The 57,276-nt window shown below is 73.4% G+C and carries 49 protein-coding genes and 2 tRNA genes (1 of these 51 only partly in view); 19 read left to right on the forward strand and 32 right to left on the reverse strand.

The window, feature by feature from the left end; translation table 11 throughout:
* Positions 1-321: 321 nt before the first annotated feature.
* Positions 322-738, forward strand: a complete 417-nt coding sequence (locus IEZ06_RS04690; protein ID WP_189235415.1) for a hypothetical protein — start codon at positions 322-324, stop codon at positions 736-738.
* A 293-nt stretch (positions 739-1,031) separates the two neighbouring features.
* Here IEZ06_RS04690 and IEZ06_RS04695 read toward each other — a convergent pair whose 3' ends face one another.
* From IEZ06_RS04695 to IEZ06_RS04725, 7 genes are all read right to left on the reverse strand, one after another.
* Positions 1,032-1,454, reverse strand: a complete 423-nt coding sequence (locus IEZ06_RS04695; protein ID WP_189235416.1) for a PH domain-containing protein — start codon at positions 1,452-1,454, stop codon at positions 1,032-1,034.
* Between the two features lie 118 nt (positions 1,455-1,572).
* Positions 1,573-1,649: transfer RNA gene (locus tag IEZ06_RS04700), tRNA-Met, on the reverse strand.
* A 117-nt stretch (positions 1,650-1,766) separates the two neighbouring features.
* Positions 1,767-1,843 (reverse strand) — tRNA-Met (locus tag IEZ06_RS04705).
* 63 nt (positions 1,844-1,906) lie between these two features.
* Positions 1,907-4,828: a UPF0182 family membrane protein gene (locus IEZ06_RS04710; protein ID WP_229797784.1), complete on the reverse strand. Its 2,922-nt coding sequence runs from the start codon at positions 4,826-4,828 to the stop codon at positions 1,907-1,909.
* 283 nt (positions 4,829-5,111) lie between these two features.
* On the reverse strand, positions 5,112-6,158 hold the full coding sequence (locus IEZ06_RS04715; RefSeq protein WP_189235418.1) for a YlbL family protein: 1,047 nt from the start codon (positions 6,156-6,158) through the stop codon (positions 5,112-5,114).
* A 117-nt stretch (positions 6,159-6,275) separates the two neighbouring features.
* Positions 6,276-6,701 (reverse strand): molybdenum cofactor biosynthesis protein MoaE, encoded by a 426-nt coding sequence (locus IEZ06_RS04720; RefSeq protein WP_189235419.1) that lies wholly within the window; start codon positions 6,699-6,701, stop codon positions 6,276-6,278.
* 268 nt (positions 6,702-6,969) lie between these two features.
* On the reverse strand, positions 6,970-8,043 hold the full coding sequence (locus IEZ06_RS04725) for an NAD-dependent epimerase/dehydratase family protein (protein WP_189235625.1): 1,074 nt from the start codon (positions 8,041-8,043) through the stop codon (positions 6,970-6,972).
* Positions 8,044-8,122: 79 nt separating this feature from the next.
* On the opposite strand from IEZ06_RS04725, the gene IEZ06_RS04730 reads away from it, so the two are divergent.
* From IEZ06_RS04730 to IEZ06_RS04740, 3 genes are all read left to right on the forward strand, one after another.
* Positions 8,123-9,412 carry a zinc-dependent metalloprotease gene (locus IEZ06_RS04730; RefSeq protein ID WP_373293798.1) on the forward strand — a complete coding sequence of 430 codons (1,290 nt, stop codon included), beginning with the start codon at positions 8,123-8,125 and terminating at the stop codon, positions 9,410-9,412.
* Between the two features lie 98 nt (positions 9,413-9,510).
* Positions 9,511-10,026: an NUDIX hydrolase gene (locus tag IEZ06_RS04735; protein ID WP_229797817.1), complete on the forward strand. Its 516-nt coding sequence runs from the start codon at positions 9,511-9,513 to the stop codon at positions 10,024-10,026.
* A 79-nt stretch (positions 10,027-10,105) separates the two neighbouring features.
* Positions 10,106-11,119, forward strand: a complete 1,014-nt coding sequence (locus tag IEZ06_RS04740) for an endonuclease/exonuclease/phosphatase family protein (protein WP_229797785.1) — start codon at positions 10,106-10,108, stop codon at positions 11,117-11,119.
* A gap of 105 nt (positions 11,120-11,224) precedes the next feature.
* Here IEZ06_RS04740 and IEZ06_RS04745 read toward each other — a convergent pair whose 3' ends face one another.
* The 3 genes from IEZ06_RS04745 to IEZ06_RS04755 all read right to left on the reverse strand — a co-directional run bounded on the left by IEZ06_RS04745 (position 11,225) and on the right by IEZ06_RS04755 (position 13,296).
* Positions 11,225-11,857 (reverse strand): glycosyltransferase family protein, encoded by a 633-nt coding sequence (locus IEZ06_RS04745; protein WP_189235422.1) that lies wholly within the window; start codon positions 11,855-11,857, stop codon positions 11,225-11,227.
* The gene (locus tag IEZ06_RS04750) at positions 11,854-12,369 is read right to left on the reverse strand and encodes a M48 metallopeptidase family protein (RefSeq protein ID WP_189235423.1); all 516 of its coding nucleotides are present in this window, start codon (positions 12,367-12,369) and stop codon (positions 11,854-11,856) included. The genes IEZ06_RS04745 and IEZ06_RS04750 overlap by 4 nt, the downstream gene beginning before the upstream one ends.
* Before the next feature lie 141 nt (positions 12,370-12,510).
* Complete coding sequence (locus IEZ06_RS04755; RefSeq protein ID WP_068901517.1) at positions 12,511-13,296, reverse strand: enoyl-CoA hydratase/isomerase family protein; 786 nt, start codon at positions 13,294-13,296, stop codon at positions 12,511-12,513.
* A gap of 147 nt (positions 13,297-13,443) precedes the next feature.
* Here IEZ06_RS04755 and IEZ06_RS04760 point away from each other — a divergent pair, with 147 nt between their 5' ends.
* Both IEZ06_RS04760 and IEZ06_RS04765 read left to right on the forward strand, forming a co-directional pair.
* Positions 13,444-14,544, forward strand: coding sequence for a ThiF family adenylyltransferase (locus IEZ06_RS04760; protein ID WP_189235424.1), 1,101 nt, complete (start codon positions 13,444-13,446; stop codon positions 14,542-14,544).
* A 65-nt stretch (positions 14,545-14,609) separates the two neighbouring features.
* Positions 14,610-15,956 carry an ABC1 kinase family protein gene (locus IEZ06_RS04765; protein ID WP_189235425.1) on the forward strand — a complete coding sequence of 449 codons (1,347 nt, stop codon included), beginning with the start codon at positions 14,610-14,612 and terminating at the stop codon, positions 15,954-15,956.
* A 102-nt stretch (positions 15,957-16,058) separates the two neighbouring features.
* On the opposite strand, the gene IEZ06_RS04770 is transcribed toward IEZ06_RS04765, so the two are convergent.
* Positions 16,059-16,559, reverse strand: a complete 501-nt coding sequence (locus IEZ06_RS04770; RefSeq protein WP_189235426.1) for a MarR family winged helix-turn-helix transcriptional regulator — start codon at positions 16,557-16,559, stop codon at positions 16,059-16,061.
* A gap of 149 nt (positions 16,560-16,708) precedes the next feature.
* Between IEZ06_RS04770 and IEZ06_RS04775 the strand changes: the two genes are divergently transcribed.
* Complete coding sequence (locus IEZ06_RS04775; protein WP_189235427.1) at positions 16,709-17,554, forward strand: EamA family transporter; 846 nt, start codon at positions 16,709-16,711, stop codon at positions 17,552-17,554.
* A 332-nt stretch (positions 17,555-17,886) separates the two neighbouring features.
* Here IEZ06_RS04775 and IEZ06_RS04780 read toward each other — a convergent pair whose 3' ends face one another.
* The 5 genes from IEZ06_RS04780 to IEZ06_RS04800 all read right to left on the reverse strand — a co-directional run bounded on the left by IEZ06_RS04780 (position 17,887) and on the right by IEZ06_RS04800 (position 21,886).
* Positions 17,887-18,027, reverse strand: a complete 141-nt coding sequence (locus tag IEZ06_RS04780; RefSeq protein WP_189235655.1) for a hypothetical protein — start codon at positions 18,025-18,027, stop codon at positions 17,887-17,889.
* A gap of 119 nt (positions 18,028-18,146) precedes the next feature.
* Positions 18,147-18,416: a WhiB family transcriptional regulator gene (locus tag IEZ06_RS04785; protein WP_189235428.1), complete on the reverse strand. Its 270-nt coding sequence runs from the start codon at positions 18,414-18,416 to the stop codon at positions 18,147-18,149.
* 129 nt (positions 18,417-18,545) lie between these two features.
* Positions 18,546-18,845 carry a hypothetical protein gene (locus IEZ06_RS04790; protein ID WP_189235429.1) on the reverse strand — a complete coding sequence of 100 codons (300 nt, stop codon included), beginning with the start codon at positions 18,843-18,845 and terminating at the stop codon, positions 18,546-18,548.
* 108 nt (positions 18,846-18,953) lie between these two features.
* Positions 18,954-19,826, reverse strand: a complete 873-nt coding sequence (locus tag IEZ06_RS04795; RefSeq protein ID WP_189235430.1) for an acyl-CoA thioesterase — start codon at positions 19,824-19,826, stop codon at positions 18,954-18,956.
* Complete coding sequence (locus IEZ06_RS04800) at positions 19,823-21,886, reverse strand: ATP-dependent DNA helicase UvrD2 (protein ID WP_189235431.1); 2,064 nt, start codon at positions 21,884-21,886, stop codon at positions 19,823-19,825. The genes IEZ06_RS04795 and IEZ06_RS04800 overlap by 4 nt, the downstream gene beginning before the upstream one ends.
* A gap of 192 nt (positions 21,887-22,078) precedes the next feature.
* Here IEZ06_RS04800 and IEZ06_RS04805 point away from each other — a divergent pair, with 192 nt between their 5' ends.
* Together IEZ06_RS04805 and IEZ06_RS04810 are read left to right on the forward strand one after the other, a co-directional pair.
* The gene (locus IEZ06_RS04805; protein ID WP_203871815.1) at positions 22,079-23,095 is read left to right on the forward strand and encodes an alpha/beta hydrolase; all 1,017 of its coding nucleotides are present in this window, start codon (positions 22,079-22,081) and stop codon (positions 23,093-23,095) included.
* 74 nt (positions 23,096-23,169) lie between these two features.
* On the forward strand, positions 23,170-23,421 hold the full coding sequence (locus IEZ06_RS04810) for a mycoredoxin (protein ID WP_189235433.1): 252 nt from the start codon (positions 23,170-23,172) through the stop codon (positions 23,419-23,421).
* A 109-nt stretch (positions 23,422-23,530) separates the two neighbouring features.
* Here IEZ06_RS04810 and IEZ06_RS04815 read toward each other — a convergent pair whose 3' ends face one another.
* Positions 23,531-23,797: a hypothetical protein gene (locus tag IEZ06_RS04815; protein WP_189235434.1), complete on the reverse strand. Its 267-nt coding sequence runs from the start codon at positions 23,795-23,797 to the stop codon at positions 23,531-23,533.
* A 444-nt stretch (positions 23,798-24,241) separates the two neighbouring features.
* Positions 24,242-24,895: an HD domain-containing protein gene (locus IEZ06_RS04820; protein WP_189235435.1), complete on the reverse strand. Its 654-nt coding sequence runs from the start codon at positions 24,893-24,895 to the stop codon at positions 24,242-24,244.
* A gap of 71 nt (positions 24,896-24,966) precedes the next feature.
* Here IEZ06_RS04820 and IEZ06_RS04825 point away from each other — a divergent pair, with 71 nt between their 5' ends.
* The gene (locus tag IEZ06_RS04825; RefSeq protein WP_189235436.1) at positions 24,967-25,923 is read left to right on the forward strand and encodes a GlxA family transcriptional regulator; all 957 of its coding nucleotides are present in this window, start codon (positions 24,967-24,969) and stop codon (positions 25,921-25,923) included.
* A gap of 81 nt (positions 25,924-26,004) precedes the next feature.
* Here the strand turns inward: IEZ06_RS04825 and IEZ06_RS04830 are convergent, their stop codons facing one another.
* Positions 26,005-27,543: a methyl-accepting chemotaxis protein gene (locus IEZ06_RS04830; protein WP_203871816.1), complete on the reverse strand. Its 1,539-nt coding sequence runs from the start codon at positions 27,541-27,543 to the stop codon at positions 26,005-26,007.
* Positions 27,544-27,991: 448 nt separating this feature from the next.
* Between IEZ06_RS04830 and IEZ06_RS04835 the strand changes: the two genes are divergently transcribed.
* On the forward strand, positions 27,992-28,882 hold the full coding sequence (locus tag IEZ06_RS04835) for a glycoside hydrolase family 19 protein (RefSeq protein WP_189235438.1): 891 nt from the start codon (positions 27,992-27,994) through the stop codon (positions 28,880-28,882).
* A gap of 246 nt (positions 28,883-29,128) precedes the next feature.
* Here the strand turns inward: IEZ06_RS04835 and nudC are convergent, their stop codons facing one another.
* Positions 29,129-30,106, reverse strand: coding sequence for an NAD(+) diphosphatase (gene nudC, locus IEZ06_RS04840; RefSeq protein ID WP_229797786.1), 978 nt, complete (start codon positions 30,104-30,106; stop codon positions 29,129-29,131).
* A 370-nt stretch (positions 30,107-30,476) separates the two neighbouring features.
* Here nudC and IEZ06_RS04845 point away from each other — a divergent pair, with 370 nt between their 5' ends.
* From IEZ06_RS04845 to IEZ06_RS04865, 5 genes are read left to right on the forward strand one after another with little or no spacing between them, the layout of a single operon-like run.
* Positions 30,477-31,670: an ATP-grasp domain-containing protein gene (locus IEZ06_RS04845; protein ID WP_189235440.1), complete on the forward strand. Its 1,194-nt coding sequence runs from the start codon at positions 30,477-30,479 to the stop codon at positions 31,668-31,670.
* Positions 31,667-33,352, forward strand: coding sequence for an IucA/IucC family protein (locus IEZ06_RS04850; protein WP_189235441.1), 1,686 nt, complete (start codon positions 31,667-31,669; stop codon positions 33,350-33,352). The genes IEZ06_RS04845 and IEZ06_RS04850 overlap by 4 nt, the downstream gene beginning before the upstream one ends.
* The gene (locus IEZ06_RS04855) at positions 33,349-35,175 is read left to right on the forward strand and encodes an IucA/IucC family protein (protein WP_203871817.1); all 1,827 of its coding nucleotides are present in this window, start codon (positions 33,349-33,351) and stop codon (positions 35,173-35,175) included. Before IEZ06_RS04850 ends, IEZ06_RS04855 begins: the two co-directional genes overlap by 4 nt.
* A complete protein-coding gene (locus IEZ06_RS04860) occupies positions 35,172-36,548 on the forward strand; it encodes a type III PLP-dependent enzyme domain-containing protein (protein WP_189235442.1) in 1,377 nt (458 codons plus the stop codon). Before IEZ06_RS04855 ends, IEZ06_RS04860 begins: the two co-directional genes overlap by 4 nt.
* Positions 36,549-36,603: 55 nt before the next feature.
* A complete protein-coding gene (locus tag IEZ06_RS04865) occupies positions 36,604-37,248 on the forward strand; it encodes a Uma2 family endonuclease (protein ID WP_189235443.1) in 645 nt (214 codons plus the stop codon).
* Positions 37,249-37,298: 50 nt separating this feature from the next.
* Here IEZ06_RS04865 and IEZ06_RS04870 read toward each other — a convergent pair whose 3' ends face one another.
* The 9 genes from IEZ06_RS04870 to IEZ06_RS04910 all read right to left on the reverse strand — a co-directional run bounded on the left by IEZ06_RS04870 (position 37,299) and on the right by IEZ06_RS04910 (position 52,507).
* On the reverse strand, positions 37,299-40,760 hold the full coding sequence (locus IEZ06_RS04870; protein WP_189235444.1) for an ATP-dependent helicase: 3,462 nt from the start codon (positions 40,758-40,760) through the stop codon (positions 37,299-37,301).
* A 67-nt stretch (positions 40,761-40,827) separates the two neighbouring features.
* A complete protein-coding gene (locus IEZ06_RS04875) occupies positions 40,828-44,028 on the reverse strand; it encodes an ATP-dependent helicase (RefSeq protein ID WP_229797787.1) in 3,201 nt (1,066 codons plus the stop codon).
* A 154-nt stretch (positions 44,029-44,182) separates the two neighbouring features.
* Positions 44,183-46,975, reverse strand: a complete 2,793-nt coding sequence (locus tag IEZ06_RS04880) for a CDP-glycerol glycerophosphotransferase family protein (protein WP_189235445.1) — start codon at positions 46,973-46,975, stop codon at positions 44,183-44,185.
* 176 nt (positions 46,976-47,151) lie between these two features.
* Positions 47,152-47,520: an MGMT family protein gene (locus IEZ06_RS04885; protein ID WP_189235446.1), complete on the reverse strand. Its 369-nt coding sequence runs from the start codon at positions 47,518-47,520 to the stop codon at positions 47,152-47,154.
* Positions 47,508-47,876, reverse strand: coding sequence for a hypothetical protein (locus IEZ06_RS04890; RefSeq protein ID WP_189235447.1), 369 nt, complete (start codon positions 47,874-47,876; stop codon positions 47,508-47,510). The genes IEZ06_RS04885 and IEZ06_RS04890 overlap by 13 nt, the downstream gene beginning before the upstream one ends.
* 169 nt (positions 47,877-48,045) lie before the next feature.
* On the reverse strand, positions 48,046-49,239 hold the full coding sequence (locus IEZ06_RS04895; RefSeq protein ID WP_229797788.1) for a S8 family serine peptidase: 1,194 nt from the start codon (positions 49,237-49,239) through the stop codon (positions 48,046-48,048).
* Positions 49,233-50,186, reverse strand: a complete 954-nt coding sequence (locus IEZ06_RS04900; protein ID WP_229797789.1) for a hypothetical protein — start codon at positions 50,184-50,186, stop codon at positions 49,233-49,235. The genes IEZ06_RS04895 and IEZ06_RS04900 overlap by 7 nt, the downstream gene beginning before the upstream one ends.
* Positions 50,187-50,423: 237 nt before the next feature.
* Entirely contained in the window at positions 50,424-51,782 is a 1,359-nt protein-coding gene (locus IEZ06_RS04905; protein WP_229797790.1) for a S8 family serine peptidase, read from the reverse strand.
* Positions 51,776-52,507 (reverse strand): hypothetical protein, encoded by a 732-nt coding sequence (locus IEZ06_RS04910; RefSeq protein WP_229797791.1) that lies wholly within the window; start codon positions 52,505-52,507, stop codon positions 51,776-51,778. Before IEZ06_RS04910 ends, IEZ06_RS04905 begins: the two co-directional genes overlap by 7 nt.
* A 157-nt stretch (positions 52,508-52,664) precedes the next feature.
* Here IEZ06_RS04910 and IEZ06_RS04915 point away from each other — a divergent pair, with 157 nt between their 5' ends.
* Both IEZ06_RS04915 and IEZ06_RS04920 read left to right on the forward strand, forming a co-directional pair.
* The gene (locus IEZ06_RS04915) at positions 52,665-53,159 is read left to right on the forward strand and encodes a hypothetical protein (protein WP_189235448.1); all 495 of its coding nucleotides are present in this window, start codon (positions 52,665-52,667) and stop codon (positions 53,157-53,159) included.
* Positions 53,159-53,461: a transcriptional regulator gene (locus tag IEZ06_RS04920; protein WP_189235449.1), complete on the forward strand. Its 303-nt coding sequence runs from the start codon at positions 53,159-53,161 to the stop codon at positions 53,459-53,461. The genes IEZ06_RS04915 and IEZ06_RS04920 overlap by 1 nt, the downstream gene beginning before the upstream one ends.
* A 142-nt stretch (positions 53,462-53,603) precedes the next feature.
* On the opposite strand, the gene moeZ is transcribed toward IEZ06_RS04920, so the two are convergent.
* Together moeZ and IEZ06_RS04930 are read right to left on the reverse strand one after the other, a co-directional pair.
* Positions 53,604-54,785 carry an adenylyltransferase/sulfurtransferase MoeZ gene (gene moeZ / locus IEZ06_RS04925; RefSeq protein WP_189235450.1) on the reverse strand — a complete coding sequence of 394 codons (1,182 nt, stop codon included), beginning with the start codon at positions 54,783-54,785 and terminating at the stop codon, positions 53,604-53,606.
* A 73-nt stretch (positions 54,786-54,858) separates the two neighbouring features.
* Positions 54,859-55,782 (reverse strand): alpha/beta fold hydrolase, encoded by a 924-nt coding sequence (locus IEZ06_RS04930; protein WP_189235451.1) that lies wholly within the window; start codon positions 55,780-55,782, stop codon positions 54,859-54,861.
* Positions 55,783-56,059: 277 nt separating this feature from the next.
* Between IEZ06_RS04930 and IEZ06_RS04935 the strand changes: the two genes are divergently transcribed.
* Positions 56,060-56,404 (forward strand): hypothetical protein, encoded by a 345-nt coding sequence (locus IEZ06_RS04935; RefSeq protein ID WP_189235452.1) that lies wholly within the window; start codon positions 56,060-56,062, stop codon positions 56,402-56,404.
* A gap of 90 nt (positions 56,405-56,494) precedes the next feature.
* Here IEZ06_RS04935 and ku read toward each other — a convergent pair whose 3' ends face one another.
* On the reverse strand, positions 56,495-57,276 hold the 3' portion of the coding sequence (gene ku, locus IEZ06_RS04940) for a non-homologous end joining protein Ku (RefSeq protein ID WP_189235453.1). Its footprint extends 109 nt past the window's final position; only the last 782 of its 891 coding nucleotides appear in the window; the start codon falls outside the window, past its right edge; it ends in the stop codon at positions 56,495-56,497.

Raw genomic sequence — 57,276 nt, forward strand, 5'->3', positions numbered from 1 at the left:
TCTGGCTGATCCGTCTGGAATTCGGACCGCCCCGTTTCCGGGGCAACCCCTCAAACTTACCCGAACATTCCGTTCGTGTCCACTCGCGTGGTCGCGACCGATCTGCCCGGGGTTGGGAGAGGGGGTGCAGAGGCTCGCCCTGCAAGAAGAAACCTTAGCAGGGCACAGGAGCAACATGACCAACTTGCCAACCATCCCCGTGGCTCGCGCGTCCCAAACCTGTCGGCGCGGACAACCGGACCGCAAGTCATCCGCAATCGCGCTCGGATACGAAGTAGGCACGAGGGTCAGGACTCTGACTCCGTCACGGAGGTGACCTTGATGACCCGATCGGAGTTCGACGACATTCGCGCGCACATCGCCGCAGAAGCCGATCACCGCGACGACCTTCTCCTGCTCGCCCGGTCCCTGCTGGACGATCTGGAGACCGCACGGATGCGTGAGGCCACCCTCCGCTCCTACTACCTGCGCCTCCTCACCGCCGCCCGAGCGACGGCCGCCGCGGATGCCGCAGGTCATCCGGCGCCGCTCACCTTCCTCACCGCCGAACTCGGCGAGCGCGGCCAACTGCCGGCCGGCGAGGAGGTGAACCGGATCCTGGCCGACGCCCGCACCGCGGCCGCCTTGGTCGCCTCCCTGGAAGGGCTCCCGGCGCGGGAACAGGCTCCGCCGAGGACGACCGGGAAGGGAGCACGTGCCCGGAGGTGTGCCGGCACCAGCCGTACTCTCCCACGATGACCCGTTCCGCGTCGTTGACCTGGCCTTGAACCAAGATCTGTAAGACTTCAGGCATGTGGCAGCAGGGAATGAATTGGGCTGCGACGACCCTCGTGGGCGTCTTCGGCGTTCTCTGGGTCGGTGTCGTGGTCTTCGCAGCAACCGATGTGTCGATATGGGCCCGGATCGGACAGACCGCCTTCGGTTCCGTCCTCACCGGGTGGGCCCTGTACAAGGCCGTCCTCTTGCTCCGTCACACCGAGCCGAAGTTCGCGCCCCGCCACCGGCGGGTCAGAGGCTGAGGGCGCCGGGCGTCAGGAGCCCGTCCGGAAAGCACGCAGCGCGTCGGCGACCTGCTGGACCGGCACGCCGAGGTCGAAACGACTCAGGAGGAAGACCCCGTCCCGGGTCTCGATCTCCAGCAGCTCCGTCCGGGACGTGAGACGGGTCCGTGTGTCGACCCGGATGCGTTCGACCTCGCTCCACGGCACCCGTTCCGAGCCGGCGAAGCCCTTCGTCACCACGACGCCCTCCCCGTCCGCGCTGAGCCGTACCGGGGCCAGGAGGTCGCGCAGCGCCAGCGCGGCGAGCATGACGGTCCCAGCGCCGGCCAGGAGCATCCCGCGCGCGTCACCCTGACTCAGCACGGTGACCACCGCGAGGGCGAGCGCCCCCGCCGCCTTCAGGATGAGGATCTCGCGGCGCACGCGCCAGCGCAGCACAGAGGATCGGGACATGTCGGCCACCCTGGCACGCTACTTGCCCCGCGCGGCCATCCGGCTCCGGCTCCGGGAGTGCGGTCGAGCGCCTGGAAACGACGAAGGCCCGGATCTCTGTGAGATCCGGGCCTTCCCTTGGTAGCGGGGACAGGATTTGAACCTGCGACCTCTGGGTTATGAGCCCAGCGAGCTACCGAACTGCTCCACCCCGCGTCGGTGTGTGTCTGAAGACTACCCGGCTCTGCGATGAAGGGCAAATCGACCCCGATGCAGGTCCGATGCAGGTCAGACGCAGAAGGCCCGGATCTCTGTGAGATCCGGGCCTTCCCTTGGTAGCGGGGACAGGATTTGAACCTGCGACCTCTGGGTTATGAGCCCAGCGAGCTACCGAACTGCTCCACCCCGCGTCGGTGTGTGTCTGAAGACTACCCGGCTTCGGCGGTGGAGGCGAATCGAACGGCGCCGTGTCCCTACGAGGTGGGTGACGGCGAGGGTGCGGGTGTCCCCGAGGACGTCGGCGACGGGGTCGCCGCGGGTGTGGCCGAAGGACTCGGGCTCGCCGTCGGGGACGGGCTCGCGGCGGGGTTCGCCACGCCCTTCAGCTTCTCCAGGGCCTCCTGCAGGTTCTTCTGGGCCTCGCCGTACGCCTGCCAGTCCGGCGGGTTCTTCGCCAGGGCACCCTGCGCCGCGGTGTAGGCGGCCTGCGCGTCGGCGATCGCCTTGGCGAGCTCCGCCTCGGACAGGGCGGGCTGCTCGGGCTTGTCCTCGGCGGGGGTCTCCGGCTTGTCCTCGGCCGGGGTCTGCGGAGTGCCCTCCCCGAAGACCTGCTTCAGCGCGTCCTCGAGTGTGCCGGCGAAGCCGAACTTGTTCCCGTAGCCCACCAGCACCCGGCGGAGGATCGGGTACGGCTCCTGCCCCGGACCCGGCGCGGTCTCCACGTAGACCGGCTCGATGTAGACCAGCCCGTCGGCGAACGGCAGGGTCAGCAGGTTGCCGTAGCGGACCTTCGCCCCGCCGATGTTGAGCAGGTTGAGCTCTCCGGAGAACTTGTTCCGGAAGTTGTTCTGCACCTGGCCCGGGCCGGGGATCGTGGTGTTGGACGGCATGCGCAGGATGCGCAGTTTTCCGTAGCTCTGCCCCGGCGTGGCGTCCACCGCCATGAACGCGGCGAGGTTGGGGCCCTGACGCGGCACGAACGTCGTGGTCAGCGAGAACGACGGGGCGGCCGCCCCCGGCATCTTGACCGACAGGTAGTACGGCGGCTGCTTGACGTTGCGCTCACCCGACGACGGGTCGTCGGGGACGTTCCAGAAGTCCTGGCCGCCGTAGAAGGCGTTCGGATCGGTGATGTGGTAGCGGGACAGCACGTCGCGCTGGACCTTGAACAGCGCCTCGGGGTAGCGGACGTGCTGCAGGAGCTGCTGCGACATCTCGTTCTTCGGCTTGAGGACGCCGGGGAACGCCTTGCGCCAGGTCTGCAGGATCGGGTCCTTGTCGTCCCAGGCGTAGATCTGGACGGTGCCGTCGTAGGCGTCGACGACGGCCTTGGCCGAGTTGCGCATGTAGTTGATCCTGTCGCGCGGCTGCTGCACGGCCAGGCGCGGGTCGGTCGCCGTGTCCCGCGTCATCTCCTCCAGGCTCTTGCTCGTGGAGTAGGGGTAGGCGTTGGAGGTGGTGTAGGCGTCGATGATCCACACCACCCGGCCGTCGACGACGGCGGGATAGGCGTTGTTGTCCAGGCTGAGGAACGGCGCGACCTTGGCGACGCGCTGGGCCGGGTCACGCTCGTACAGGATCTTGGACTTCGCGTTGACGTCGCCCGAGAGCAGCAGGTTGATCTCGCTGTACTTGGCCGCGTAGAGCATCCGGTTGAAGAACGAGCCGACGGGCACGCCGCCCTTGCCGGTGTAGGTGGTGTTCTGCTGGCCGGTGTTGCCGCTGCCGGGGTAGTCGAGCTCCTGGTTGCGGTCTCCGCCGACGATGACGTACGCCGGGGCGGTCGGGGACTCGCCGTAGTAGATCCTCGACTCCTTCAGGCCCGTCCGCTCCGCCAGGGGGCCGGTGACCGGCATGTCCTTGGCGGTGAAGTTGGGCAGGCCCTCACTGTCGACCTCGTTGCCGGGCGCGGCCACGAAGCCGTAGCCGTGGGTGTAGACCAGGTGCCGGTTGATCCAGTTGTTCTGCTCCGGCGGCGGGCCGGTCAGCTCGCGCACCGCCACCACCGTGTCGCGCATGTTGCCCGACGCGTCCGGGTAGCGGTCGACGTCCAGCGGATCGTGGAAGTCGTAGAAGCCGCGGATCCGCTGCTTCTGCGCGTAGGTCTCGGCGACCAGGTTCGGGTCGAGCAGCCGCACACCGGAGATCGAGGTGTCGGCGGTGACGTTGGCCTTGCTCGCGTCGCCCTGCGCCGCGTAGTCGGTGACCTCGGCGTCGCTGACGCCGTACGCCTTCCGGGTGGCCTCGATGTTGCGCTTGATGTAGACCTGCTCGCGCGCCTGCTCGTTCGGCTTGACCTGGAACTGCTGGACCAGGGCCGGGTAGACCCCGCCGATCAGGATGGCCGAGAGCACCAGGAGGCCGAAGGCGACGCCGGGCAGCATGCCGCCGGGCCGTACGATCCCGGCGAAGAACAGCGCGGCGCAGATCAGCGCGATGATCGCCAAGATGGTCTTGGCGGGCAGCACGGCGGTGACGTCGGTGTAGGAGGCGCCGTGCACGAAGCCCCGGTCGGAGAAGACCAGGTCGTAGCGGTCGACCCAGTAGGCGACCGCCTTCAGCAGCACGAACACGCCGAGCAGCACCGACAGGTGCACCCGGGCCGCGCGGGAGGCGTGCACGCCGGGCGACTGGAGCCGGAACCCGCCGTACAGGTAGTGCACGATCGTGGCCGTCACTCCCGAGAGCACCACCGCGGTGAACAGGAAGTTCAGCACCAGCCGGATGAACGGGAGGGTGAAGGTGAAGAACGAGATGTCCATGCCGAACAGCGCGTCGTTCTCGTTGAACGGCGTGGCGTTGACGAACTCCAGCCAGGTCTTCCACTGGCCGGCGAAGGACGAGCCGGTGAACAGCGCGAGCACCGCGGCGCCGACGATGAAGATCATCTTTCGGTGCGGGTCGAGGGCCATCCGGTAGCGGTCGGCGCCGCTGGCGCCGCCGAACATGCCGGGGCCGAACATGGGCCGCATCCGGTAGGCGAGCAGCATGTTGCCGCCCACGATGCCGACCATCAGCAGCGCGCCCACGATGAAGAGCACGATCTGCGTGACGACCACGCCGGAGAACACCGCCGTGTAGTCCACCGAGTCGTACCAGAGGTAGTCGGTGAAGATGCCGGCGAAGAGGAAGAAGAACGCCACGAGCGCGACGAGCGCGATCGCGACAGGAAGCATCAGTCGTGGCCGGCGGGGCAAGCGCATCGCCCTACCGGCTCCGGGGGTCCGGAAGCTCAAGGCCAACCCCTTGTCGTAAGAGCACGGTCCGTGTCTGGCAACCTACACCGGCGGGGGTTTCGTCGCGTTCAACCGTTCGGCACGGTGCGGACACGACCTCCGCGGGTCTCGGCTCAGTACGACCAACGCGCGAGAATCGCGATCAGTGCCCCACCGGCCGCATTCGTTGCACCCGTCCCGGCGGGCCCGGTCTCCGGCGTCCCCGGCCCGTGGCTCCCGGCTCTCAGCCCGCCGAGCAGGCGGGCACGGTGCCCGAGCCGGTGCGCACCGCGTCGAGCGCCTGGACGGCCTCGTGGAGCGTCTTGACCTTGACCAGCCTGAGGCCGTCGGGAACCGCGGCGAGCGCCTCCGCGCAGTTGTCGGCCGGGGTGAGGAAGACCGTCGCCCCGGCCTCCCTGGCGCCCACCATCTTCTGCTGGATGCCGCCGATCGGGCCGACCTCGCCCTCGGGGTTGATCGTCCCGGTGCCGGCCACGGCCTTCCCTCCGGTCATCGCGCCGGGAGTGAGCTTGTCCACGATGCCGAGGGAGAACATCATCCCCGCGCTCGGCCCGCCGACGTCGCCGACGTTGATGTTGACCTCGAACGGGAACCTGTAGCCGACCGCCATGGAGATGCCCACGATGGGCGTGCCGTCCGCGGACGCGACGGTGGGCACGGTGACGGTCGTGTCCCGGCCGCCGCGTCTGACGACGAAGGTCACCTGCTCCCCGGCCTTGTGCTTGCGGACGGCCTCCGAGACGGTCTCGCGGTCCTTGGCGGCCACGCCGTCCACGGAGACGATCTCGTCGCCCTGGTCGAACCTGCCGTGGGCGGGGAGGCCCTTCTGCGTGGCGGCGACCGTCACGAACGACGCGTAGGGGATCTTCAGCTCCGTGAGCGCCGCGGCGGTCGCGTCGTCCTGGGAGTTGGTCATCTCCTGGGTGTTCTGCTCCTCGACCTCCTCCGCGGTGGTCGCCGGAGGGAAGATCGTCTCCTCCGGGACGACCGCGATGGTCGGGTCGACCCAGCCCCGCAACGCCGTGAACAGGTCGATCCTGCTGCCGGGCCCACCCTGGTAGGCGACCGTGACGAGGCTGAGCTTGCCGTCGGTCGGGTAGGTGGGACGCCCCTCGATGCTGATCACCGGAGTGCCCTTGACGTCACCGATGGTGTTCTCCGTCGGCCCGGGACTCAGCACGACGTACGGCACCGGCAGCAGGGTGCCGACGATGCCCAGCACGAGTGTGAGGAAGCCGGCCACCATGAGGGTCAGCGCACGTCGGGACATGGGGGAAAGCCTATGCGGTCGCGGAGGCCGGGCGAGATCGGTGGTACGGCGTTCGCGTTCTTCGGTCGCGGGCTCCCGACCGCGGGCCCGGGGGCGCGGATGCCGGGTGCCGCACGCTCACTCGCAGGCTCCGACCCACTCGGTCGTGCCGTCGGCGAAGAGCTGGTTCTTCCAGATCGGGACCTCGGCCTTGAGGTCGTCGATGAGACGGCGGGAGGCGGCGAACGCCTCCTGCCGGTGCGGGCAGGCGACGGCCACGATGACCGCGATGTCCCCGAGCTTCAGATCACCGACCCGGTGGACCGCGGCCAGCGCGGTGACCGGGAAGTCCGCGGCGACCTTCTCGGCCACCCGGTGCAGCTGCTCCTCGGCGCTCGGATGGGCCGAGTAGGACAGCCGGGCGACCGGCTTGCCGTGGTCATGGTCGCGCACCGTCCCGACGAAGAGCGCGGTCCCGCCCGCGGCGTGGTCGCCCACCGCCGCGAACACCTCGTCCAGGGAGAGGGCGCTGTCGCGAATTGCCAGCAGCCGGATGACGTCCACGCCGGAAAGACTACCTCTCCGGCGTGGAGCACCTGCTGACCGGTTGCGGAGAGCGGATTCGGTGCGGGATACCGTCGTCCACCGTCCGGCCGCCGCCCGATCCCGCCCCTCCGGCCCGCCCTGGGCGGCCGGGTGCCGCCCCGAGCCGCCCTGAGCCACCGCGGCCCTGAGCCACCGCGGCCCTGAGCCACCGCGGCCCTGAGCCACCGCGGCCCTGAGCCACCGCGGCCCTGAGCCGCCGGGTGCCGCGCCGCCGGGTGCCGCGCCGCTAGGTGCGGCGCTTCTTGCGGGCGACGCGGACGATCGCGGCGGTGCCGAGGACCGCGACGGTCGCGCCGGCCGCGGTGAGCGTGGCCTCCTTGCCGGACAGGCGGCGGCCGACGACCGCGTGCCTGCCCCCGCGGAGCTCCAGCAGCTGCGCGAACGCGGCCTCGTTGGTCCACTGGGGCTTCCAGCCCGCCTCGCGGAGCGCCGCGCAGTCGACCACCCAGGGGTAGACGACGTGGTGCAGGTCGGTGGCGGGCGCCGGGGTGATGCCCAGCCGGTGCAGGCGCTGGGCGGTGCCGAAGGTCAGCCCGGCGGGCAGCTCCAGCCGGCGCAGCCCGGAGATCTCCTCCACCTGCTCCTGCTCCAGCCAGCCCTCCCCTCCCACGGCGACCACGCCGGAGACCATGCCGAGGGCGGCCAGTTCCAGCGCGGAGACCAGGTCGTCGACGTGGCAGAACTGCCAGCGGGGGCTGCAGCCCTTCACGGTGAGCAGCCGGGGCGCCTCGAAGTGCCGGGTGACCACGCTGTCGATGCCCGGGCCGACCAGCGCGGCGGGGCGGAGCACGGTCACCTCCAGCCCCGGATGGCTGCGGAGCGAACGCCTGGCCAGCGCCTCGATCTCCAGGTGGTCGCCGACCACGCCGGTGTCGGACTCGGCCGCCACGGGCGAGTCCTCCGGCAGGGGGACCGGGTTGTCGGGCGCCGCGCCGTACACCATGGCGCTGGTGACCAGCACGACGCGGCGCACCCGGGCCGCGGCGCTGGCGGTCAGCACCGTCTGCGCCGCGCGCAGGTTGTGGGCGCGCCGCTCGCCGGGGTCGGAGTCGAGCCCGTAGTCGGCCGTCAGATGGACGAGCACGTCGATGTCGGAGATCCGGTTCGCCAAGAGCGGATCTCGGACGTCGATCACCCTCCACGTGACGTCGGGCACGTCGCCGCGTTGCTCGTCGATGGCCACCACTCTGCGGAAATCCGCAGACGAGGCGACCTTCGCGAGGAACGCGCGACCGACGCCCGAGGCCGCGCCGGTGACGGCGACGACCGGGGGCCGGAGGCGTTTCGAGGTAGGCACCAGGTCCTCACTTTGCACTGATCCGCCGTGCGACGGATAACGTGGCGGATGTGGACTCCTCCATCCTGCACGAGGTAGAGCCGTGACTGACTTCCCAGGTCGGGAAAACGACCCCGACGAGAACCCGTTCGCCATGTTCGGCAACCCGGAGCAGATCGCCGCGGCGATGCGGCAGTTCGCCGACATGCTGTCCGCCCCGCAGGGTTCCGGCCCCGTCAACTGGGACATGGCCAAGAACATCGCCCGGCACGCGGTGGTCGCCGAGGGCGATCCGAGCGTGATGGAGGGCGAGCGCCGTCAGATCGCCGACGCACTGAACCTCGCCGACCTCTGGCTGAACGAGGTCACCGCGCTGCCCAGCGGTGTGGGCTCGCCCCAGGCGTGGAGCAGGTCGGAGTGGATCGAGAAGACCGTCCCCGTCTGGCGGCAGCTCTGCGACCCGATCGCCGAGCGCATGGTCGAGACCATGGGCGGCACGCTCGGCGCCGCCGGTCTGCCCGCCGAGGCCCAGGCCATGGCGGGACCGCTGATGGGCATGATGAAGCAGATGGGCGGGATGATGGTCGGCCAGCAGATCGGCCAGGCCCTCGGCTCGCTCGCCCGCGAGGTGGTCGGCTCCACCGACATCGGGCTGCCGCTCTCCGGGGACGCCGCCCTGCTCCCGGGCGGGATCGCCGCGTTCAGCCAGGGGCTGGAGACCCCCGCCGAGGAGATCCGCCTCTACCTGGCCCTGCGCGAGGCGGCCCACCACCGGCTCTTCCAGCACGTGCCGTGGTTGCGCGGGCACCTGCTCGGCGCCGTGGAGGAGTACGCCAGGGGCATCACGGTGGACGTGTCCGCCCTGGAGGAGCAGCTCCGCGGCCTCGACCTCAACAGCCCCGAGCAGCTGCAGCAGGCCCTCAGCGGCGGCAACCTGCTCAAGCCCGAGGAGACCGAGCGGCAGAAGGCCGCCCTCTCGCGTCTGGAGACGACGCTCGCCCTGGTCGAGGGCTGGGTCGGCACCGTGGTGGAGGCCGCCGCCGCCGGCAAGCTGCCGTCCGCCGCGGCCCTGGGCGAGACGGTACGGCGCCGCCGCGCGACCGGCGGCCCCGCCGAGCAGACCTTCGCCACCCTCGTCGGGCTGGAGCTGCGGCCGCGCCGCCTGCGCGACGCGGCCGTCCTGTGGAGGGCCCTGGAGACGGGCCGCGGCGTGGACGGCAGGGACGCGGTGTGGAACCACCCCGACCTGATGCCCACCGCCGCCGACCTCGACGACCCGGAGCGCTTCGTGCGAGGCGAGCCCGACTTCGACCTGTCGGATCTGGAGGCCTCGCTGCGTGACTCCGGGGACGACGAGGACGACACCGGCGGTGCGAGGGACGACGGCGCGTGAGCCTTCCCGATCGGGGCGGTCCGCCCGGTTCCGGTGACCTCCTTCCCCCCGGTGGCGGTTCTCCCCCAGGTGCCCTCCACGCCGACGCGCGGGCCGTACTGGGTGCGTGGCGCGCGCCGACCGGCGCCGAGGAGGCGCTGCGCGAGGAGTTCCTGGAGCACCTGCACGCCCACGGTGACGGGATGTACCGCGAGTGCGTGCCCGGCCACCTGACGGCCACCACCGCGGTGCTCTCCCACGACGGCGAGCGGGTGCTGCTGACGCTGCACGGCAAGGCCGGGCTGTGGCTGCCGATGGGCGGCCACTGCGAGCCCGGCGACCTGTCGCTGGAGGACGTGGCGCTGCGGGAGGCGACCGAGGAGTCCGGCATCCCCGGGCTGCGGCTGCTGCCCGGGCCGCTGGCCCTGGACAGGCACCGCGTCTGGTGCCATCCGCCGTTCAGCCACCACCTCGACGTCGAGTACGGCGCGGTGGCGCCCGCCGGGGCCGAAGCGGTGATCAGCGAGGAGTCCCTGGACCTGCGCTGGTTCCCGGTGGACGGGATCCCGGACCCCAGCGACGAGGCCACCCGCCGCCTGGCCCGCCGGGCCAGGGAGATGCTGCTCTCCGGCTGATCGGACCGTTTTACATACGTTTCACGTGCCCTCGGATAGCGTCGTCCCCGCAGGGGGGCGATCGATGGATCAGAGCAACGTGGATGTGGAAACCGCGTCCGGAGGGGACGCCGGCGGCGTGGTCGTGGTCCCCGCCCGGCGCCGGTGGCGTGTCTCCCGGACCTTCGCCTGGGTCGTGGTCGCGCCGTTCGCCCTGTGGGCGGTCGCCAGGGTGGCCGGGCTGGAGCGGGGGTCGCTGCCCACCCAGTTCATGACCGGCACGCCGTACGTGGCGGCGGGTTCGCTGGTGCCGCTGCTCGTCGGCGCGCTGGCCCGCAGCCGGACGGCCACGGCCGTCGCGCTGGCCGCCGCGGTCGCGCTCGGTTCCAGCGTGATCCCCAGGGCCGTGGGTTCCCCGGCGGGGGCCGGGGCCGGGGCGCCGCTGCGGGTGCTGACCGCCAACCTGCTGTTCGGCCGCGCCGATGCGGCCGCCGTCATGGACCTGGTCAGGCGGTTGCGGCCGGACGTGCTGAGCACCCAGGAGCTCACTCCGGAGATGGTGGAGAGGCTGGACGCGGCGGGCATCGCCGAACTGCTTCCGCACCGCGTGCTGCAGGCGGACTCGGGCGCGACGGGCAGCGGCCTGTACTCCAGGCATCCGCTGACCCCCCGCACCGGGCTGTTCCGAGTGATCGGCCACAACATGCCCGCGGCCCTGGTCGCACCGCCCGGCGCCGCCCCGGTGGAGGTCGTCGACGTGCACACGTACGCGCCGATCGGTGAGCTGGTGGACGGGTGGGCGGCGGGCATCGAGGCCCTTCCGCCGCCTGCTCCCGGCACGGTCCGCATCCTCGCGGGCGACTTCAACGCCAGTCTCGACCACGCGGTGATGCGGCGGCTCCTGGACCGGGGATACGTCGACGCGGCCGACCTGGTCGGGCAGGGACTCGTCGCCACCTGGCCCTCCGGCCGGCGGATCCCGCCGATCATCACCATCGACCACGTCCTGGTCGACCGCCGGGTCAGGGTGAACGAGGTGGGGGTCCACACCCTGCCCGGCACCGACCACCGCGCCGTCTTCGCCGATCTCCGGCTGCCCGCGCGGCTTCCGTAGGCGACCGCCGTCCCCGGCCTTTCCGGAGGTCTCCACGGCTCCGGAGCGGCGCTGCAAGGTCTCGGGCGTCGTGCCCGCACGGCGTCGGCGCAAGGCCGCCGGGCGTCACGCCGACAGCAGCGCCCGGGTGTTGTCCCAGCCTTCCAGGCCGGGGTCGAGCCGGCCGACGTCGCCGGGGGTCCGCAGACGGTGCCAGCCGGGGCCGGTGGCGATCATCCGGCTGCCCGGGGCGCGGGCGCGCAGTGCCCCGACCGGGTCGGGGTCGTCGAACCCGGTGCCGGCCCACTCGGGATAGGGCAGGTGGGCCGCGAGCGCCACGGCGCCACCGCCCTGCGCGGGGCAGACGGCGATCCGGGCCCGGCCCAGCGCGCGGAAGAGCTTGCCGATCAGGAGCGGGGGCAGGTCCGGGGCGTCCGCGCTGACCAGGACCGCCTGCCCGCCGTACGGCAGGGCGGCGAAGGCCGCCGCCACCAGGGCGGCGCCGGACAGCCCGGGGGCGATCTCCACGACCGGGGTCCCCGGCCAGACGATCTCCTCCATCCCCGGCACGCTCGTGACCAGGACGGGCGTCACGAAGTCGAGCCCGGCGGCCATCTCGTAGGTGTCCTCGGCGACCGCCGTCAGGAACGCGCCGGGGTCGACGCCCGGAGGCGCGGCGGCGGCCGTCGTCTCGGTGACGAGGACCGCCACCAGCCGCTCCGTGCCCCGCTGCCCGCCGGCCGGGCTCTCGGCCGTCACCACTCCTCCGCGGCGCCGTTGGCCGCCATGGAGAATCCTTCGAGGAAGCCCCGCGCCCGCTCGGCCTTGGGATAGCGTTCCACCAGGGTCCAGAACCGGGGACCGTGGTTCGGCACGAGCAGGTGCACGAGCTCGTGCATGATCACGTAGTCGACCACCCAGGCGGGCATGCCCCGCAACCGCGTGGAGATCCTGATGGTGCCGTGGTCGGGGGTGCACGAGCCCCAGCGGTGCCGCTGGTTCTCCACCCATCGCACGCTCGACGGCAGTGCGGCGCCTTCGAGGTGGCGGGCGGACAGCTCGGCGGCCCGCTCCATCAGATCGTCGTCCGAGGGGCGTCTTCGCTGCTCCTTGGCGGCGAGCCGGTCGAGCATCCGGCGCACCCACTGCTCCTCATCGGTCCTGCTCAGGCCGTCTGGGAGCAGCACGATCGTTTTCTCGCCGTCGCGGTACGCAGAAACGGTCCGCCGACGACGAGAACTTCGACGGACCTCGACTGTCTCGGGGGGCACCTATGCACGGTAGCCGAGAATGGTTAATTACCACCAGAGGGCAGGGGGCGTTCCTGCTGGTCAATCACCGTTCGTAGATTGTTCAGCGAGACCGTGCGGTTATGACCGTGACTTATCGAATTAACGTGGATATCGCCTGTCTCAGGAGTTCCCGAATCGCGGGGCCCGGCGTTCTCGCTGGGCGGCCAGTCCTTCCAGCAGGTCTCCCGTGGCCATCGTCACCGGCTGGGCCAGGGACTCCCAGCGCAGCGCGGCGTCGAGGTCGGCATGGCCGCCGCCCGCGAGGGCGACCTTGGTGAGCCGGGTGGCGACGGGGGCGTTGGCCGCCGTCGCCGACGCGATCCCCAGCACCTCCGCCAGGAGGGACTCACGGGGGAACGCCCTGGTGACGAGTCCCGTGGCGGCCGCCTCCGCGCCGAGCACGGTCCGTCCGGTCAGCAGCATCTCCCTGGCCACGCCGACGCCCGCGGCCCTGGGCAGCAGGTAGGTCGCGGCCATGCCGGGGTGCAGGCCCAGCGAGGTGAAGGGGACGAGCAGCTTGGCGTCCTCGGCCGCGTAGACCAGGTCGCAGGCGAGGGCGAAGCAGAGACCCGCTCCGACGGCGGCGCCGTTGATCGCGGCGATGGTCGGCACCTCCAGCTCCGCGATCGACAGCCACGTCCGGTAGAACCCCAGCATCCGGTCGCGCAGGGCGGGCACGTCCTCCGCTCCCCTGTCCGCCAGCCAGGACAGGTCCCCTCCCGAGCAGAACGCGCTCCCCGCCCCGGTGACGACGACGCACCGCACGTCCCCGTCCCGTTTCAGGTCGCCGACGGCCCGCCGCCACTGCTCGGTCATCCCGTCGGTCATCGAGTTGCGCCGATCGGGACGGTTCAGGGTGAGCACCACGACGCCGTCGTCCCGCCGATCGACCAAGAGCTCGTTCATGCGGGGATCGTAGTGGACGCCGATCCCCGCACCGGCGTCCACAGCCTGACAGTCCCATCCGGGGTTTTCCACAGGACCCGGGAAGCTCCGCCGAGCCCCTCCCCGCGCCTGACACGCTGGACGCCTCCTCCACAGAAAGGCCGACGGATGAGACCGCGTCTGAAGCCCGCGCTCCGCCGGGTCCCACGTGACGAGCGCACCCTGCAGTTCGGCGCGCACCCCGGTCACGCGGTCGTGCTGACCGACCTCGAACCCCAGGTGCGGCGCTGGGTCGAGAGCCTCGACGGTGTGCGCGACCTCGCGGGCGTGCTGTCGGCCGCGGCCGACGCCGGGATCGGGGAGGATCGCGGGCGGGTCCTGCTCGACCTTCTGGTCGCACGCGGGCTGGTGGAGGACGCGGGGGCGGCTTCGTGCGCGCCGCGCGCGCTCACGCTGGCCGAGCGCGACCGGCTCCAGCCCGACCTGGACGTGCTCTCCCTGGCCCCCGGCACGACCGACGGCGGCCTCTCCGTCCTGGAGCGCAGGCGCGCGGCTCAGGTGCGGGTGTACGGGGCGGGCCGGGTGGGCGCGCAGATCGTCTCCGTGCTCGCCGCCTCCGGGGTCGGGCGGCTCTGCGTGATCGATCCCGGTACGGCCAGGCCCCGAGACGTCGTCCCCGGCGGTCTCACCCCGGCTGAGGTGGGGATGAGCCGCCAGGAGGGCGCGGTGGCCGTGGCCGGGCGCGTCTCACCCGCTCTCACCGCGTGGACCGGTAAGGAGGCGGCCCACCTCTCCGACGGTTCCCGCCGTCCTGATCTGGTGGTGCTCGCACCGGTGGAGCCTCTGGACGGCCTGCTCGTGCGGGATCTGATCGACTGGGGCGTCCCGCACCTGCTGGCCACCGCCTTCGAGGGCACAGGGTCGGTGGGCCCGCTGGTCATGCCGGGAAGGAGCGCGTGTCTGAACTGCCTCGACCTCGCCCGGCGCGACCGTGATCCGGGATGGCCGGTCGTCAGCGCCCGGCTGGGCGGCTACCCGGCGGGTGAGACCGCCTGCGGGACCGCGATATCGACGCTGGTCGCGGCTACCGCGGCCGGCCACGCGCTCGCCTTCCTCGACGGGGGCGAACCGCCTGTGACCAACAGCACATTAGATATATCGCCTGATTGGAGATGGAAACAGCGATCCTGGAACGTTCACCCTCTATGTCGTTGCTTCCGAAACCAGTTCGGTTCGCCGACAATGGTCGCGTCGGCTACCTGCCGGTGACAGACACCACCGCGAAGGGAGGGAGCGGCGTACCGCGCTCCACGGGGGGCACGCCGCAAACCAAGGTGAGTGACCTTCCGCGCCGCGCCGTCACGCGCTCCGCCAAGCTGGCGGCTCTTCCCATCGGTTTCGCCGGACGAACCGCCCTCGGCCTGGGCAAACGTATCGGGGGCAAGTCAGCCGAGATCGTCGCCCAGGAGATCCAGGAGCGGACGGCCGAGCAGATCTTCAAGGTCCTCGGCGAGCTCAAGGGCGGGGCGATGAAGCTCGGGCAGGCGCTGTCCATCTTCGAGGCCGCGCTGCCTCCGGAGGTCGTCGGCCCCTACCGCGCGACCTTGACCAAGCTGCAGGACGCGGCCCCGCCGCTTCCCGCCGCGACCGTGCACAAGGTCCTCACCGAGCAGTTGGGGGACGACTGGCGGGATAACTTCCAGTCGTTCGAGGACCTGCCCACCGCGGCCGCCTCGATCGGGCAGGTGCACAAGGCCGTCTGGCATGACGGCCGCACGGTCGCCGTCAAGATCCAGTATCCAGGGGCCGGAAAGGCGCTGCTCTCCGACTTCACCCAGCTCGCCCGGCTCGGCAAGCTCTTCGGGGTGCTGCTGCCCGGTCTCGACATCAAGGCCGTGCTCTCCGAGCTGCGTGAGCGGATCGTCGAGGAGCTCGACTATCTGCGCGAGGCCGAGGCCCAGCACGCCTTCGCCCAGGAGTTCAAGGACGACCCCGATTTCCTGGTCCCGGACGTCATCGCCGCCAACGAGCAGATCCTGGTCTCGGAGTGGGTGGACGGCATCCCGCTGTCCCGGATCATCGCTGGCGGGACCAAGGAGGAGCGCGACCGCGCCGGGCTGCAGTTCGTCCGGTTCCTGTTCTGCTCCCCCGCCCGGGTGGGCATGCTCCACGCCGACCCGCACCCCGGCAACTTCCGGATCGCCGAGGACGGGCGGATGTGCGTGCTCGACTTCGGCGCGGTCAACCGGATGCCCAACGGCTACCCGCCGGTCTTCGGGACACTGACCCGCATCTTCAACCAGGGCGACATGGAGACCGTGATCCGGGGTCTGCGCGACGAGGGCTTCATCCTCCCGCACATCGAGGTGGACCCCGAGGCCCTGCGCGCGTTCCTCGCCCCCTACGTCGAGCCGACGGCGGTGGAGGAGTTCACCTTCAGCCGGGAGTGGCTGCAGCGGCAGGCCGCCACCGCCACCGACCTGCGTCCCGGCAACGTGGTGCGCCAGCTCAACCTGCCCGTCTCCTACGTCCTCATCCATCGGGTGCACGCGGCGGGAGTGGGCGTACTCTGCCAGCTCGGTGCCACGGCCCGCTTCCGCGACGAGGTCATCCGCTGGGTTCCCGGATTCACCGGGGAGGATCCCGACGCGGAGCCCACCGAGGACGCCATCGCGAGCTGAGCGCCCGGCTCCGGGGCCGGCCCGCCCCGGAGCCGGGTGGGCGCGGACGACCAGGTGAGCGAGGGCCGTCAGGTGAGCGCGGCGGTCAGCTGAGCGCGGCGGTCAGGTGAGCGAGGTGTCGCCCATGGATTCGAGCAGGACGCGCAGCAGCCCGGCGAGCTGATCGCGTTCGGCCGGTCCGAGCGCGGCCAGCAGGCGTTCCTCGTTGGCCACGTGCGGTCCGACCACCTCGTCGACGAGTTCCAGCCCCCGCCGGGTGAGCCGGATCCGCACCGACCGGCGGTCCGCGCCGTCCCTGACCCGCTCCACCAGGCCCTTGGCCTCCATCCGGTCGATCCGGTTGGTGATCGCACCCGAGGTCACCATCGCGGCCTTGAGCAGCGCCCCGGCCGTCAGCTCGTACGGCGCGCCGGAGCGGCGCAGCGTGGCCAGCACATCGAACTCGAACGGCTCCAGTCCATGCTCGGCGAAGGACTCTTTGAGCTCGCGCCCGAGCAGCGCGGACAGCCGCGAGATCCGGCCGATGACGCCCATCGGCCACACATCGATGTCGGGCCGCTCCTGCTTCCACTGCGCCATCAGCGCGTCCACCGCGTCGCTCACCGGCTCTCCTCTCAACCCGAACAATCTCAACGTTAACAGATTTGACGTTCACACATCTGTCGTGTTGTTATCTCAATGTTGAGATTATCAATGAGGAGTGATCGGTCGTGGCCGTCATCGCAGTCCCGCGCCTCGCGCGGACCCATACCATGAGCGACCTCGCACTCGCCGCGCTGGCACCGGTGAGCTGGGGGACCACCTATGTCGTCACCGCGACGCTGCTGCCCGCCGACCGGCCGCTGCTGGCCGCGACCCTGCGCGCCCTCCCGGCGGGGCTGGTGCTGCTGGCCGCGACCCGCCGCCTGCCCTCGGGCTCGTGGTGGTGGAGGTCCGCGGCACTCGGCACGCTCAACTTCGGTGCCTTCTTCCCTCTCCTCTTCTTCGCCGCCTACCGCCTGCCCGGCGGGGTCGCCGCCACGATCGGCTCGGTCCAGCCGCTGGTCGTCGCCCTGCTCTCGCTCGCGGTCCTGCGGATCCGCCCGGCCCGCGCCGTGCTCTGCGCGGCGCTGGCCGGCACCTTCGGCGTGGCCTTCATGGCCCTGACCGCCCAGGCCCGGCTGGACCCGCTCGGGGTCGCCGCCATGCTCACCGCCACCTCCCTGATGGGGGCCGCCATCGTCCTGGCCAAGAAGTGGGGGCAGCCCGAGGCGCCCCTCGTCATGACGGGCTGGCAGCTCACCTTCGGCGGGCTGGTGCTGGCTCCCCTCACCCTCGCCGTCGAGGGCGTCCCGGCCTCCGTGACCGGTGAGAACATCCTCGGCTTCGCCTACCTGGGCGTCATCGGCACCGCGGCGGCCTACGCCCTGTGGTTCCGCGGCATCGACCGCCTGCCGCCCACCTCGCTCTCCCTGCTCGGGCTCACCAACCCCATGGTCGCCGTCCTCGCCGGATTCGTGATCCTCGGCCAGACCCTCACCGGCTGGCAGGTCACCGGCTTCGCCGTCGCGCTCGGCGCGCTCATCGCAGGCCAGGCCCTGGGCCGGAGACAGGCCTGACCACGACCGCCCCCACCCGGCCCGACCGAGAACCGGCCCGGACGAGAACCGCCCCGGCGGAATCCGCCCTCCCGGCCGCATGCCGGGCCCTCACCGGAAGCACGAAGGGGCGGCCTCATCGGAGGCCGCCCCTTCTTCGCATCCGCCACTCTTCGCATCTGCTGCGGCGTGTCCCGCAGCGCTTCCCCTCGCGCCCGCTCCCCGGTGCCGGGGCTCCGTCGAGCCCCGGCCGCCCGCGGCGGTTGTCGACCCCGGACCGGCGGCCTTCGGCGGTCACCGGGCCGGGGGACGCGGCCGCCCCGGACGGGAGGGGGCAGACGCGGCGGAGAGGATCAGACCAGGGTCAGGAGCGCCTGGCGGAGACGCGCCGAGGCGCGTTCCGCATCGCGCCGGGCGCGCCGGAGCCGCTGGATCCCGGCCGCGCGGCGCTGCTCCTCCGCCTCCCGGTGGAGCGTCCGTATTCGGTCACGCACCAGTTCCTCATGCATAGATGGCAGGTCCAGGCCTCGGCTGGTGAAGTAGGTCATCGGAAGTGGTCCTCTCTGGGAACTCTCAGAACGTTCGGTTGATCATCGGGTCGGGCTGCGACCGGTCAGGCTGCGACCGGGGTCTTGCGGGGACGTCCGCGCGGACGCTTCCTCGGGACGACGGCCCCCCGCAGGACGAGCTCTCCGCCCCAGACGCCCCACGGCTCCTCGCGCTCGAGCGCGCGGGCCAGGCAGGCCTGCTGGATCGGGCAGCCCCCGCAGAGCGCCTTGGCGAACTCCACGTCCTCCGGGGACTCGGCGAACCAGAGGTCGGGGTCGGTACGACAGGGGATCTCGGCTTCGTCGATCAGGTCCATGATCGTCTTGGCCCCCATCTGCTTCACCTCTCTGTTGGGTGTCGGTCTCGTTGTTACCTCGTGGGTGGGGGTCAGGATGTACGGCAAAACAAGAAGGCCGCGGATCCTGTCTGCGGATCCGCGGCCTGGTGGCTCTCCCTCGTCAGGTCATATGACCTGAGGGTGCCTCCAGGGTTGCGGACCTCGCAGCCCACCGTTTCCGGTGTGCTCGGTCTGCTGTGCGTAGTCGCCGGCCTCTGCCGCCGGGGCAGCCGGAACGCCCGTCGCCGGAATGGCGAGCAGGGCGGCCTCGCGGCTGACCTGGACCTGGAAGATGACGGACTTGTCCCGTCGCATGGGAACGACCGCGGCATCCGCGAGGATGGCCTGGCCGCCGAAGACGGGCAGGGTGGTGCCGGGGCACACGGAAGTGAGCCCCAGCTGGGCCGACATCAGGTTGATCTTCACAGCGGACTCACCTCCATTCGTAGATCGCCGGACGGATCGTCCGGCTCGCTTGTCCAAGACCCTAAACCCGGTCGCCGGGAAGGGGCAACATATTTTCTACCTGCAGTTTCACGGCTCCAGCACGCGGATCATCGCCTCCTGCACCACGGACACCGCCAGTTCGCCGGAACGGGTGAACATCTGCCCCCTGGCCAGCCCCCGCGCCGCCCCCGACCAGGGCGACTCCTGGGCGTACAGCATCCAGTCGTCGACGCGGAAGGGCCGGTGGAACCACATGGCGTGGTCCAGCGAGGCCCCGGAGAGGTTGGAGGCCCCCCACGCCAGGCCGTGGGCCAGCAGCACGGTGTCGACCAGGGTGAAGTCCGAGGCGTAGGCGGCCAGGACCACGTGGAGCAGCGGGTCGTCGGGCAGGTCCGCGTCATAGCGGAACCACACGTTCGTCTCCGCCCCGCGCAGCCCGGGATCGCGGTGCGCCTCCCAGGTGAGCGGGGTCACGTAGCGGGAGTCCACCGGGCGCGGCCGGGTCAGCCACTCCCGCCACGGCGAGTCCTCCCCCACGACCTCGCGCATCCGCTCCTGGATCGTGGGAAGGTCCTCCGGCGCGGCCACCGGCGGTATCACCGCCGCCTGGTGCTCGACCCCGCTCTCGGCGACGTGGAAGGAGGCCGACATGGTGAAGATGGCCTTGCCGTGCTGGACGGCCACGACCCGGCGTGTGGTGAACGACCGCCCGTCGCGCACCCGCTCCACGTTGTAGACGATCGGGATCGCCGGGTCGCCGGGCCGGATGAAGTACGCGTGCAGCGAGTGGACGTGCCGGTCCGCCGGGACCGTACGGCCCGCGGCGACCAGCGCCTGGGCGGCCACCTGCCCGCCGAAGACGCGCTGGATGCGCTCCTCGGGGCTGCGTCCCCGGTAGATGTCGAGCTCGATCTGCTCCAGGTCGAGCAGGTCCAGCAGCTCCTTGAGAGCCTCGTTCACGCGTCCTCCGTCTGGTCTCCGGCCGCACGGCAGATGGCGAGCACCGCCTCGCCGTACCGCTCCAGTTTGACGCGCCCTATGCCCGTTATCGCCATCAGGTCCTGTTCGGAGGCCGGCGCCCGCTCCGCGATGGCCTGGAGCGTGACGTCGGTGAAGACCACGTACGACGGCACCTTGGCCTCCTTGGCGGCGGCCGCGCGCCACGCCTTGAGCCTCTCCAGCAGGCCCTCGTCGTAGTCGACCGGACAGGCGGCGCACCGGCCGAGCTTCTGCTCGGCGGCGGCGGCCAGCGTCTTGCCGCAGACGCGGCAGCTCACCGTCGCGGCCACCGTACGGCGCTCGCGGGGGGCGGGAGCCGCGGCCCGGACCCGCGCAGGGCGGCCGGTGAGGCGGTCGAGGAAGCGGGACGGCCGCCGGGGCCGTCCTCCGGGGGCGCGGGCCAGCGCCCACGACACCCCGAGGTGGACCCTGGCCCGGGTGACGCCCACGTAGAGGAGGCGTCGCTCCTCCTCGATCTGCTCCGGCGTCTTGGCGTGGACGATCGGCAGCATCCCCTCGGTGACCCCCACCAGGAAGACCGCGTCCCACTCCAGTCCCTTGGCCGCGTGCAGGGAGGCCAACGTCACACCCTCGACCTCCGGCGCGTGCTGCTCGGCGGCCCTCCGCTCCAGCTCGGCGACGAAACCCGGCAGACCGGCGCCCCGGGCGGCCAGGTCCTCCGCCAGTTCGGCCAGGGCCCGCAGCGACTCCCATTCCTCCCGGGCCTTCCCCCCGGCCGGAGGTTCGGGGGTCAGGCCGATGCCGGACAGGATGTGGTGCACGGCCGGGGCCAGGTCGTCGCCGGCCCCGGCGGAGCGGGCCGCGCCGCGCAGCAGCACGACCGCCTTGCGGACCTCGGGGCGCTCGAAGAACCGGTCGGCGCCGCGCACGAGGTAGGGGATGCCCGCCTCGGCGAAGGCCTGCTCGTAGGCCTGCGACTGGGCGTTGACCCGGAAGAGCACGGCCGTCTCGCGCAGCGGGACGCCGCGGTCGGCCAGGGCCCGCACCGCGCGCGCGACACCCGCGGCCTCGGCGGCCTCGTCTGCGTACTCGGTGAAGGCGGGCTCGGGCCCGTCGGGGCGCTGGGCGACCAGGGAGAGCCGGTGCGGGGAGCGCGCCACCTCCAGGACGCGGTTGGCGAGCGCGACCACCTGGGGCGTGGAGCGGTAGTCGCGGACCAGCTTGATCACGGCGGCGCCGGGGTGCTCGACCGGGAAGCCGGTCAGGTAGTGGGAGGTCGCACCGGTGAAGGAGTAGATCGTCTGGTTGGGGTCGCCGACCACGCACAGGTCGTCCCGGTCGCCCAGCCAGGTGTCGAGCAGCAGCTTCTGCAGCGGGTTGACGTCCTGGTACTCGTCGACGACGAAGTGGCGGTACTGCTGCCGCACCTGGGCGGCCACCTCGCCGTGCTCGGTGATCAGGGCGGCCGTGAGCTCCAGGATGGTCTCGAAGTCGAGCAGGTGCCGCTCGCGGCGGAGCGCCTCGTAGGCCTCGTAGACGCGGACCATCTCCTCGGCCGGAACCGGGGGCGTGCGGCCGATCTTCTTGACCGCCTCGGCGTAGTCCTCGGGGTAGATCTGGCCGGCCTTGGCCCACTCGATCTCGGCGGCGAGGTCGCGCGGCTCGGCCTGCGCGGCCTCCCGCCCCACGGAGCGGCACACGGTGCGCAGCAGCGGCAGCTTCGACTCGATCACCGCGGGCGGGTCCCCGCCGATGACGCGCGGCCAGAAGTAGGTGAGCTGGCGGAGCGCGGCCGCGTGGAAGGTGCGGGCCTGCACCCCCGGCACGCCGAGGGCGCGCAGCCGCTGGCGCAGCTCTCCGGCGGCCCGTGTGGTGAAGGTCACCGCCAGCACGCCCGTGGCGTCGACCGCCCCGCTGTGCACGGCGTACGCGATGCGGTGCGTGATGGCCCGCGTCTTGCCGGTCCCCGCTCCCGCGAGGACGCAGACGGGACCCCGTACGGCCTGGGCGACCTCACGCTGCTCGGGATCCAGTCCCGCCAGCACGTCAGCGGGCTCCATGGGGACTCCTTAACAAGCCGTGACACGCCGTCCGATGGGCCGGTCGGCGCCGTCCTCGCGGTCGCCGGCCGGGCATCGCCCATTCTGGCACCATCCCGTCGCCCTCCCGAGCTCATGCTGAGATGCGCGAACAGGGTGCCTTACTCCACAATGGGGTCCTCAAGAGAACCCCGGGGGAAAGGAAAGACTCCTGTGCGAACTGCGGCAACCGTGAGCGCGCTCGCCCTGGCGGCGCTGGTGCTCGCACCCTCCGGGGTGCACGCGGACGCGGCGGCGGTCCCCACAGCCCCCTCCGCCGGCACCGCGGCCACCGCGGCGGCCGTCGCCGCGAACGCCGCCCCGGCCTCCACCGCGACCGGAGGGACCCCGTCGCGCAAGGCCGAACCGACGCCCTCGGCGTCGGCTCCGCCGTCGGCCGATCCCGACGCGCTGGTCCAGGGCACCATCGTCGACACCGTCGCGTACGGCAGGCACGCCCGGCAGCGCATGGACGTCTGGCACCAGGCCGACGAGCTGCGACGGCCGGGGGTCTTCCTGATCCACGGCGGCTGGTGGTCGTCGGGCGACAAGAAGTACATGACGGAGATCAGCCGGAGTTACGCCGAGCTCGGATACACCGTCTTCAACATCAACTACCGGCTCTCGACCGACGCGCCGTGGCCCGCCCAGCGCGTCGACACCCTCGACGCCATCGCCACCGCCCGGCGGCACGCCGCCCTGTGGTCCTTCGACCCGAGCAACTACGTGGTGGTGGGGTTCTCGGCGGGCGGCCACCTCGCCACCGCGGTCGGCACCTACAAGAACGGCCTGCCCGGCCTGAAGGGCGTGGTCGGCATCTCTCCGGTGGTCTCCCCGCTCACGGCCTACCTCGACGGCGCCGAGACCCTCGACCTGAACAAGCGCAAACTGCGTGAGTCCGCCATCCGGCTCGCCGGGGGCTGCGAGCCCTCGGGCAAGTGCGCGAGGATCTGGCAGAGCATGGAGGTGCCGGAGCACGCCAGCCGCGGCGACGCGCCCGTGCTGAGCGTGCACTCGGCGGACGAGTTCGTGCCGTCGAGCCACAGCAACCAGCTGCGCGACCGCCTCGGGCAGGTCGGGGTCGAGGTCACGGTCCTGACCGAGGCGGGGATCAACCACAGCGCTCCGCTCTACCGGCTGCCCGGCGTGGCGGAGCGGGTGCAGGAGTGGATCGCCGGCAAGGTCTTCTAGCCCACCGGGAAGACGGGGCGCCCACCGCGTGTTGCCAATGAGCGCGAACATCGTCTGAAGGGGTTTCCAACGCCATGGCGCTCACCGTTTACACCACCACCTGGTGCGGTCCCTGCAAGCGGCTGAAGGCTCAGCTGACCAGGGAGGGCATCGCCTACCAGGAGATCGACATCGAGCGGAACCCCGACGCCGCCGAGTTCGTCATGAGCGTCAACAACGGCAACCAGACCGTGCCGACGGTCGTCGTCGAGTCCCCCGCCGGGCGGGTGGCCCTGACGAACCCCTCTGTCATCGAGGTGAAGCGGCTCCTCGGGAGCGCCGCCTGAGCCGTCCCCGGCCGGTCGGGGACGGCACCGTGGTCCGCCCGCGGCGGGCGCCGTCCCGCGGCCGGGCGGCCCTGCAGACCTCCTGAGCCGTCCCCGGCCGCGGCGGGGACTATCCCGCGCTGGCGCCGCTCCGGGTGCGGCGGACCGTGGCGCCGTTGCGGTCCGCCGTGAAGTGGAGCTCCTCGAAGAAGACCTTGCCCGACCCGTCGGTGTAGGCCCGCACGATCTTCAGGCTCGCGCCGTCGACGGTCGCCCGGGCCTGGGTCTGCTGCCACAGCGCCCCGTCGTCGGCCAGGGAGGTCCCGGTTCCGCCGAGCACGAGGGCCGGGGCCAGCGCCCCGACGGCGACGAGGCGGCACGCTGTCTTCTTGATCATTTCTTTCCCTTCGCGAGGGCCTGCAGGGGTGCGGTGTCCGTCCCGGCCGCCTGTCGGCGAGGCGGGCCGGGCTGCACTCTCCATACCCGGCACCCATCCACCAAAACACGAAGAGTATCCGTTCAAACACGCAAAGTGAACGACGCTCGCGGAAGCCGTTCCCTCCCGCTGTTCCGGCGTTCGGCGCGCCGAACGCCGGATCAGCGGCCTGGACGTCGCTGGACGTCGGCCGCCTGCCCGAACACGACCTGCGCGCCGTCATGAACGCGATCCTGCACGTCGACCGCACCGGCATCCCCGGGCGCCGCCTGCCGCACGACTTCCCCCACCGGGCCGCCGCCCACGGCTCGGAAGGGGCTGACAGGGCTGGGGCCAGGCCTTGGTCGAGAGGGTGTTCTCGCCCTTCGGGAAGACCACTTTCCGAAGGGCGGCGGGGCCGGCCTGTCAGGCGACGCCGGACCAGGCCGCGGCGACCACCTCGCGCCACGGCGGAACGACCGTGCCGGAAGCGTCCTGCCGCAGCAGTTCCGCCGGGAAGGAGAACGGCGGGGCCTTGGCCGGGTTGCGCGCCGCCTGGCCGACGATGAGCTCGGTCAACTCGACGCCACCGCCCAGCCTCGGGTAGGCGGCGTGCACCCGGTCGGCATAGCCTGCGGGGAGCTGCTCGGCACCGAACGCCGCCACGTCCGCCCCCGCACCGGCGTGGGTGAGCGCGATCTCGGGCCGCATCCTGTCGGCGATACCCAGACTGGTGTGCAGGGCGATCGCCTCCCAGGCCAGGCGGGTCCGGTCCGCGGCCAGTCCTTGCCCGGTGAGGAACTCTGCGGCCAGGTCCGCGCCGTCCACCTCGAACCGCCCGCCTCGCTCGCCCCGCTCGGTCAGCCCGGCGTCGTGCAGCATGCACGCCAGGAACAAGACCTCGTCGTCGTAGTCGTGCTCGGCCCGAAGACCGTGCCGCTCCCCGATGGCCCTGCCGAACAGGTAGCTGCGCACGCTGTGGGTGAGGACGGCCTGCGAGGCGATCTCGTGGACGAACCCGTACGCCTCGCGGGTCAGCGGGGTGTCGGGAATCGCGAAGCCGGTGAAGTGATCTGTCATGGGTTCGATCGTGGCCGTCAAGGGATCGCGCGGAAAGTGGCCGCAATGCCGTACTGCGCTAGATTCTGGCCATGCATGTGGTCGGTGTGCTGGCGATGAACGGGGTGGTCGCCTTCGACATGGCGGTGCCCGCCCAGGTCTTCGGCAGTGCCACCGGTGATCGGCACCGGCCGCTGTACGAGACGCGGTTGTGCACCTTCGGCGGTGCCGTTCGGACCTCGGAGCCTTTCGGTGCGATGCGGCTGGAGACCGCATGGGATCTCGATGACCTCGCAGCGGCCGACACCCTTGTGATCCCCGGTCATTGGGACTTCCTGGAAGAGCCTCCCGGGGACGTCCTGGAGGCGGTGCGGGCGGCGGCCGGGCGCGGCGCGCGGATCGCCTCGATCTGCGCCGGGGCGTTCCTTCTCGCCGCCACCGGGCTGCTCGACGGCCGGCGGGCGACCACGCACTGGACCTACGCCGCCGAGTTGGCCCGGCGCCACCCCGCCGTCGAGGTCGACGCCTCGGTGCTGTTCACCGACAACGGCGATCTGCTCACCTCAGCGGGTGTGGCGGCCGGCATCGACCTGTGCCTGCACCTGGTCCGGCGCGATCACGGCTCGGCGGTGGCCGCTGAGACCGCTCGCCGGATGGTGATGTCACCCCAGCGCGACGGAGGCCAGGCGCAGTTCATCCGGCACGCCGATCCCCGCGATCCGGGGACCGCGCTCCAGCCCGTCCTCACCTGGATGGAGTCCAACCTGCACCGGCCGCTCAACCTCGGCGACATCGCTCGTCACGCTTGCGTCAGCGTACGGACCCTGACTCGCCGGTTCCGTGCTCAGATCGGGACCACCCCCCTGCAGTGGCTGTTGCACGCCCGCATCCGCCGCGCCCAGCACCTGCTGGAAAGCACCGATCTTCCGATAGGCCGGATCGCGGAAGCGGTGGGGATGGGCTCTCCCGCGACACTGCGCGCCCACTTCGCCCGCGCCGTCGGCACATCCCCTCAGGCCTACCGCACCACCTTCCGCACCCGCCCCTGATCTGCCCGGCTCACCGGGCGACGTGGCCGTGCTGCAGGCCGTCCTCGGCCCGGCGAGTGCCGGGCCGAGGGCGGCGGCTGATCAGTTCAGGCGGAAGCGGGCGACCAACTCGGTGAGGTCGGCCGACATCCGCGCCAGCTCCTCGGCCGCCTGGCGGGAGGCCACCACGCCCTCGGTGGTCTGCTGGGCGGCGTCGGCGACGGCGGCCATGCCGCCGGCGATGTCGCCCACGCCCAGGGCTGCGTTGGAGACGCTGCGGCTGATCTCTCCGGTGGTGGCGGTCTGCTCCTCCACCGCGGCGGCGATCGTGGTCTGGTAGGTGCTGATCGTGCCGATGATGGTGGAGATCTTGCCGATCGCGGTCACCGCGGCGGCGGTGTCGCCCTGGATGGCGTCGATGCGCTTGGCGATGTCCTCGGTGGCCTTGGCGGTCTCCTGCGCGAGGTCCTTGACTTCGGCGGCGACGACGGCGAAGCCCTTGCCGGCGTCCCCGGCGCGGGCGGCCTCGATGGTGGCGTTGAGGGCGAGCAGGTTGGTCTGCTCGGCGATCGAGGTGATCACTTTCAGGATGTCGCCGATCTCGGCCGAGGACTCGCCCAGCTTGCCGACCACGGCCGTCGTCTCCTGGGCGGAGGTGACCGCCTCGGAGGCGACGGCCGCGGCGTCGGAGGCGCCTGCGGAGATCTCCCGGATGGAGGCGCCCATCTGCTCGGATGCCGCAGCCAGCGTGTTGACGTTCTCGGTGACCTCGCGAGCGGCCCCGCGGGCCTGGGCCGCCTGGGTGGCGGTGCCGTCGGCGGTGCCGGCCAGCTGGTCGCTGACGGCCTCCAGCTCCTGGGAGGAGGCGCCCAGCGCGGTCGCGTTGGCATGGATGACACTGATGGTCCGGTGCATGCTGTCGGTGGCACGGGCCAGGGCGGTGGCCATGGCGCCGACCTCGTCGCGGCGATCGAGCGCGGCGCGCTGGGTCAGGTCCCCGCGCGAGACCGCGTCCAGCACGGCGGTGACCCGGCGCAGCGGGCCGGCGATGCCGCGGGCGACCAGCCAGGCCAGGGCGAGCCCGGCGGCCAGGCCGAGGGCGCCGATGACGCCCACCCGGGTGACGACCTGGCCGACGGTGTCGTGGGAGGTCTCGGCGTTGGCCACGGCCGTCTCGGCCTGGGCGGCGCGCAGCTCGGCGAACCCCTCATCGATGCGCTCGGTGATCGGCTCCGCCTCGTTGAAGCCGTTCCAGAAGGCGTCCAGGTCGCCCTTGTCGGCGGCAGGCATGATCTTCTCGTCGCGGATGGTCCTGTAGGCGGCCCAGTCGGCGTACAGGCGCTCGGAGGCGGCGGCGTCGGCCGTCATCGGGACGAACGCTTCGGCGTTCTTGTCGATGTCGGCGTCCAGCTCCCGGATGTCGGCCGCGTTGGCTTTGCGGTACTCGGCGTCCGACAGGTAGTAGTTGAGCACCAGGTTGCGTACCTGCAGCACGTCGCTGTGCAGCTCCGCCAGCGTCTGGATCGGCCGCACGCCGCCGGTGTAGATGGCCGAGGCCTTCTCGTCGGCGGTGTTGAGCCCGGTGACGCTGACGGCGATCACCAGCAGGCACGCGGCCGCCATCGCCGCGACAGCGGACATGATCTTCACGGTGAGCGGCAGGTCCCGGCCACGGGCGGCCAGCGACCGCCGCGTAGCTGTGCCCGGCGCAGGGGTGGCAGAGGACGACATGACGTTCCTTCACGGTGGAGAGGAGCCGATGGTGGCGGTCTCCATATCGGCCGCCGGAAGCTGATTCTGAGCGGTTGACCGGCCGGTGCGCGGCCCCTGGAGCCGTACGGCGCGCCCGGCGCCGGCGGGCCGAACCCCCTGGCGCCGGGCGTCCCCGTTGTCCCGCACGGGACCGGCCGTGTGCGCTATGCGGAACATTCCGGTTTTCCCGTTGACGTTATAAATCGATTCCTGTTGATTGGCATCGGTCCTGCAGCGGCCTGCAGTTGGTTTTCCCTGTCGCGATGCCGCTGTCCGTCCAGGATCGGTCCGTTTCCCGTTTTCACGTGCGGTTTTCGCCGCGCGAAGGAGTGAGCAGATGGCAAGAAATCGCATTGTGGTGTCCCTGTCCGCCATGGCGGTGGCGGGCGGGCTGGTGGCGGGCCTGCCGGCGTCCGCCGCCGTGGCGGCCTCCCCGGCCGTCACCCCGATCTGCGCGAGCGAGTGGAACCCTGCGAAGGCGTACGCCGGCGGGCTGGTCGCCTCCTACGGCGGCCGCAACTGGCGGGCGAAGTGGTGGAACCGGAACAACGTCCCGGGCGGGTCGTCCGGCAACTGGACGGACAAGGGGGCCTGCGAGGCGAACGAGGGGAACTTCGTCGTCACCGAGGCCCAGTTCGAGGAGATGTTCAAGGACCGCAAGCCCTTCTACACCTACAGCGGCCTGGTCACGGCCCTGAGCGCCTACCCGGAGTTCGCGGCCACGGGCTCCGACACCGTCAAGAAGCAGGAGGCCGCGGCCTTCCTGGCCAACATCAGCCACGAGACCGGCGGCCTGCGCCACATCGTGGAGGTCAACACCGCGAACTACTCCCACTACTGCGCCCCCGCCGAGCCGTACGGCTGCCCCGCGGGCCTGTCGTCCTACTACGGCCGCGGGCCGATCCAGCTGAGCTGGAACTACAACTACAAGGCGGCCGGCGACGCGCTGGAGATCGACCTGCTCAACAACCCGAATCTGGTGCAGAACGAGGCCTCGGTGGCGTGGATGACCGCCATCTGGTATTGGATGACCCGGAACGGTCCCGGCACGATGACGCCGCACGCGGCGATGGTCGGCGGGCACGGTTTCGGCGAGACGATCCGCAGCATCAACGGCCGTCTGGAGTGCGACGGCGGCAACTCCCCGCAGGTGGAGAACCGGGTGAGGCTCTACCTGGAGTTCACCAGGATCCTGGACGTCGACCCGGGTTCCGGCCTGCGGTGCTGACCACGTAGCGGCACGCCGTCACGCTTGACGGCTAAACGGTGTGAGGGGAAAGGCGCGGGCCGTTTCCGTGCCTTTCCCCAGCTTTTGTCCCCTCGTTTCCCCGAACCGTTTTCGCATGCCTTCGTACAGCTGATCCTCTGAAATACGACAGAAGGAATCGGGGTCTTCTGCGCAGGTCGAAGATCAAGCCGAGGCGGCGGTCCCCCGGCCGGACGGTCGGCGGGGCCGGTCACCGGTCGGGGCCGGTCACCAGTCCCCTTCGAGCCTCCCGCCGTACCAGGCCTCGATCAACCGGCGCGCGATCGACACCTCCGGCGGCAGGCGCACCTCACCGCTCTCCAGCGCGGCCCGCAGTTCGGCGCGGCTGAACCAGCGGGCCTCGGCGATCTCCTCGCGATCGGGGACGAGCTCGGTGGACAGGGCCCTGGCGAAGAAGCCCAGCATCAGGCTGCGCGGGAACGGCCAGGGCTGGCTGCCCAGATAGCGCGGGGCGGCCACCCGCACGCCGACCTCCTCCGCGACCTCCCGGACCACCGCGTTCTCCAGCGACTCGCCGGGCTCCACGAACCCGGCGAGCACCGACAGCCGGCCCTCCGGCCACTGCGGCCCACGGGCCAGCAGGCACCGGTCCTCCTCGTCGTGGACCAGCATGATCACCGCGGGGTCCACCCGGGGGAAGTGCTGGCTGCCGTCCTGCGGGCAGACCCGCACGTGCCCGCCCGTCCGGACCTCCGTACGGCCTCCGCAGCGCGGGCAGAACTCGTGGGTGGAGTGCCAGGCCTCCAGCGCGACCGCGTAGACCAGCAGGCCGGCGTCCAGGTCGCCCAGGAGCGCGCCGACCTGGCGCAGCCCGGCCGCGAGCACCTCCCCCTCCGGCCGGGCCGCCGGATCCGCCGGTGGAACGATCCGGCGGCCGGGCTCCTCGCGGACGGCGCCCTCGACCGGGGCCGCCACCGCGAAGTAGGCGGTGCCGCCGGCGTCCACGCCCAGCAGGTAGCGTTCCCCCTCCGGCGCGTCCGCGGGCGGCAGCAGGACGAGCCCGGCCGCCCCGCCTCTCATCCTGACCAGGGCCTGGCCGCCGTCGACGACCAGCACCCTGGTCGCGGGGTCCGCCCACGCCCGCTCGATCCACCCGGCGTCCCCGCGGCGCGCCGCCGACCGGTCGATGGCGCCGCGCGCGAGCAGCAGCGGTCCCAGTAGTCCTTCGTCTGCCGTGATGTCCACGCCGTCACACCCTCCCCGAGCCGGACACATCCTAACGACGCGCCGGTCGCGGACTTCCGCCGCCACGGGCCTGCGGGCCGCCCGAGGGGGTTCCGGCGGCCGCACGGGCGGCAGGAGGGCCACCGTGCCGCGCGGGGAGGCGGAGCCCGCCGGGGCGGCCGCCCCGACCGGGATGACGGCGGGGAAGGCGCGGCTCATGATGTCCCCGTAGGCGTCGCCCGGGAGGGCGGGACGGGACGACGACGAGAAACTTCTCTTCCCCCCGCCAACGGGACATGGATGATGATTCTCCTGTCGCGCCACATGATGATCTCCGTTCGACTACGATGCCGCTGGTTAGGTTAGCCTTACCTGATATCGGGGGTCCGCATTGCGGCTGTACCTCACCGCGCTCAAACCGACCGACTCCGTCGCCGACGGGTTCCTGCCCGCCGCCCGCGCGCTGGGTTGCGACGTCACCGTCCTGACCGACCGGCCGGAGCAGTACGCCGCGTCCGGCGCCGAGACGCTCGCCTGCGACGTGCGCGACGCGCGGGCGGTGATCGACGTCATCGCGCACCACCACCCGCCCGCCGCGGTCTTCTCCAACTCCGACCACATCCAGGCCGAGACCGCCCTGGCCGCCGCCTACTTCGACCTGCCGGGCAAGGACTGGCGGGCGTGCGTCGCGGCCAAGAACAAGGCGCTCACCCGGCGGCGGCTGGCCGCGGCAGGAGTGGAGGCCGTGCGCTCCGTACGGCTCGCGCCGGACGCCCCGGTGCCCGGCGGGGAGGTGCCGCTGCCCGCCGTGGTCAAGCCGAGCCAGGGCGTCGCCAGCGAGGACGTCGTGCTCGTCCGGGACGGACGCGAACTGGCCGGAGCCGTGCGGGCGATCCGCGGGCGGCGGCCGGGCGAGACCCTGGTCGTGGAGGAGTACCTCGACGGACCGCTGCACACGCTGGAGACCCTGGGCGACGGCCGGGTCGTCCGGGTGCTCGGCGGCTTCCGGACCACCCTGGGGCCGCTGCCGCACTTCGTGGAGGAGCGCCTGGACTGGGAGCCGCCGCCCGCGGCCGGCCACGTGCTCCGGGCGCTGCAAGCCCTGGGCGTGGGCTTCGGCGCCTGCCACACCGAGTACGTGATGACGGCGGACGGGCCGCGGATCATCGAGGTCAACTACCGGGTGATCGGCGACCACTGCGACTTCCTGCTCGCCGACCTGCTGGGCGTCCCGCTCTTCGAGCGGATCCTCGGCGTGCATCTCGGCCTGGGCCTCGGACCGGACCTCGGGCCCGATCCCGGGCCGGAGCGCGCCACCGCGCGCGGGACCGTGCACGGGACCGCCCTGAGCCTGGTGGCGGAGCGGTCGGGGACCGTGACGAGGGCCCCCGGGATCGTGGCGCCCTCCCCCGGCGACCGCGTGCGGCTCTGGCACCGGCCGCTCCGGTCGGTGGGCGACCGCATCGACCGGAGCCACACGAACCGCGACTACCTGGGCGTCGTCCGCGCCGTCGGGCCCGACCGGGCGAGCGTGGACGAGGCCGTCTCCGCCTTCACCGCCGCCGACCCCTGGGTGATCGCATGATCGCGGAACGCGCCGTCACCGGGCGGGAGCCGTACCTCGCCGCCCGGGTCCTGGACGCCCTCCTGCGGGAGGACTACGGCGGCCTGGCCGGGCTGGTGGCCCGGCGCAGGGACGGCGTCGTCCTCCACCTGCCGGGGCCCGGCGGGCGCCCGGTCCGGCTGGTGCCGGGCTCGCCGTTCCAGGACTTCACCGTCGCCCCCGCCGAGCGCCTGGGCCTGGCCGAGGTGCTGGGCGCCCTGCGGGCGGTCGCGCACCCGGCGGACGCCGCCGGGGTCGGGGCGTTCGCCCAGGAGTGCCGCGAAGCCCTGCGCGCACTCGACCTCCACGACGCCCACCGCCGGGACGTGCTCGCCCGGCTGCGGCGCGGCCCGGCCGGGACCGCGCGCTACGAGGCGCTGGCGGCCTTCCTGGACCACCCCGTCTATCCGACGGCGCGCTGCCGGGCCGGGCTCTCGGACGATGACCTGACGGCCTACGCGCCGGAGTTCGCCCCGAGCTTCGAGCTGCGGTGGGCGGCGGTGCCCCGTGAGCGGGTGACCGGCACCTCGTCCGGAGGACCGCCGATGGCGCCGGACTTCGCCCGCGTCGGGCTGGCGGAGGAGCTCGCGGACACGCACGTGCTGTTCCCGGTGCACCCGCTGGCGCTCCCCGCCGTCCGCGCGATCCCGTGGGCGGTCCCGGCGCCGGAACCGTACCTGACCGTCCGGCCCACCCTGTCCATGCGCACGGTCGAGGTGGACGCGCGCACGCACCTGAAGCTGCCGCTGCCCACCAGCACGCTGGGCCTGCGCAACCGGCGCTCGATCAAACCGGGCACGCTGGCCGACGGGGCGAGGGCCGAGCTGCTGCTGCGCCGGATCGCCGGTCCGGAGATCCTCCTGGCCGACGAGCAGGTCCACGCCCACACCGGGCACGAGTACCTGGCCTGGCTCGTCCGCCGCCTCCCGCCGGGCGAGATCGTCCCCGTGGCGGCGCTGCTCGCCCCCCTGCCCGAGGGCGGCACGGTCGCCGAGGAGCTCGCCGCACGATGGCACGGCGGCGTCGGCGGTGGTGGCGGTGGCGTCGTCGGCGGTGGCGGTGGCGGTGGCGGTGGCGGCGTCGAGGCGCTGCTGGCCGAGTACCTCCGCCTGCTGTTCGCCTCCGGCGTGCGGCTCCTCGTCCGGTACGGCGTCGCGCTGGAGGCCCACCAGCAGAATCTCGCGCTCGTGCTGGACGGCGACGGCCCCCCGCGGCTGCTCGTCAAGGACAACGACGGGCTGCTGGCCTCCCCGGGGCGCCTGCGGGCCGCGGGGACCGCCGTCCCTGACTTCGCCGACGGGCGCATGCTGACCGACGACCCGCACGCGCTCGCCGACGTGTTCGTGACCATCACCCTGCACCTGGCCGCCGCCGCGCCGGCCTTCGGAGCGCTGCCGCCCGCGCGGGCCTCCCGGCTGCTGCGGGACACGCTCGCCGAGGCGCTGGAGCCGTACGGCGACGACCCGGCGGCCCGGCTGCTGCGGGCCAGGTCCCTCGACGCCGCCCGGCTGGTCGGCAAGTCGATGGTCACCGCCGGGACGCTGGTGGACAAGGCGCGCACCGGGGCGCGCGACGTGAACAAGTTCTACGGCACCAGCGGCCCCAACTATCTCCGCCATCCTCCCGCGGCCGTCCGGCCCGTGATCACCCAGGGGACCCCATGACCGCCCTCGCTCTCGACTCCGTTCTCGGCTCCCCGGCCGCCGCCGCCGAGGAGGCGACGCTGGCCGCGCTGCTGCGCTGCGCCGTACGGGAGATCGCCGGGCCGCGCGGCCGGGTCCGGCACGACGGGCCCCGCCTGCTGCTGCACGTGGCGGGCACCCCGCTGCGGGTGCGGGCGCACGGCGGGCTCGCACTCCGGTTCACCGGACCCGCCGAGTGGTACCGGGACGGCTGCTGGCACCCGCTCTCCGCCGACCGGCTCGTCCGGCTGCTGGAGGCCGAGCTGGGCGGGGGCAACGAGGAGTTCGCCGCCCAGGTGCGGTCGAGCCGCCAGGCCGTGGCGGCGCTGCTGGAGGGCCGCCGGGACGCGACCCCTCCGGCCGACCCCTGGCTGGCGTCCGAGCAGGCGCTGGTCTTCGGGCACCCGTTCCACCCCACTCCCAAGGCGCGGGGCGGCGTCTCCGGCGGTCCGGAGGGGGACGGCGTCTCCCGCGGCGCGGAGGCGGGCGGGGCGTGCCGCGCGGACGCCCCGCACGACGGCGGGACCCCTGACGCGGCCCCCCGCGCGGACGCCCCGCCCGACGGCGGGGCTCCCGATGCGGCCCCCCGCGCGGGCTGGCTCGCGTACGCCCCGGAGGCGCACGCGACCTTCCCGCTCCGGTTGCTCGGGGTCCGGCACGACGTGCTGGCCGAGGCGGGCGAGACGGCGACGCTGGACGCGCTGGGCGGCGCGCCGCCCGGGTACGCGCTGCTGCCCGCGCACCCCTGGCAGTTCGACCTGCTGGCCGCCGAACTGGCCGCGCCGCTGGCCGACGGACGCCTGGTCGATCTGGGGCGCGGCTCCGGTGAGGCGGTCCCCACCTCCTCGGTCCGCACGGTCTACGAGCCGTCGATCGAGCGGTGCCTGAAGTTCAGCCTGGACGTGCGGATCACCAACTGCGTCCGGAAGAACTCCTGGTACGAGCTGGCCGGGGCGGTCGAACTGACCGCCCGCCTGGAACCGGTGTTCCGCGATCTGGCGGAGCGGTTCCCCGGCACCCGCTGGCTCCCCGAGCCCGGCTACCGCTCGGCGGACCTCGGCACCCGGCTGCTGGAGGGGCTGAGCGTGATCGTCCGGACGGGTCCCCGGCAGGTCTGCGGACCGGGCGTGACCCCGCTGCTGAGCGGCGCCCTCGCGGCCTCCCCCCTCCCCGGCTCCGCCCCCGCGCTCCCCCGGGCCGCCGCCGCCGACCCGGTGCGCTGGTGGCGGGCCTACGTGGAGTGCGTCGCGCCGCCGGTGCTGGAGGCCTACCTGGCCCACGGCGTGGTGCTGGAACCCCACCTGCAGAACGTCCTGGTCGGCGTGGACCCGGCCGGGACGCCGGTGGAGGCGGTCTTCCGCGACCTGGAGGGGACCAAGCTCGTCGCCGGCCGCCACGACCTGTCGGCCCTGCCTCCCCGGGTCGCCGAGGCGCTCACCTACGACGCCGCCGGCGGCTGGAACCGGGTGGTCTACTGCCTGGTCGTCAACCACCTCGCGGAGGTCGCCGCCGCGCTGGCCGGCGACGGGCCGGTGCGGGAGCTCTGGGCGGCGGCCGGAGAGGTCCTGGCCCGCTATGCGGCCGCGCGGGGGTGGCCGCCGCCCCTGGCGGACCTGCTGTCGGGTGCGCCGCTGCCGGCCAAGGCCAACCTGACGGTCCGGTGGTCGCGGGCGGCGGACCGCGCGGCGGGGTACGTCGCGGTGGCCAGCCCGCTGGCGACCCCGGCGGCCGGGCCCTTCACCGGCTCACCGGCGGAGGCCGGACCGGGCTCCGCCCGGAGCGCGCACGCGGCAGGTGCCCGATGACCTCCGAGTACGCGCCCGACGGCTGCCCGGTGTCCTCCGAGCATGCGCCCGGCGGCTGCCCGGTGGTTCCGGGGGAGCCGCCCGCCTACGTCTACGACCTGCGGGAGCTGGACGCCCACGTGGCGGAGGTCCGGGCGGCGCTGGACGGGATCGAGCTGCACTACGCGGTGAAGGCCAATCCCGACCCGGAGCTGCTGCGGGTGCTCGCCCGTCACGTGGACGGCTTCGAGGTGGCCTCGGGCGGGGAGCTGGCGCATGTGCGGGCGCTGTTCCCCGATGTGCCGGTCGCGCTGGGCGGTCCGGGCAAGACCGACGCCGAGCTGGCCGCCGCCGTCCGCCCGGCGGACGGCCCGGGAGGTCCGGACGGCCCGGGGGACCCGGGGCCTCCGGGGGCCTCGGGCGATCGGGGAGCCCCGGGGGACCCGGGGCCTCCGGGGGCCTCGGGCGGCCGAGGAGCCCCGGGCGATCGGGGAGCCCCGGGCGGCCGGGGAGCCCCGGGCGGCGGTCCGCCCGTCCACCGGCTGCACGTGGAGAGCCCCGGGGAGCTGCGGCGGCTGCTCGCCCTCGGGCGTCCGGCCGACGTCCTGCTCCGCGTCAACCTGGACCTCCCCGTCGAGGGGGCCTCGCTGGCCATGGGCGGCGGCGCGACCCCGTTCGGCATGGACCCCGGCGGGGTCGCCGAGTGCCTCTCCCTGCTCCGCGGCCAGGGCCTCGTCCGCTGGCGGGGCGTGCACGCCCACCTGGCCAGCGGGCTGGACGCGCCGCGGATGCTGGTCCTGGCGGAGGCCGTACTGGACTACGCCCGCGGGATCGGCGCGACCGAGGTCAACCTGGGCGGCGGCATGGGCGTGTCGTACGCCGACCCGGACGCCCTGTTCGACTGGAAGGCGTACGGCGCGGGCCTGGCGGGCCTCCGGCGGCCCGGGGAACTGCTGCGGGTCGAGCCGGGGCGGTCGCTGACCGTCTACTGCGGGCGGTACGTCACCCGGGTGATCGACGTCAAGCGGGTGCACGGCGAGCTGTTCGCGGTGGTCGCCGGGGGCACCCACCACCTGCGGACCCCGGCCACCAAGGGCCACGACCAGCCGCTGGCCGCCTGGACCTCGGCCGGAGGACCGGGCGAGCCCGGCGAGCCGGTCACGATCGTCGGGCAGCTGTGCACCCCGAAGGACGTGCTGGCCCGCAGGGCGCCGGTCCGGCTGGAGCCGGGGGACGTCGTGGAGTTCGCGATGGCCGGGGCCTACGCCTGGAACATCTCCCACCACGACTTCCTGATGCACCCGCGTCCGGACTTCCGCTACCTGCGGCCGGTCGGCCTGGAAAATTCGTCACCTTGCGTAGACGGCATTGGTACGGTCGGCGACGGGATGTGAGGAGGTCGACATACGATGCCAGCGTAGGGAGCCCCGAGAGGATGTCTCAATGGTCATGTCTCTACCCCGTCACCAGACCGCCGATGAGCCGCGCGGCCGGAAGGATCCGTTCCGCCGGTTCTCCCGCGACACCGTCGAGGACCGGACCCGGCGGCTCTGCAAAGAGCTCAACGAGCACGGCTACGCCGCGGAGATCGTCCAGGGGCAGGTCGTCGTGAGTCCCTGGGCTCACCCGCGAAGCTGCGACGTCCTCGACAACCTGGTCGACATGCTCTACCCGGCCAAGATCCGGAACGGGTGGCGCCTGCATCAGAGCATGGCGCTGAGCATCCCGCCCCAGGGGGACATGCGTCTGCCGGATCTGGTCGTGGTTCCCCGTAATCCGGAGTACCACGACGAGATGCGGCTGCGGGGACGCTCCGCCCTGCTGGCCGCCGAGGTCTGCTCCCCCGGCACCTGGAAGACCGACTACCAGGAGAAACCAGGTGAGTATGCCAGGGCCGGGGTGCCGCTCTACCTCATCGTCGACCCGACGACCGAGCCGCCGAAGGTCACGCTGATGAGCGAGCCGGTCGAGGACCCCGCGCCCTTCGACGAGCGGGAGCCGTACCTCAAGACGGTCACCGTGCACAGCGGCGGGTCGCTGGAGCTCCCGGAGCCGTTCAGCCTGAAGATCGACGTCGCCGCGCTGTTCGCCTGACCGTCACGGCCCGCCCGCCTGAGCGCGGGGACCGCCCGCCCGACTGACCGTCACGGCCCGTCCGCCCGCCTGAGCGCGGGGACCTCCTCGACGAGCGCGACCAGTCCGCGCTCGTCGAGGAGGTCCACCGGGCGGACCGTCTCGTTGAAGCGCACGTAGTGGAAGGCCGCCCCCACCCGGTCCAGGGGGACGCCGGCCAGCCGGGACCACGCCAGGCGGTAGGCGGCGAGCTGGACGGAGGCCGCGGCCCGCGTCGTCTCCATCAGGCGGCGGCCCGTCTTCCAGTCGACGACCTCGTAACCGCCGTCCGGGGTCCGGAAGACGGCGTCCATCCGGCCGCGGACCAGCCGATCGGCGATCATCATCTCGAACGGGACCTCGACGTCGAGCGGTTCCCGGCCCGCCCACTCGCTCTCCTCGAACCTCTCGCGCAGCTCCGTCAGGAGGGCCTCGGCCTCCTCCGTCTCGTCCCCGGCGCCGGGGAGCTCGAACTCGTCGAGGAGCCGCTGCTGGCCCCAGCGCGTCTCCAGCCACCGGTGGAAGGAGGTGCCGCGGCGGGCCAGGGGCGCGGGCCGCTTCGGGACGGGGCGGCGGATCCGCCGGGCCAGGGCCGCGGGGTCGGCGGCCAGGGCGACGAGGTCCGAGACGGTGAGGCGGGCGGGCAGCTCGACCTGGCGCCCGCCGCGCCGCCGGTTCCGCTCGCGTTCCCGGAGCAGGAGCTCGGTGTCCCGTTCCCAGGCCCTGGCCCGCTCCCGGTCCCAGCCGCGCAGCTCCGCCAGGCGCGGGTCCTCCCCGCCCTCCGGCTCCCCGGGCTCGGCCCCTCCGCCGCCCGGACCGCGCACGGGTACGGCGGGCGCCCCGGCCCGTGAGGGTCCGCCGGTCCGCGCGCCCTGGCCGGTTCCCGCACTATGGCCGGTCCCCGCACTCTGGCCGATCCCTCCGCTCCCGCCCGGTTCCGCGAGGGAGCGGAGGGCGGCCTCGACGAGGAAGGAGCCGTCGACGACGGCCTCGTACCGGGCTCCCTCGGGGGTGACCGGCCAGACGGTCTCGGCGGGTTCGGCGAGGAGGGGGTTGGTGGCGCCCTTCTCGAGCGGCGGCGGCCAGGTGGCCACCCGGCCGCAGGTCTCGCGGATCTCCAGCAGGAAGTCCGACGGCTCCAGGGGCTTGGCCGCGCCGCCCCAGCGGTAGCCCGAGGCGATCAGCAGGTAGTGGGCGCGGGTGACAGCGACGTAGGCGAGCCGCCGTTCCTCCAGCAGGTCGCGGTCGCGGCAGCGCTCGTCGAACTCGGCGAGCTCCTCCCTGGTCAGCCCGGCCAGCCGGGGCAGGTCGGAGGCGTCGCCGCGCAGCGGGTAGGGAAGCCTGCGCGGGTTCTCCGTCCATCTGGGGCTCACCACCGGCCGGGCCGGGAAGACGGTGCCGACGGTCGGCGTGCCGGTCTTCGACAGCATCTGCGACATCCCGGGAACGATCACGACCGGCCACTCCAGGCCCTTGGACGCGTGCACGGTCATCAGCTTCACGCTGTTGCTCTCGCCCACCCGCCCGGCGTCCAGGCCGTTCTCCTCCTCGTCGGCGGCCTTGAGGAACGCCAGGAACGCGCCCAGCGTCGGGTCCTCGGAGTCGCCGGCGAACCGGGAGGCGGCGTCGACGAAGGCGTCCAGGTCGGCCCGGGCCGCGAACGGGCCCGCGGCCGACCCCCGGGCCGCCACCTCGACGTCCAGGCCGAGGCGGCGCTCGACCTCGTTGATCAGGTCGGGGAGCGGCTGCCCGACGTGGCCGCGCAGGGTCCGCAGTTCCTGGGCCAGGGCGACCAGCCGTACCCAGGCCAGCGGCGAGAACGCCTCCTGCCACTCGGGCCGGTCGGGCAGCTCGTCCAGCGCGTCGACCAGGCTGCCGCGCTCCTCGGACAGCTCCGCGACGACCTGGTCCAGCAGGTCGGCGACCGGGGAGCCGGCCTCGCGGTTCTCCCGGTTCAGCTCGCGGGCCCGCTCGCCCAGCTCCTTCAGGTCGGCCGGGCCGATCCGCCAGCGGGGGCCGGACAGCAACCGGACCAGGGCGTCCCCGGCCGTCGGGTCGTAGAGCACGCGCAGGGTGGCCACCAGGTCGGCGACCTCGGGCACGGTGAGCAGGCCGCCCAGGCCGACCACCTCGACCGGGACGCCGCGCTCCTCCAGGGCCCTGCGCAGCGCGGGGAACTGCGAGCGTTTGCGGGCGAGGATCGCCACGTCGTGCGGTTGCAGGCACTGCGGGCCGCCCCACGCGCTCTGCTTGGCCTTCCTGCGCTCCCCCTCGCCCCAGGGCAGGCCGTCCGGGGCGGTGTCGCTCCCGAGCAGTCCGCACACCTGGTCGGCCACCCACCTCGCCTCGTCCTCGGCCGTCTCGTGGAAGGCGCACACCACCCGGCCGCGCTCGACCCGGTTGCCGCCGGGCACCAGCACCGGCACCTCCCTGGCCTCCATCCGCAGCGGGATCTGCACCCGGGCGGCGACGTCGAGGACGGCGTCGCCGTTGCGGAAGCTGACCGAGAGCCGGCGGACCGGAGCGGGCTCTCCGGAGGGCGTGCGGAAGTCGCGGGGAAAGCGGGTGAGGTTCCCGGCCGAGGCGCCGCGCCAGCCGTAGATGGACTGGCAGGGGTCGCCGACGGCGGTGACCGGGTGGCCGCCGCCGAACAGCGAGCGGAGCAGGACGAGCTGGGCGTGGCTGGTGTCCTGGTACTCGTCCAGGAGGACGACGGCGAACCGGTCGCGCTCGATCCGGCCGACCTCGGGGTGCCTGGCCGCGATCCGGGCGGCCAGCGCCATCTGGTCGCCGTGGTCGACCACCTCGCGCCTGCGCTTGAGCCGGGTGTAGGCCTCCACCAGCGGCAGCAGCTGCTCCCTGGCCCGCTGCACGGCCAGCGGCCTGCGCTGGGCGAGGATCGGGGAACCGGACAGCGCGTCGTACCGCTCCTTCAGCCAGGCGCCCACCTCCCGCACGTCCTGCGGCTCGCGCATGTGCTCGGCCAGCTCGCCGGCCAGCTCCAGCACCGCGCGGGTGACCGTGGCCGGCCCCCAGTCGAGCTGCTCCATCGGCCCGTCGTAGGCACTGACCACGTGCCCGGCGAGCTGCCAGGCGATGGCCGGGGTGATCAGCCGCATGGTGGGCTCCAGCGCCTCGCGCAGGGCGTGGTCGGTCACCAGCCGGGCGGCGTAGGCGTGGTACGTCGAGATGGTCGGCTCGCCCGCCAGCGGGTCCGCGGACACGTCGCGGCCGAGGGCGCCCAGCCGCTCGCGCACCCGGTGGGAGAGCTCGCTCGCCGCCTTCCTGGTGAAGGTCAGGCCGAGCACCTGCTCGGGCCGGACCAGGCCGTTGGCGACCAGCCAGACGACCCGCCCCGCCATGGTCTCGCTCTTGCCCGACCCGGCCCCGGCCACCACGACCATGGGTTCGAGCCCGGCCTCGATCACCGCGGCCTGTTCCGGGGTCGGGGGGAGGATGCCCAGCTTGTCGGCGAGCTGGATCGGACTCAGCAACCCCTGCCTCCATCGGTACGGCACGGCGCGGTACGGCCCCGCACGGCACGGCGGGACGGGGTACGGCTCAGCACACCTGGCCCCCGCTCTCGTTGACCGGGCAGCTCGCCCGCGCGGCGCAGGTGCGGCAGCCGTCGTTGACCTTGGCGTGGAAGAAGGGCAGGGACATGCCCCGCGCCACGGTGTCCACCATGTCGCGGGCCCAGCCGGGCTCGGGGTCCTCCGCCAGGGGCCGCTGGATCTGCTCCCTGGCGTCCTTGCCCGCCGCGTTGCCGACCTGGACGAGGGCGGCGCCGCCGGGCTCGTGCATGCCGTACCGCTGGAAGGCTCCGAGCAGCGCGGCGAGCTGGTAGACGCCGAGCTGGGGATGGCGGTCGAGGTCGGCGTCGGAGGGCTTGCTCGCGCCGGTCTTGATGTCGATGATCACGGCGCGGCCCTGCCCGTCGCGCTCGATCCGGTCCACCCGGCCCTTGATCTGCACCCCCTCGGTGACCATCGCGACGAAGGACTCCTCGGTGGCGACCAGGGTCCGGGGGTTCTCCCGGTGCCACTCGACGAACCTGGAGATCATCTTCTCGGCGACCCGGCGCTGTTTGCGGTTGTACCAGACGCCGCCGAAGTCCAGCTCGTCCCAGACCTTGTCCAGGTGCTTGGCGAGGGTCTCCTCACTGGGCATGCCGTCCGCGGCGAGCACGGCCAGCGCGTGGACGACCGTGCCCAGCCCCCGGGCCACGTCCGTGCCGCCCGCGCCCACGGAGGTCTCCAGCAGCCAGCGCAGGCCGCACTTGGTGAAGCTCTCCACCGCCGAGGGCGAGATGCGCACGACGTCGTCGGGCCAGCCGAGCGGGCGGTCGTCGGAGACCGGGGTGAGGGCGTACCACTCGTCGGGATGGGCGCCCCGCACCCCGGCCGCGGCGAGCCGGGCCAGGTGCTCGGCGGCGACCCGGCGCAGGGACTCCGGCCGGGCCGGGTCGCAGACCGCCGCGCGCAGGTCGGCCACCAGCGCGGGCATGGTCAGCCAGCGGGACCGCTCGTCGAGGGCCGCCGCCTCCTCGCCCGTGCCGGGCACCAGCTCCCCCAGGAACCGCGACGGCCGCTCCTCGACGTCCTCCCCGCCGACGGCGGTGACGAAGAGCCTGGTGCGTGCCCTGGTCGCGGCCACGTAGAACAGGCGGCGCTCCTCGGCCAGCAGCTGGGAGGCGAGCGCGGCGCGGACCGCGACCGGGTCCTCGTGCTCCGAGCCCTCCGCCCGGGCGCACATGTCGTCGGTGCCCAGGACCGACCCGCGGGGCCGCAGGTCGGGCCAGGTCCCCTCCTGGACCCCGGCGACGACCACGAGGTCCCACTCCAGGCCCTTGGACCGGTGGGCGGTCATGATGTGCACCGCGTCGCTCCCGGGGGCCCGCGGGGCGAGGGAGTCCTCGGGGATCTCCTGGGAGACGAGGTCCTGCACGAACACGTCGACGCCCGCGTGCGGGAGCCGGTCGACGAACTTGGCGGCGCGGTCGAACAGCACCATGACGGCGTCCAGGTCGCGGTCGGCCTGCCGGCCCCGGTGCCCGCCCGCGGCGCTCGCCTCGCTCCACCTCTCGGCGAGACCGGTGAGCCGCCAGACGGCCCAGAGCGCGTCCTCGGCCGTGCCGCCCTGCCGTACGGCCTCGGTGGCGGCGGCGATGAGCTTGGCGAGCCGCTCGGCGGGGAGCGCGATGTGCGGCTCCACCAGGACCAGCTCCCGCGCGTCCTTGAGCGCCGCGACGAGCAGCTCCCCCGAGGACCTCGGGCCGCCGCCGGGCGCCGGCTCTCCGAGCTCCACCGGGAGCGCCATGGCCTCGTGCTCGGCGACGCGCAGCGCGCGGCGCAGCCGGCGCACCCCTATCATGTCGGTGCCGCCGAGGGCGCCGGTCAGCAGTTCCTCCGCCATGCCCTCGTCGAGGGTCTCCGGGTGGAGGGCCACCTGGATCAGCCGGATCAGCGGGCGCACGCCCGGCTCCTGGATCAGCGGCACGTCGCCGCCGCCCACCACGACCGGCACCCCGGCCGCGACCAGCGCCCGGCGCAGCAGCGGCACCTGCCGGGTCGCCGAGCGGACCAGCACGGCCATCCGCGACCAGGGCACCCCGTCCAGCAGGTGCGCCCGGCGCAGGATGTCGGCGACGACCGCCGCCTCCTGGGCGGGGCTGTCGGCCACCACCGCCCGGACGTGCCCGTGCCCGGCGTCCGGGAGCGCCGCCAGCTCGCGGTGCGCGGCGCCGCCGGGCACGGCGGGCAGGCGGGCGGCGACGCGGCGGGTGGCCGCCAGCAGGCCGGGCCAGCTCCTGCGGCAGACGCGCAGCGCGACGATGGGCGCCTTCTCCCCGTGGACGTCGCGGAACCGGTCGGGGAAGTCCATGATGCCGTGGACGTCGGCGCCCCGGAACCCGTAGATCGACTGGTCGGGGTCGCCGACCGCGATGAGGTCGCGGCCCTCCCCGGCGAGCCGCTGGAGCAGGAGCTCCTGGGCCGGGTCGGTGTCCTGGTACTCGTCCACCAGGACGACGTCGTAGGCCGAGCGCTCGCGGAGCCGCACCTCGGGGTCGGCGAGCAGGGCGGCGGCGGCGCGGATCAGCTCGGGGTAGTCGAGGACCGGTTCCGGGTCCAGGTCGAAGCGGGCCTGGTAGCGGTCCGCGAAGCGTCCGGCGGCGACCCAGTCGGGACGGCCGTGGCGGCGGCCCAGCTCCACCAGGTCCGGCCCGTCGAGGCCGCGCTCGGCGGCGCGCGCGACGAAGTCGCGCAGCTCGGCGGCGAACCCGCGGGTCTTGAGCGCCTCGCGCATGTCCTCCGGCCAGTACGGCGCGCCCTCCTCCAGCTCGCCGAGGAGCATGCGGCGGATCTCCAGCAGCTGCTCGGGACCGGTGAGCAGCCGGGGCGCGGGCTCTCCGGCCAGCACGGCCTCGCGGCGGAGCAGTGCGTAGGCGTAGCCGTGGAAGGTGAGTGCGAGCGGCGTGCGGGTGGTGCGGCGCATCCTGCCGGTGATGCGCTCGCGGAGTTCGTCGGCGGCCTTGCGGCTGAAGGTCAGGACGAGCACCCGCTCGGGATCGACCCCCCGGCGCTCGACCCGGTCCACCACGGTCTCCACGATCGTGGTGGTCTTCCCGGTGCCGGGACCCGCCAGCACGAGCAGCGGACCGCTCCCATGGGCCACCACCGCCCGCTGGTGCTCGTCCAGCACGGGGGCAACGGCCTTCCCCGCACCCTCACGGCGCACCAGCCGCCAGCTCTGACCCCTCACAGCTCGCCATTCCACCAGATGTCGGGCAGTGATCGGGCCGAGTCGGCCACTCAGGTCCGAATCTCCGGCGCGGCAGGCCCGCTCCCGCCGGGCTTCCTCCTCCCGGCCACCGCCGGACCGCTACCGGCCCGCCACCGGCCCGCTACCGGGCGCCTCAGGGACCGAAGACCCGGTCGACCAGCCGGGCGGTGGCCTTGCCGTCGTCGCGGGGCGCGTAGGCGCGCCTGAAGCGCTCGTAGCGCTCGGCGTGCGCGGCGGCCAGTCCCCCGACGTCCCGCAGCGCCTCGACCACCTCGGCACCGGTCGACAGCAGCGGCCCCGGGGCCTCCGCGGCCAGGTCGAGGTAGAGGCCGCGCTTGGCCGAGTAGCGCTGCAGGTCGTAGGTGAAGAAGAGCATCGGCCGCCCGGTCGCGGCGAAGTCGAACATCACGGACGAGTAGTCCGTGATCAGCACGTCGGCGACCAGCAGCAGATCCGCGATGTCCGGATAGGTGGTGACGTCCAGCGCGAGGCTCTCCGGCACGTTGGGCGCCGCCTGCATCGAGTGCGCCCTGATCAGGAACCGGTGGCCGGGCCCCAGCGCCCGCCGTGCCTGCTCCAGGTCGAACCGGATCGAGTTGCTCCTGCGGTCGTAGTCGCGGAAGGTCGGCGCGTACAGCACCAGCCTGACGTCCTCGGCGGCGCCGAGCCGCGCGCGCACCCGCGCCGCGGCCTCCGGGTCCGGGGACACCAGCGCGTCGTTGCGCGGGTAGCCGGTCTCCAGGACCTCGCCCTGGTAGCCGAAGGCCTTGCGCAGGATCGGGGTGGCCCACGGGCTCTGCGAGACCAGCAGGTCCCAGCCCCGGACCTCGGCCGCCTGCCGGTGCCAGGCCGGCGGCTTCGGGTCGCGGGACATGTGCGGCAGGTCGTTGCCCATGCGCTTGAGCGGGCTGCCGTGCCAGGTCTGCACGACCACCTGGTCCTCGCGCGCCCGGAACCACGGCGGCAGGAAGCCGTTGGTCACCACGTGGCGCGAGCGGGCCAGCACCTCGTAGTGCTCCCGGCTGCCCGCGCGGACCACGGTCGGCTCGATCCCCGGGCCGAGCCCGAGCTCCCGGGCCCCCGGCGGCGTGAACGCGCCGTCCTTGACCACCCAGACGTGCTCGCGGTCGTCGCCGCGCCGCAGCCGCTCCTCGTAGACCGCGCGGACGTTGCCCTCGTACTGCCGGCCGTCGTAGGCCACGTAGACGGTGGCCTCGCGCAGCTCCCGGCTGCGCTGCGCCGGGTAGAAGGAGCGCTGGAGCAGGTGCAGCCCGCCCGGCCCCTTCTCGTCGTCGGGGCGGCTCTCGGCCACCGCCAGCACCGGCACGTCGAACCGGGTGGAGACCAGGCGGTATTCGCGCCCGCCGATCGTCTTCGGGCTCTCGTCCAGCGTCTCCAGGGCCACGTGGTCCATCCGGACCGGGACGATCTCCCCGGACGCCTCGCGCGCCGCGATGCTCCAGGTGCCGCTGCCCAGCGGGACGGTCTCGCCGAAGCGGGGCATGGCCGCCGGCGCCAGGCGCACGGCGAAGCGGGAGCCCTCGCGCTCCATCGGCGTCGCGTACAGCAGCCCGCTGCGGTGGCGGAGCGTCAGCTCGGCCGGGCCGGAGCCGGGGTAGGAGCCCTCCAGGACGAGCGCGCCGTCCGGCTCCCAGACCGCCGAGGAGACGACGGGCCGGATGCGGTGCGCGGAGACGATCACCCGGTCGCGCCGGTCGCCCAGGACCGTGATCTCCCGCTCGCCGATGACGGTGCGGCTCTCCTCGGCCCTGCCGAGCATGACGGCGGCCGCGGGGTCGCCCTTGGGCTCGATCCAGAGCCTGCCGCCGTCGCGCTCGGAGAGCAGCGACGCCACCGCGAACGGCACGACGACCTCGGTGCCGCCCTCGACCGGGGTGAAGTCCGCCGCCACCCGGTGGCCGTCCAGCCGGGCCTGGCCCCTGGTGAACCTCCGGTCGGGCAGGAACACCCTCAGCTCCAGCCGCTCCCCGTCCAGCCGCACCCCGGTCAGCTCGGCCCGGGTGGGCTGCAGCACGACCTGGAGGGCGCGGTCGGAGGTCCAGACCGGCCGGATCCACCAGCCCGGGCGGGTCTCCAGGCCCGCGGGCCGCTCGGTCCGGCCGCTGGAGGGGCCGCGGAGCAGGCCGACCGCGCGGGCGCCGCGGCTCCAGATCACGATCTCGGCGCGCCAGGTGGTCGTGTCGCGCACGGTCGCCCGGCGGCGGAGCAGCCGCTTGCCCCCGCGGACGACGGCCCGCAGGGCGGCGCGCCAGCGCAGCGCCCACGGGCTCAGCTCGGCGGTGAACCCGGACCAGTCATAGTTGCAGCCCGCCTCCCGGGCGCCGTGCGTGGCCTCCGGGTGGTGGGTCCTGCGGGTGCGCAGGCGGATCGGGGGCAGCCAGCGCGGGCCGCGCAGCACGACGGTGGCCCGGTTGAAGCGGCGGCTCCGGACCGACAAGCCTGCCAGGTAGGCGTGACCGCTGATCCGCAGCCGCCCGCCGGACCAGGAGACGTCCTCGACCTGCGTGACCGGGATGAGGTCGGCGGCGCGCAGCCGGAACAGCGGTTCCGGCAGCTCTTCGCGGAGCGGCAGATCGGCGTACCAGCGCAGGCTCCTGCGGACCCGCCGGGACGGTTCGGCCGCGGCCGTGACGAGCTTCTGCAGGGCGTCGCCGTCGGCCAGCTCGTCCACCCCGCGCCGCTCGATCAGGTGGAAGGCCAGCCGCCTGGCGACGGGCAGGTCGCGCTTGACGCGCGCGTCCACCCCGGCGAGGTACGGCTTGACGGCGGTGACGAACTCCCGGCGGCGGGCGGTCCCGCGCTTGGCCGCGATGTCGAGCCTGGAGCCGAGCGGCCCGGCCAGCACCTCGGCGTCGAACCGCCTGCGTTCGGCGGGGGTCAGCCCTTCGGCGAGCACCGCGCTCATGAGTGACTCGAGGGGCTCTCCCCGGTCGCAGAGGTCCTGGACGACCCGCAGACGGTCAGCGACGGGGTCGCCGGTCGCTCGCGCGGGTGAAGCGCCGGTGGCCATGGGGGAGGCACCGCCTTTCGGGCAGAAAGCTGTCCGTCCCCCGCCATGTTAGTGGGCCCCGCAGAAACCGGTTACCGGTCGCGCTCCGGACTCGGCGGCCGTTTTCCGGACCCACCGGCCACCTGCGGATGACCGTCCCATCTGGCGAGACGCATGTCCGCCCGCCCGCCCCGCAGCGGGGTGCTCTCCTCCCGCCAGTGGTCGAGGCAGCGCCGCTCGTGGCAGGAGGGCGGGGTGCCGTCGGCGCGCACCACCCGCCACCAGGGGACGCCGCCTCCCCAGACGGACATCACCCTGCCGACCTGCCGGGGGCCGCCCTCACCGAGGTACTCGGCGACGTCGCCGTAGGACATCACCCTGCCGGGCGGGATGCGCTCGACCAGGTCCAGCACCCGCTCGGCGTACGGGGTGGGATCGCCCCGGCGGCCTAGCTCCGCCATACGGCGGGACCGGACGCGAGGATCTCGTCGATCCTGCCGAACTCGTAGGACGCGGAGCCGTTCACCTGCTCGACGACGCCGTCGCGGACCGTGTAGGACTCGCCGTCCTCGCCGACCAGGTGCGCGCCGAGCAGCGCGGACACGCGGACCAGCTGCGCCACCTGCCAGTCGGACCCGGGCGCACCGGACAGCGTCCCGTTCCAGGCGGCGACGGCGTGGACCCCGTCGCCGTGGCGCGCGAGGACCTCACCCGCCTCCTGCGAACCGCGGTACTCGAACCCCGCCCGCCCCAGCACGTCCGCGAGCTCCGCGAACGTGAGCGGCGCCGGGCGCTCCACCCGCAACTCGTACCCCATGATGCGCGACCCTAGCGAATCTCCCCCGGCCCGCGGAGCCGGAAAGGCCGACACCGGTGCCACCGCGGCCGAACAGTGCCCGAACGGTGTCCGAAACGCGTTCGAATCGAGTCGGGCGCTCCGGACGCGCCGGGCGCCCCCGGGACCGCGGGCACCCGGGCACCGCTCCTCACCGCGACGCGGGTCTCCGGGTGAGGACGACCACGGCCCCCGCGAAGGCGAGCACCCCCAGGACCAGGCCGGCGCCGTACAGCCGGAGGCGGAACGGGTCGGCGCCCGGCCGGGGCGCCGTCTCCGGGAGCGCGCCCCCGCCGAAGCGGCGCTTCTCGTCCACCGGGACCGGGGCCGCGGCCGCCATCAGCTCCCCCGCCCGGGCGAGGGCCCTCCCGGCGTCCACCGTGCCGAACCCGACGTACTCGTCGTATCCGGGCACCGGGCCTGAGTCCGCCGTGGCGGCGATGGCGCGCGCGACCATGTCCGGCGGCATCTGCGGGTGCTCCGCCTTGATGAGGGCGGCGACCCCCGCCACCAGCGCGGTCGCCGAACTCGTCCCCTCCGAGGGTTCGTACTTCCCGCCGGGGGCCACCACCGGCACGTCCACACCCGGCGCCGAGACCAGGACCGACAGGTTGTCGCTGCTGAACGGGGCGGGCCTGCCCGCCCTGTCGACCGCCCCCACCCCGATGACGCCGGAGTATCCGGCCGGGAAGTTCCAGAAGGAGGTGCCGGCGCGCTCGGTGTGCTCGCTGTCGCCGTCGTTGCCCACCGCCGCGACGAGCACCACCCCCCGGGAGAGCGCGTAGGAGACCGCCTCCCGCTCGGCCCGGTGCGGGCCGTAGGCGCCCAGTGACATGCTCACGACCCCGGCCCCGTGGTCGGCGGCGTAGCGGATCGCCCGGGCCAGCGGGCTGTCCCCGCGGGTGCGCAGGTCGTCGTCCGAGGCCGCGGGGAGGTCCGCGTCCAGCACCAGCGGCAGCGACAGGACCCGTGCCTCCGGGGCGACGCCGAGCAGGCCGCCGTCGCCCCGGCCCGCCCCGGCGATGAGGGAGGCCATCGCGGTGCCGTGCCGCCGCCCGGCGGACTCCCCGCCGGCATCGCCCGGCCCGGTCGATCCCATGGCGGGTCCGGCGGTGACCCGGCCCCGCAGCTCGGCGACCTCGGCGTCCACTTCGCCGTCCACCAGGGCCACGGTGACCCCCGCGCCCCTGGTGGCCTTCCAGGCCTGCTCGACGTTGAGGGCCTCCAGCACCCAGCGCTGGTCCTCCCGGACGTCGGCTGCGGCCGGCGCCGCGACCGGTCCTGCGACCAGCGTGAGGGCGGCGGCCGGCGCCCCCAGCGCCCGGAGCCGCCACCGCCTCAGCACACGTTCCCCTGGGTGCAGCGGGGCACGGCGGGCTCGTCGCCCAGCGCGTGCGCGATGCGCCCGGCCACGGCCTGGGCCGTCGGCCACAGCTCGCTGTGCGGTAGCTCCTCGGGGGCGACCGCCTGGCGGGTGCGGCCGTCGGTGTAACCGGCGGTGGAGAAGACGATGTACGGCCCGACCCCCACCCAGGCGTTGCGCTGGCGCTGGGCCGCGCCGAACAGTTCCGTGGCGGTGCCGCGGAAGGCCACCGGCCGGACGCCCACCCGGTCGTCGTTCGACAGGTCTCCCGCCGCCGCCCGCCGCCGCTCGGCGTCCTCCATGACGGCGACGCCCACGGTGACCGCGAACGTGGACGTCTGGTCGACGTACGTGGCGCGCAGCAGCGTGCGGCACCCGTGCTCCTCCAGGACCGACCCGACCGCGGCGTCCGTGCCGGAGCGGCAGGCCGTCTCGGGGGCGATGCCGACCCTGCGGGCGTAGAGCTGGACCCGGCCGAGTCCGATGTACTCCAGCTCGGAGGGGAAGACCAGCGTCGCCGGCCAGGTGTGCCACCGCCTGGCGATGTCCTCCTGGACGTAGCGCGCCTTCTCGGCCTCGGTCAGCGGGCGGGAGGCGGTCTCGCGGAGCAGGCCGACCGTGCCGGTCAGCACGTCCGTCGCGGCGATGGCGAGGATCATCCCCACCAGCAGCAGGAAGACCGCGCGGAACCGGATCCCCTGCTCGATCGAGGCCGCCTCGGCGGGGCGGACCGCCGCCCGGTCGCGGAACGCCTGGGGCCAGGGACGGACCCTGGCCCGGCGGACGGCGGGGCGCGGAGGGCCTCCCCGGGCCCGCGCGGCCCCGGCGCGCCGCACCCCGGCGCCCGCCGGCGGCCAGCCTCCGCGGGCACGCGGTGGCGAGGTTTCCAGGTGCCGTTCCGGCTCCTGGGGCCTCCCGGGCTGCGACATACTCCGATGCTACGTCGCACCCTTCTCCGGCCCCATCGCCGGACCGTGTTTGTGACGTCACGGAAAGCGTCCGCGACGCCGTCCCCCGCGGGATCCGGGCCGGGACCCGCGCCCCTGTCCCTTCCGGGCTCGCCGTACGGGCTCCCGGCCGGCGCGGGCACGGCGGACCGGTCGGGGGACGCAGTCGGGGGGCATGGTCAGGGGAACGGCGGATCGGTCAGGGGAACGGCGGGCCGGTCAGGGCGCGGGCACGGGCTCCGGGGCGGCCGGGACGGGTGCCGGGTCCGCCGCCCGCACCCGCCCGGCGGCGACCGCGATCACCGCGAGGGACGCGACGGCGCCGATCCCTCCGGCCAGCGCCACCCCCGCGTGCACGGCGATCCTGCGCCGGTCCCGGTGGACCACCCGGACCGGACCGGCCGCCCGGGAGCCCGCGCCCAGCGGCCGGTCCGGGTCGTGGACGCCGGGTCCCGAGGCGGTGTGGGTGTGGCGGGAGATCCGGTCCGCCTCGGCGAGCGCCCGGGCGGCGTTGACCACGCCGAAGCCCGTGCCGGTGTCGTAGCCGCCGGCCGGCCGCCGGGTCGCGCCGGCGGTGAGCGCCTGCACCACCAGCGCGGGCGACATCTCCGGATGCTCCGATTTGATCAGCGCGGCCACGCCGGAGACCAGCGCGGTCGCCTGGGAGGTGCCGCGGCCGACCCAGTAGGCGTCGCCGGGGCCCGCGCCGAGGACGTCCACACCGGGCGCGGCCACCAGGACCGAGGGGTTGGCGTTGGAGAAGGAGGCCCGGCGCAGGCCCGGCCCGGTGGCCGCCACCGAGACCACCCCCGGGAAGGACGCCGGGTAGGAGTAGGGCGCGTATCCGCCGTCGGCGGCCCCGCCCGCGCCCTCGTTGCCGGCCGCCGCCACGAGCACCACCCCCCGGGAGACCGCGTAGCGGATCGCCGCCCGCTCCTCGCCGGTGGCCAGCTCCTTCGAGATCGACATGTTGATCACGTCGGCGCCGTGGTCCACGGCGTACCTGATGCCCCTGGCCACCACGTCCTCGAACCGCTCGGCGGCGTTGAACTCCCGGAAGCCCGGCTCCTCGTCCTCCAGGATCACCCGCACCGAGAGCACCCGCGCCCGGGGCGCGACCCCGATCACCCCGTCGGCGCCGCCCGGGCCGTGGCCGTGCCCGGCGATCAGCGAGGCCATGTAGGTGCCGTGCAGCCGCGGGGGCGCCGTACCCGGCGGGTTGGCCCCCGCCGTGAAGTCCCTGCCCTCGGTCACCGAGCCCGCCAGGTCGCGGTGGCGCGCGTCCACGCCGGAGTCCAGCACCGCGACCGTCACCCCCTGCCCCTGGGAGGTCCGCCAGGCCCGGGGCAGGTCCAGGGTCCGCAGCACCTCCCGCTGCCTGCTCCTGACCTCGTCGGCGTGGGCGCTCGCGGCGGGCAGGACCGGGACGGGCCCGCAGGCGAGCGCGGCCGACGCCCCGGCCGCGACCGCCCACCGGACCGCCCGGCCGGCCGCCCCGCGGGCCTCCCGCCAGGCCGCCGGACCGCCCGCCCGGTCGGCCGTACGGCGGGCCGCCCGCCGGGACGTCCGCCTCAGCACCGCCACTCCGGAGCGGAGCAGTCCGGCCGGGCGGGAGTGGACAGGTCCGCGAGGATCCGGTCGGCGATGTCGCCGGTGAAGGCGAACATGGTCGGCCGCTGCCTGCCCGCCGTCTTCGCCGGGCGCCCGTCGACCCGCCCGGCGGTCACCATCACCAGGTACGGCCCGCCCGCGCGCGCCGTGCTCGCCTGCCGGCCCGCCTGGGTGAACCGGTCGGCGACCGTGCCCGGGAAGGCCAGGGCCCTCAGCCCCGGGGAGGGGCGCCCGCCCCGGGGGAGCCCCGCCAGGGCGGAGGCCGCCGGGGCCTGTCCGGGGAACGCCGCGACGCCGACGGTGAGGACGACGCCCTGGAGGGCGTCGAGGTAGGTGGCGCGCAGGATCCCCCGGCAGCCCGCCCGGGTCAGCGCCTTCCGTAGTGCGGCGTCCACCGCCCGGCCGCAGTCCGTCTCCGGCGAGATGCCCACCCGGCGGGCCCGCTCGGTCCCGCCCTGCTCGGCGGAGTAGCGCACCGTCTCGGGGAAGACCTTCCCCGCCGGCCAGACCCGCCAGCGGCGCGCCACCTCCGCGGCGGCCGCCCGGTCCAGCTCGGCCGCGCTCGGGCCCCGGGTGAGCTCGGCTCCCGCGGCGCTCGCGGCGACGCCGGCCACGGCCGCGCAGGTCAGGGTGAGCGCGGACGCCGCCACCAGCGCGGACCGCACCCGCCGCCGACCCGGCACGTCGTTCACGACCCCGACCTTAATGCGGCCGGGCCGGTGCCATTCCCCGTTCCCCTCAGATCAGGGAGCCCGGAAAGTACTTGACGATACGGAAAGTAGAAAGTACTTTCCTTCTTGGAAAGAGAAGGGAAGACCCGGCGGGAAGCCGCCCGGAGAAGGAGTCCTCATGAACGCGACCCCCGAGAGCATGGACCTCTCCCCCGAGGAGGCCGCCCGCGCCCTGTCCGGCATCCGCGCCACGCAGGCGCGGGCCGTGCGCACCACCCCCTGGTTCCCCACCTGGTTCGTCGTCGGCATCGGCCTGTCCACCACCCTCATCCAGGTCTCCGCCGACCCCCTCACCCCGGTCCCGCTGCGGATCGCCGGCGCCGTGCTGGCCGCGGCCGGGATCGCCGGCTCCTCCATCGCGATCGGCCGCAGCGGCCGGATGCGCGCCCACAAGAGCGTCATCTCCGCCGCGGGCATGCTGGGCTACACCGGCTGGCTGCTGGCGCTCATCGCCTGCACGGTGGCGCTGGCGGTCTTCCTGACCCTGAACGGCGTCCCCTACGGCGCGACCTACGCCTGCCTCGGGATGACCGCGGCGATGGCCCTCACCGGTCCGCTCGTCGCCCGCTGGATCTCCCGCCGCAACGCCGACAAGATCGAGAGGGGGCGGTGATGGGACTCGACCCGGTCATCCACGCGCCCGCGCGACTGCAGATCGTCGCGCTGCTGGCGGCGGCGGACGAGGCCGAGTTCGGGTTCGTCCGCGACCAGGTGGGGGTGAGCGACTCGGTGCTCTCCAAGCACGCGAGCGCCCTGGAGGGCGCCGGATACGTGGAGATCCGCAAGGGATACATCGGCAAGCGGCCCCGGACCTGGCTCAAGCTCTCCCCCCAGGGGCGCCGGGCCTACGCCCTGCACGTGGCGGCCCTGCAGGCGATCGTCGCGCGGTCGGGGCTCACCCTCGCCCCGGAGTGACGGCGCCCGTCCCGGACGAGCCGCGCCCGTCCCGGCCGGGACCGCCCTCCTCCGGCGGCGCCCTCCCCCGGAACGGCGAACGCCCCGCGGAGCGGGGCTCCACGGGGCACGCCGTACGGACGGCGGGGCCGGACCGGCGGGCCTAGTAGGCCGGCAGGCTCGGGTCGACCGTCTTGATCCAGCTCAGCACGCCGCCGCCGACGTGGACCGCGTCGGAGAAGCCGGCGTTCTTGACGATCGCCAGGCACTCGGCGGAGCGGGCGCCGGACTTGCAGTGCAGCACGATCTTCTTGTCCTGCGGGAGCCTCTCCAGGGCCGAGCCGTTGAGGAACTCGCCCTTGGGGATGAGCACGGCGCCCGGGATGGAGACGATCTCGTACTCGTTCGGCTCGCGGACGTCGACCACGTAGATGCTCTCGCCCCGGTCCTGCCAGGACTTGAGCTCGGCCGCGGTGATGGTGGAACCGGCCGCGGCGTCCTGCGCCTCGGCGGAGACCGCGCCGCAGAACGCCTCGTAGTCCTCCAGGAGCGCGGTGACCGTCGGGTTCTTGCCGCAGAGCACGCACTCGGGGTCCTTGCGGACCTTGACCGAGCGGTAGGTCATCTCCAGGGCGTCGTAGATCATCAGACGGCCGACCAGCGGCTCGCCGATGCCGGTGAGCACCTTGATGGCCTCGTTGACCTGGATGGAGCCGATCGACGCGCACAGCACGCCGAGCACGCCGCCCTCGGCGCAGGAGGGGACCATGCCGGGCGGCGGGGGCTCGGGGTAGAGGCAGCGGTAGCAGGGACCGTGCTCGGCCCAGAAGACGCTGGCCTGGCCGTCGAAGCGGTAGATCGAACCCCAGACGTACGGCTTGCCGAGGAGGACCGCCGCGTCGTTCACCATGTAGCGGGTGGCGAAGTTGTCGGTGCCGTCCACGATGAGGTCGTAGCCGGAGAAGACCTCCATGACGTTCTCGGTGGTCAGCACCTCGTTGTGGACGACCACGTCGATCAGGGGGTTGATCTCCCTGACCGAGGCCGCGGCGCTCTCGGCCTTGGGCCGGCCGACGTCCGACTGGCCGTGGATGACCTGGCGCTGCAGGTTGGACTCGTCGACGACGTCGAAGTCGATGACGCCGAGGGTGCCGACGCCCGCGGCCGCGAGGTACAGCAGGGCCGGGGATCCCAGCCCTCCGGCGCCCACGCAGAGCACCTTGGCGTTCTTCAGGCGCTTCTGCCCGGCCATGCCCACGTCGGGGATGATCAGGTGGCGCGAGTAACGGCGCACCTCGTCGACGGTCAGCTCGGCTGCCGGCTCTACCAGCGGTGGCAACGACACAGTTCTGCTCCCGTTTCAGGGGTCTTGACGGATGCGGCTAGCGCATCACTCACAACCTAGCCGGGGGCTGCGCTCATTCCCCAATCGAGACGGGCGCCGTCTCAGATATCAGACGCCGGGCCTCCCGGGCCACCCGCTCGGGCACCTCCATCTGTGCCACGTGCCCCGCGTCCGGCAGCAGGACCAGCCGCACGTCCGGGAACGTACGGCCCGCCCGGGCGGCCATCCGCGGGTTGACGAGCCGGTCGTGGCGGCCGTGGATCACCAGCGTGGGCGCCTGCACCATGGCCGCCTGCCGCCAGAGGCTGTCCGCCCCGCGCTTGACGTACTCCCTGAGGTACTCCGCGACGAGGCCGCGGGCGGAGTTGATCACCGCCGCCCCGGCGTACGGCAGCTCGTCGCGGCGGCGCAGCTCCTCGACCGCCTCGCGCAGCCGCTCCGGGTGGACCCGGCCGAGGTCGGCGTAGCACATGCCGAGGGTGGCGTTGAGCCTGCGCTCCGGGGGCAGGAGCCGCAGCCGGTCGAAGGCCCACTCCCCCAGCACGGGCACCGTGGACAGGGCCACGCGCGCCGGGCCGTACCGCAGGACCAGGTCGGGCAGGGCCGGGGAGACCAGGGTGAGCGAGCGGACCAGGTCGGGCCGGGTGGCGGCGAGCCGCACCGAGACGGCGCCGCCCAGCGAGTTGCCGAACAGGTGGACGGGCCGGTCCGCGATCTCCTCGATGAGCGCGGCGACCGTCCGGGCGTGGGCGCCGACGGAGTAGTCGCCGTCGGACGGCTCCGGGGAGTAGCCGGAGCCCGGCAGGTCGATCGCGTGGCCGGTCACCACGTCGGACAGCTCGCCCATCAGGTCGGTCCAGTTGGTCGCCGACCCCGCCAGGCCGTGCACGTAGACCGCCGTCTCCACGGGGCCGCGCGGCGTCGAGCGCACGTGCACGCGGCGCTCGCCGAGCTCGACCGTCCTGCCGGGCCAGCACGGAATCGGGTTGTCCCCCATGTCTCCTCCTGCGGGTTCACTGCCTGTTAGGACGATATCCACCGGGACGAACACGGAAAAACATCAGCGTTCCGGACTCATCGCTGCGACACCCGCGAACCGACGCCGCCCCCGCCCCTCGGACCACTCCTGCATTTCGCCCCTTTTGTCCGATATATACCAAAGATAGAATATTGTAACTCTATGTATTTAGTACATCACTCTCCGTGCCCGTTTTCGCAGAATGAATCCGGACATCAACGCCTTAGTCACAACATCGATAGAGAAGGAGTGACGAATGCTCTCCAAGCGAATCGCCAGTGCCTTTGCCGCCGCCGCCGTGACCGGCAGCGGCCTGGTCGCCCTCACCGCTGTCACGGCGACTCCCGCCCACGCCCAGGACACCTGCCTCTACCAGGTGCGCAACGTCGCCGCCGACAGCTTCCTCAAGGTGCGCAAGAAGCCGGGCAAGACGCCGCTGTCCTGGAACAAGCGGCACAAGACCATCGACGTCCTGTATCCCGGACAGGTCACCACCGGCAACTGCAAGCGCTCCAGGGAGAACTGGCGCAAGGTGTACGGTGACTCGGGCGTCGAGGGCCACGTCCACAAGGCCTACGTGAAGAAGGGCCCGCGACTGTAGTCCGGCCGCTTCCTGTGCCGTGGCGCCCGCCGGGCTCCACGGCACAGCCGCGTCCGGACCCGCCGCCGCACGCCCCGGCGGGACCGCACGTCAGGCGGGCCGGCGGGCCCCGCCCGATCCGTGCTCCGGCGCGTCCCCGCCCCGCCCCGCCGAGCCGTCCGCCCGGGGCCGCCCGGCCGCATCCCCCTTGTCCCCCTTGTCGCCCCGGTTCCGCTTGGCCGCGTCCACGCTGGCCCGCAGCACCGCCATCAGGTCGGCCGAGGGGCCGCCCGCCCCGACCGGCGCCGGCGCCCGGACCACCTGGCGGCCCGCCGCCTTCGCCTCGACGACCTGCAGCAGCGCCTCCCGGTAGGCGTCCCGGTGCGCGGCCGGGTCGAAGTCCCCGCTCATGGTCTCGACGAGCGACTCGGCCATCCGCGCCTCCTGCGCCCGGACCTCCACCTCCTCCTCCAGGAAGGCGAAGCCCGCCTCGCGCACCTCGTCGGGCCAGAGCATGGTCTCCAGCACCAGGACCCCCTCCCTGACCCGCAGCGCCGCGAGCGACTCGCGCTGCCGCAGCGCCACCTTCGCGACCGCCACCCGCCCCGACCGCTCCAGCGCGTCGCGGAGCAGCACGTACGGCTTCACCCCGGCCGGCTCCGGCTCCAGGTAGTAGGACTTGGCCAGCAGGACGGGGTCGACCTGGTCGGCGGGGCTGAACTGCAGGACCTCGATCCGGTGCGAGGTCGACAGCGGGAGGTCCTCGAAGTCGGCGTCGTCGAGCACCACCGTCTCCCCGGTCGGCAGGCCGTACCCCTTGGCCACCTCGGCGAAGGGCACCTCCTCGCCGCAGACCTCGCAGACCCGGCGGAAGCGGATGCGCCCGCCGTCGT

The organism is Planomonospora antibiotica (assembly GCF_014647955.1).
Taxonomy (GTDB): domain Bacteria; phylum Actinomycetota; class Actinomycetes; order Streptosporangiales; family Streptosporangiaceae; genus Planomonospora; species Planomonospora parontospora.

Coding starts and splice junctions, on each gene's coding strand:
- IEZ06_RS04855 (WP_203871817.1), top strand. CDS start 33,349: ATGACCGCCCTCGCTCTCGACTCCGTTCTCGGCTCCCCGGCCGCCGCC.
- IEZ06_RS04915 (WP_189235448.1), top strand. CDS start 52,665: ATGAACGCGACCCCCGAGAGCATGGACCTCTCCCCCGAGGAGGCCGCC.
- IEZ06_RS04835 (WP_189235438.1), top strand. CDS start 27,992: ATGGCAAGAAATCGCATTGTGGTGTCCCTGTCCGCCATGGCGGTGGCG.
- IEZ06_RS04920 (WP_189235449.1), top strand. CDS start 53,159: ATGGGACTCGACCCGGTCATCCACGCGCCCGCGCGACTGCAGATCGTC.
- IEZ06_RS04710 (WP_229797784.1), bottom strand. CDS start 4,828: ATGCTTCCTGTCGCGATCGCGCTCGTCGCGCTCGTGGCGTTCTTCTTC.
- IEZ06_RS04860 (WP_189235442.1), top strand. CDS start 35,172: ATGACCTCCGAGTACGCGCCCGACGGCTGCCCGGTGTCCTCCGAGCAT.
- IEZ06_RS04885 (WP_189235446.1), bottom strand. CDS start 47,520: ATGGCGGAGCTAGGCCGCCGGGGCGATCCCACCCCGTACGCCGAGCGG.
- IEZ06_RS04760 (WP_189235424.1), top strand. CDS start 13,444: ATGAGACCGCGTCTGAAGCCCGCGCTCCGCCGGGTCCCACGTGACGAG.
- IEZ06_RS04800 (WP_189235431.1), bottom strand. CDS start 21,886: ATGGAGCCCGCTGACGTGCTGGCGGGACTGGATCCCGAGCAGCGTGAG.
- IEZ06_RS04880 (WP_189235445.1), bottom strand. CDS start 46,975: ATGAGCGCGGTGCTCGCCGAAGGGCTGACCCCCGCCGAACGCAGGCGG.
- IEZ06_RS04815 (WP_189235434.1), bottom strand. CDS start 23,797: ATGATCAAGAAGACAGCGTGCCGCCTCGTCGCCGTCGGGGCGCTGGCC.
- IEZ06_RS04775 (WP_189235427.1), top strand. CDS start 16,709: ATGAGCGACCTCGCACTCGCCGCGCTGGCACCGGTGAGCTGGGGGACC.
- IEZ06_RS04830 (WP_203871816.1), bottom strand. CDS start 27,543: ATGTCCGCTGTCGCGGCGATGGCGGCCGCGTGCCTGCTGGTGATCGCC.
- IEZ06_RS04755 (WP_068901517.1), bottom strand. CDS start 13,296: ATGAACGAGCTCTTGGTCGATCGGCGGGACGACGGCGTCGTGGTGCTC.
- IEZ06_RS04785 (WP_189235428.1), bottom strand. CDS start 18,416: ATGGGGGCCAAGACGATCATGGACCTGATCGACGAAGCCGAGATCCCC.
- IEZ06_RS04900 (WP_229797789.1), bottom strand. CDS start 50,186: ATGTCGCAGCCCGGGAGGCCCCAGGAGCCGGAACGGCACCTGGAAACC.
- IEZ06_RS04825 (WP_189235436.1), top strand. CDS start 24,967: ATGCATGTGGTCGGTGTGCTGGCGATGAACGGGGTGGTCGCCTTCGAC.
- IEZ06_RS04820 (WP_189235435.1), bottom strand. CDS start 24,895: ATGACAGATCACTTCACCGGCTTCGCGATTCCCGACACCCCGCTGACC.
- IEZ06_RS04850 (WP_189235441.1), top strand. CDS start 31,667: ATGATCGCGGAACGCGCCGTCACCGGGCGGGAGCCGTACCTCGCCGCC.
- IEZ06_RS04810 (WP_189235433.1), top strand. CDS start 23,170: ATGGCGCTCACCGTTTACACCACCACCTGGTGCGGTCCCTGCAAGCGG.
- IEZ06_RS04930 (WP_189235451.1), bottom strand. CDS start 55,782: ATGGGGGACAACCCGATTCCGTGCTGGCCCGGCAGGACGGTCGAGCTC.
- IEZ06_RS04695 (WP_189235416.1), bottom strand. CDS start 1,454: ATGTCCCGATCCTCTGTGCTGCGCTGGCGCGTGCGCCGCGAGATCCTC.
- IEZ06_RS04690 (WP_189235415.1), top strand. CDS start 322: ATGACCCGATCGGAGTTCGACGACATTCGCGCGCACATCGCCGCAGAA.
- IEZ06_RS04715 (WP_189235418.1), bottom strand. CDS start 6,158: ATGTCCCGACGTGCGCTGACCCTCATGGTGGCCGGCTTCCTCACACTC.
- IEZ06_RS04890 (WP_189235447.1), bottom strand. CDS start 47,876: ATGGGGTACGAGTTGCGGGTGGAGCGCCCGGCGCCGCTCACGTTCGCG.
- IEZ06_RS04865 (WP_189235443.1), top strand. CDS start 36,604: ATGTCTCTACCCCGTCACCAGACCGCCGATGAGCCGCGCGGCCGGAAG.
- IEZ06_RS04935 (WP_189235452.1), top strand. CDS start 56,060: ATGCTCTCCAAGCGAATCGCCAGTGCCTTTGCCGCCGCCGCCGTGACC.